Here is a 57,016-nt window from a genome sequence, read left to right as displayed (position 1 = left end):
GGCCGACCTCGGGGGTGGCGGCCGCCACCTCGGCCTCGCGCACCCGGCCCTCCGCCCCCTTGGGGAAGACGAACTCCAGCAGGTAACGCCGCACCAGGGCCCGATCCACGTAACCGGCCAGGGCCGCACACCATTGATCGACCTGCGCACGCTGCCAGGCATCCTCCGGCTGCAAGGCGGGCCCGTCGAAGGCCGCATCCAGGTAGCGGCAGATGGCCACACTCTCGTAGAGGCGCCGCTCCCCGTGCAGCAGCACCGGGATCTTGCCGAAGGGGTGGAGCGCCAGATGGGCCGGCGAGTGCAGGGCGACGGGCTCGCCGTCCACGACCATGCCCAGGGTATAGGCGATGCCTTTCTCCTCGCAGCAATACTGGACGCTACGCACGAAGGTGCTGAACTGGGGGCCCAGGATATGTACCGATGCGACCATGAGGATCTCCCGATGGTTAGAGGGTGTTCCGACACCCTAGCCCGCGGCACCATATGATCAAGAACATAAGGTGCGCTCGTGGCAGACTAGGGCCACCGCCCTGTTGCCGCCGCGAGGAGGCCGACGCCCATGCCCTGGCATCCCGACCACAAGGCCCAGAGCCGCGAACGCATCCTGGACACCGCGGCCCGCCTCTTCACCCGCCACGGCTTCGCCGGCGTGAGTATCGATACCCTGATGCAGGAGGCCGGCCTGACCCGGGGCGCCTTCTATGCCCACTTCGCCTCCAAGAGCGAACTCTATGCCGAGGCCATCGTCACGGCGGCTCGGCAAGGCGTCGAGCGCCTGGGGCAAGGGACGACTCCCGAGGCCCGCGAGCGCTACCTGAGCCGTGAACACCTGGAGAGCGAGGCCGGTCTCTGCCCGCTGGCCAGCCTGGTCAGCGACGTGGCCCAGCAGGACCCGCGGGTGCGGGAGAGCTATACGCGGCTCTTCCGAGGCTTTATCGAGCGTGCCGCTGGCGGGGAAGACGCTCGTCAGCGGGCCCTGCAGCGGGCGGTGATGATGATCGGCGGACTCGCCATCGCCCGCACCCTCAGCGACGAGGCTCTCGCCGAGGAACTGCTCCAGGCCTGTCGACGGGGAGTCGAGGCGGACGCCGACCGCTGAGTCAGAAATCGTCCAGGGAGGGCCAGTCCTCTCCTTCGCGATACCCCGAACCGTCCCCCTTGAGCTCGTCGACGTCTTGCGTGGTCTCGCGGCGCGCCGCCCGTACCCGGCGCTTGTCATGGTACATCTCGCTGTCGACCCGCTGGATCAGGGTGTCCATGTCCACCCGGGCATCGTTCCAGGGCTCGTAGGTGAGCCGGCCGACGCTGGCGGTGATGGGTCGCTCGGGGTCGGCGGTCAGCCGCTGCCCATCCAGCGCCTGCCGGAGCGCCTCGGCCCGCTGCCGACACGCGGCGCGACCGCTACCCGGCAGCACCACCAGGAATTCGTCGCCGCCCATGCGGCAGGCCAGCTCCCCCTTGCCGACGATGCCCCGCAAGGCCGCGGCCACGGCACAGATCAGCTCGTCGCCGGCGGCGTGCCCCAGGGTGTCGTTGATCGGCTTGAGATGATCAACATCGATCAGCAGCAGCGACAGCGACCAGCGCATCTCCTGCTGGCAGTTGGCCAGGGAGCCCTTGAGGAAGGCCATGCCCCGGCGCCGATTGGGCAGCCCGGTCATGGTGTCGAAGTTGGCCAGTTGCATCAGTTCCTGATGCTGCTGGGCCAGGCGATCATAGGCGACACCGAGTTCCGCGTTGCGCTTGGCCAACTCCATGCGCAGGGTCGCGGCGCGAGTGAAGTTGAAGTAGCGCACCTGGGAGAGCAGTGGCGAGATCAGGGCGCCGATCAACAGGAAGACGCCACCGTACTGCCCCAGGGTAAAGAAGCTGAAGGGGCTCCACAGCAGGAAGCAGAACAGGTAGGCGACGATCACGAAAGCGTCGAGCAACAGCATCTTGCGCCAGTGCCAGACGGTGGCCACCGGCACCAGCACGAAGAGCGCCAGGGCGGTACTGATGTTCCAGAAGAAGAAGATATCGGTATCGTCGATCAGGGCGGCGCCCCAGGCCATGAAGAGCCCCGCGCCCAGGCCACTGATCAGCAACGCCAGCTCGCTGCGCTCCGGGTGGCCGTGCTGCCAGAACAGGCAGGCGACGATCAGGCCGATGCTGCCCAGGCGGCCGGCCCACAGTTGCGGCCAGTGAGACGGGAGCAACCAGTAGTCGAAGGGCAAGTAGCAGAGCAGACCGATCACCGCGCAGAGCAGGAAGGCGGCATTGACACGCGCCTGCTGGCGGCGCTCCTCCTGCGCCGCATCGAGATTCAGGTCTGCCAGCATCATGGCTGCCTCCAGCGAGCATCCTGCTCACCTGTGAAACGTTAGCGGCGAGCCAGGGGAGGTCCCGCCGCCAGCACCTGCCGTACCTCAGTAACGATAGGCGTCCGGTTTGTAGGGCCCAGCCACCGGTACCCCGAGATAATCTCCCTGAGCCTCGGTGAGCCGTGTCACCACGCCGCCGAAGCCCTCCACCATATAGCGCGCCACCTCCTCATCCAGCGCCTTGGGCAGCACCGAGACGCCCAGCGCCGCCGCCTGATCCGCGGCCGGCAATTCGGCGAAGCGCCCCGCGTAGAGGTGGATCTGGGCCAGCACCTGGTTGGCGAAGGAGCCGTCCATGATCCGCGACGGATGGCCGGTGGCATTCCCCAGGTTCACCAGGCGTCCCTCGGCCAGCAGGATCAGGTAATCGTCGCTGTCCGGGGCGAAGTCGCCCGGGTCGCTATCCCGATAGACCTTGTGGACCTGGGGCTTGACCTCCTCCCAATGCCACTGGCGACGCATGTAGGCGGTGTCGATCTCGCTGTCGAAGTGGCCGATATTGCACACCACGGCGCCCTTCTTCAGCGAGCGCAGCATGGGCGCATCGCAGGCGTCGATATTGCCGGTGGCGGTGACCACCAGGTCGATCTTCGCCAGCAGCCCCCGATCGATGCTGTCCATGCCGCGATTGATGCCGTCGAGATAGGGGGAAACCACCTCGAAGCCATCCATGCAGGCCTGCATGGCACAGATGGGATCCACCTCGCTGACCTTGACGATCATCCCCTCTTGGCGCAGCGAAGCCGCCGAGCCCTTGCCCACGTCGCCATAGCCCACCACCAGCGCCTGCTTGCCGGCCAGCAGGTGGTCGGTGGCGCGCTTGATGGCATCACTCAGGGAGTGGCGGCAGCCGTACTTGTTGTCGTTCTTCGACTTGGTGACGGCATCGTTGACGTTGATGGCCGGCACCCTGAGGCTGCCGTCGCGGAGCATCTCCTGGAGGCGATGCACGCCGGTGGTGGTCTCCTCGGAGATGCCGTGGATGGCCTCCAGCCGCTCAGGAAACCGCTCATGGAGCAGCTGGGTCAGGTCGCCGCCGTCGTCCAGCACCAGGTTGGGGGTCCAGCCATCGGGGCCGCCGACGGTCTGCTCGATGCACCACCAGAACTCCTCCTCGGTCTCGCCCTTCCAGGCGAAGACCGGGATGCCGGCCGCGGCGATGGCGGCGGCGGCATGATCCTGGGTGGAGAAGATATTGCAGGAGGACCAACGCACGCTGGCGCCCAGGGCCACCAGGGTCTCGATCAGCACCGCGGTCTGGATGGTCATATGGATGCAGCCGGCGATACGTGCGCCGGCGAGGGGCTGCTGGTGCTGATACTTGCGACGAATCGCCATCAGCGCCGGCATCTCGGTCTCGGCGATGCGAATCTCGCGGCGGCCCCAGTCGGCCAGGGAGAGATCGGCGACCTTGAAATCACCAAGGTCGGCGGGGGACACGGCGGCTTGGGTCATGCGGGCACCTCGGTTGCGGCGATGGGTTATAAACGCATTGACTCCCACTATAGGCAGTACGTTCTGCCGCCACCACGCGGATGCCTAAACGCCTTCGGCACCATAAACACTGGATACCGCCATGCGGACGCCTAAACGCCCGCGCCCGGCACGAGGCCGGGCGCGGGGAGTAACGCTGGGACGGGGAGGCGCTTAGAGGCCGGCGGCGTCGCGCAGCACCTGCGCCTTGTCGGTCTTCTCCCAGGGGAAGGCGATAAAGGTCTCGGTCTGGGATTCGCCGCCGTTATCGGTCCAGGTATAGGAGGTCTCGAAGGGCTCGCGGCCGAAGTGGCCATAGGCCGCGGTGAGGCGATACATCGGATGCTCCAGGTCGAGCATGCGGGTGATGGCATAGGGGCGCAGGTCGAAGTGCTCGCGCACCAGTTCGATGATGCGTGCGTCATCGACCTTGCCGGTACCGAAGGTGTTGACCGAGACCGAGGTCGGCTCGGCCACGCCGATGGCGTAGGAGACCTGGATCTCGCACTTGTCGGCGAGCCCCGCGGCGACGATGTTCTTGGCCACATAGCGACCGGAATAGGCGGCGCTGCGGTCCACCTTGGAGGGGTCCTTGCCGGAGAAGGCGCCGCCACCGTGGCGCGCCATGCCACCATAGGTATCGACGATGATCTTGCGCCCGGTCAGACCGCAGTCACCCACCGGGCCGCCGATCACGAACTTGCCGGTCGGGTTGATATGGTAGCGGGTGGTCTCGGTGAGCCACTCGGCGGGGATCACCTGCTCGATGATCTCGCGCTTGACCATCTTGCGCAGCTCTTGCTGATCGATGCTGGGGTCGTGCTGGGTGGAGAGCACCACCGCCTCCACGGCGCAGGGCTTGCCGTCGGCATCGTAGCGGAAGGTGACCTGACTCTTGGCGTCCGGGCGCAGCCAGGGCAGCAGGCCGTGCTTGCGCAGCTCCGCCTGACGCTCCACCAGGCGATGGGCGTAGTGGATCGGCGCCGGCATATAGGAGTCGGTCTCGTTGGTGGCATAACCGAACATCAGCCCCTGGTCGCCGGCGCCCTGATCCTCCGGCTTGCTGCGATCGACGCCCTGGGCGATATCCACGCTCTGCTTGCCGATCAGGTTGAGCACGCCGCAGGTCTCGCCGTCGAAACCCACGTCGGAGGAGGTGTAGCCGATATCGGTGATCACCTCCCGGACCAGCGCCTCCAGGTCGACCCAGGCGCTGGTGCTGATTTCGCCGGCGACGATCGCCACCCCGGTCTTGACCAGGGTCTCGCAGGCCACCCGGGCGTTCTTGTCCCGGGCGATAATGGCGTCCAGCACCGCATCGGAGATCTGGTCGGCGATCTTGTCCGGATGCCCCTCGGACACGGACTCGGAGGTAAACAGGGAGTATTCGCTCATGGCGGTCCTCGACCCTCTGGAAATGGGATGGCGGCATCTGGGCTCGAAGCCAGGGTAAAGCCGATACGACGCGAATGAGGAGACACCTTCGCCCTTGCGCCGCGGCCGGAGGCGAATTCTACACCCTCACCGCCGGGGTTCCTACCGAAGCCCGCCGATCCGGTGCCGCTCTCACAGGCCCAGCGCCTGGATGCGCGGTCGCGCATCGGGTCCGGCCTCCACGGCGAGGCGCACGTCGAACAGGGGCTCGAGCCGCTCGGGGGTCAGGCACGCCTCCACCGTCCCCGAGGCCAGGCAACGCCCCTCCTTCAGCAACCAGCAGCGATCGGCGAAGCGGGCCGCCAGGTTGAGATCATGGAGCGCCAGCAGCACGGTGCGCCCCGCATCGGCTTCACCACGCAGCCATTCCAACACCCTCAACTGCTGGTGCAGGTCCAGGGCGCTGGTGGGCTCGTCCAGCATCAGCACTCGGGGGCGACGTACCAGGGCCTGGGCGATGGCGACCCGTTGATATTGTCCCCCGGAGAGGCTGGCGAGGCGCCGCTCCGCCAGGGCCTCGAGCCCCATGGCACTCAGCGTCGCCGCGACCCGCGCCAGGTCCTCGCCACGCACGCGCCCGGGATACAGGGTCTTCAGCGACAGCAGCACCGCCTCGTGAACGCTCAGCGCCGCCTGGCTGCCACCCAGTTGCGGCAAGTAGTAGCAGGTCGCGCGGCGCTGGGCCGGGGGCAGGGTCATCAGGTCACGCCCGTCCAGGCTCGCCGATACCCTGGCCGGCTCGATGCCTGCCAGCGCCCTGAGCAGGGTCGACTTGCCGGCCCCATTGGGGCCCAGCAGGACGGTAATGGCTCCGGCGGGAGCCACCAGCGGGCCGTCGATGGCCAGCCGCCCCTCCAGGCTTACGCGCCGTACCAGCAAATCCTCGGATGATATCAAGATGACCTCCGGCGACGCAGAATCAGCAGGAAGAAGGCGGGCAGCCCGGCCAGGGCGGTAATGATACCGATGGGTAGCACCAGCCCCGGCACCACCAACTTGCTGGCCAGGTCGGCAATGCACATCAGGCTAGCGCCGCACAGCGCCGAGAGCGGCAGGAAGTGGCGCTGCTGTTCGCCCACCAGCAGGCGTGCCATATGCGGCGCCACCAGGCCGACGAAGCCGATGGTGCCCACCGCCGCGACCACCACCGCCGTCAGCAGCGCCATGGCCGCCAGCACGCCTAACCGCAGACGATCCACCCGTACGCCCATGGCCTGGGCCGAGACGCGCCCCAGACGCAAGGCACTCAGTTGCCAGCCCAGGCATCGACATAACAGCAGGCAGGCCACCAGTACCCCGGCGATCAAGCCGAGCTTGAGGCCGGACGGCCGCGCCAGGCTACCCAGCGACCAGAACACCAGCTGTTGCAAGGCATCCGGCGAGGCCAGGTACTGCAGTAGCCCCAGCAGGGCATTGAAGGTGAACATGGTGGCGATCCCCAGCAGTACCAGGGTATCCAGTCCGACGCCCCTCAGCCGGCCGAGCAGATGGATCGCCCCCGCCGCCAGCAGGCTGAAGACGAAGGCATTGCCCGCCGCCGCCAGGTGCCCCGCCAGGGGCAATAGGCTGATGCCGGCCACCACCGCCAGGGCGGCACCGAAGCTGGCCGCCGAGGCCAGCCCCAGGGTAAAGGGATCGGCCAGGGGATTATCGAGTACGGTCTGCATCTGGGCGCCGGCCACCGCCAGCCCGGCGCCGGCCAGTAATGCCAGCAGCGCCGTCGGCAGGCGGATCTGCCATAGGGTGATGCGCACCAGCGGGCTGGCCTGCTGCGGCTGCCACAGGGCCCGCAAGACCTCCCCCGGGGGGTGATTGCCCGGCCCCAGCAGCAGGTCGGCGAGGAAAGACACGAGCAACAGGCCCAAGCCGGCCAGCAACCAGGCACGATGCCGGGCCTCCCGGCGATGAAACCCGGTATTCAGGGCCACTTGCCCCGCGTCACCGCTGGCTTCCAGGTTCATGGCGCCTCCTCTCTCAGCGAGGCCCAGAAGGCCCCTTCCGCCGACCACGGCAGGAAATCATCATGCAAGCGGCGCCACAGGGCCTCCGGATCCAGGTCGACCATGGCCTCAGGGTGCAACCACTTGGCCAGGCGCTGTACGGCCACGAACTGGAAGGGAGTGTTGTAGAACTGATGCCAGAGTGCATGCACGCGCCCGGCACGCACCGCGGCCAGTTCGGGCCAGCCCTCACGCGACTCGATCAGCCGCGTCATCGCGGCCCGGGCCTCGGCGGCACGGGTATCGTAGCCCATCGGCACGGCCGTCTCGCGCAGTCCCTGCCAGGCACCGCCGGTCATGACGATGACCTCGGGATCCTCGGCCAGGATCCACTCGGGGTGCAATCGCCCGAACACGCCCGGCAGGCGCTCCGCGGCGATATTGTCACCGCCGGCCAGGCGCACCACCCGCCCCAGGTTGTCGTCTCCTACGCTGCGACAGCAGTCCGGATGCAGCCCCGCCGCGGTCTCGATCAGTACTCGGGGGCGCCGCTCGGGGAGCCGGGCCGCCACCGCGGCGAGGCTCTGCCGGCGCAGCGTCAGCAGGGCCTCGGCCCGAGCCTCGGCGGCGAACAAGCGCCCCAGCAGGCGCACGCTGGGTGCCAGATGGCGATCCGGCTCGGTCAGGAAGTCGACGAATACCACCGGAATCCCCGCCGCCTCCAGCACCGCCAGGGCCGGGCCATCCGCGAGTGTCGGCCAGGCGGCCAGGTCGAAGACGATGGCGTCGGGCTCCAGGGCCAGGGCGCGCTCGAGGCTGAATTCGCCGTTGGCCGCCTTGCCGAAGGTCGCTAGTCGCTCGGCGCGGGGGAAACGTTCCCGAAGGCGCGCCCAGACATCACCATCGAAGCGCCTGAGCTCGTCCCGCCAGCCCACCAGGGGCGCGAAGGGATCCTCCGGGCGTAGCACCGCCAGGGTGTATAGCAGGCGCCCCTCCCCCAGGATCACCCGCTCGGCGCCATGGGGAATGGTGACCTCGCGACCGGCCAGGTCGGTTACCGTGACCGCCTCGGCGGCGAAGGCGCCCGGGGCCCAGGCCAGTAGCAAGGCGCCGAGCAGCCGCCGGGCCAGGCGCATCAGCGGCCTGAGTCGTGCAGAAAGATGCAATGACATCATGTGTTCCCTATCGCGGGCCGGCCTGCCCGGAGCCTCCCAGGCAGGCCGGCCGGGCTCAGAAGGTCATGTCTAGCCCCAGGCTATAGGCACGCCCGGGCAGCGGCACCCGGCCAACCGGGCTGACATCCACCCCCCGGAAGAAGGCATCGGCATCGGTCAGGTTATGGGCCCCCAGGGTCAGGCTGGCATCGACCGCCACCGGGAGCCGATAGGCGAGGCTCGCATCCAGCTGCCAGTAATCGGGCTGCTCACCGGCGCTGCCGTCAGGCGTCTCCGCCTCGGTGTTGGCGGCATCGGAGAAGCTCTCGGCCACATAGCGACCGTTCAGGCCCAGGGTCCAGTCGCCCTGCTCCCAGCCCGCATAAAGGTTGAGCAGATGCCGCGGCGCATTGGGCACCTCATTGCCGGCATGCTCACCGTCACGCTGCTCGGTATCGAGCCAGGTCCAGGTGCCCTCCAGGCTCAGGGGAGCATCGCTCGGCGCCCAGGCCAGGCGGGTCTCCAGGCCCTGGTAGCGGGTGCGGCCGAGATTCTTGAGGCTATTATCCGGCTGCTTGACGATCTGGTCCTCGTTATCGATGACGAAAGCGGTGGCCTCGGCCTGCCAGGCCCCGGCGGTGTAGCGTCCCCCCAGCTCGTAGTTCCAGGCGGTCTCGTTGGCCACATCGCCCGGGTTGGTGACCTGGGCCAGCTGCACCGGGGTCAGAGAGCGCTGTCCGGTGGCGAAGAGATACCAAGCCTCGCTGGCCTCGAAGCCGACGGTCAGGCCCGGCAACCAGGCCTCGGCGACATTCTCGTCCTGGCCGTCACCCAGGGCATCGGCGAAGTCCATCTCGGCCCGCTCGTAACGCAGCCCCGGCGTCAGGGTCCAGCCGCTGTCGCCGAGCCGCCAGGTATCGCTGATATAAGCGGCCACGGCCCGGGTCTCGAAGTCCCAGCGACGCACCTCGTTGGTGGTGCCACTGGCCAACTCTTGCCGGTCGACGTCGAAATCGACGCTCTCCTCCAGGTAGCGAGCCCCCAGCATCAGGGTATGATCGCCGTGGCGCAGGGCCAGGCGCGGCTCACTGGCCCAGACCCGGAAGGGGCGCGGCGAGTTGGCGACATGGGTGGTGGGCGCCGCCGGATCGGCCCAGTGAAAGCCGGTGCCCAGGCTCTGGCCGAACCAAAAGGTGCGATCACTGCGATGGCCGAAGTGGCGCCAGCTGAAATCCACGTCCTCGTTGGGTTGCCAACGCCAGGTCAGGTGCCCTCGCCAGGTATCGGCCTCGAAGCGATCATGAGGGCGCTGGGAATCGCTACGGTCGTCTTGGTATGCCTCGGGGGAGAGGGCGCCCGGCAGTTCGGCATCCACCCGGTAATACTGCAGCTGGCCGCTCAGGGTATGGGCCTCGCCGAGCGCCAGCTCGCCGTCGAGGATGAAGTTGTCGACTTCGGTATCGCTGTGCTCCCGGCTCCCCTCGCCGCGGACCAGATTCGCCTGGAACTGCAACCCCAGCCGCTCATTGACCTGGCCACCGACCCGCAGATAGTTGTCACTCAGCACATGGCCGGTGGCCTCGTCCACGGTCAGCCGCTCGCGCAGTTGAGTCTCGGGCTCGTAGGGGATCCCCCGGGTCACGAAGTTCAGTACGCCGCCGACATTGTTGGGGCCATAGTGAACCGCGGCCCCGCCGCGCACTACGTCCACTCGCTCCAGGGTAGGCAGGGTCACCGGAAACAACGAGACGCCGATGTTACTGTAGGGCCCCAGGGCCACGGGGATACCATCGACCAGGATCTGGACTCGCTCGCTGCGCCGCGGCGACAGGCCACGCACCCCGATATTGGGCAGGATGCCGGTGCCGGTCTCGTCCTGGACATGCACCCCCGGCACCCGCGCCAGGGCATCCTCGAGATGGCGTACCTCGCCGGCCTCGAGGGTCGATTCATCGAGGCCGAGCCGCCCCCCCGGCGTGGTGCGGGGATCCGCCCGGGTCGCCCCCAGCCAGTCGCTGGAGACCACCAGGGTATCGAGGGTGAGCTCCCCCTCGGCCCAGGCGGCGGGAGAGAGGAACGAGGCGGCCAGGATGGCCAGTGACAGCGGCGCAAGGCGGTGGCGCGAATGCATAGCGGATCCCGTTGCTAATGATTATCAAAGACGAGGCGAGATCATATATAATTGGCGCCAATCTGCAAGGGAAATTGCCGGAGGAGTTCATGACAGAGCCGACCCATAGCAACGAACTGGCCTGGCTGCAGGAGCAGCTACGCCTGGGCATGAGCGGCGGGCGCTTTCCCGCGGGCAGCTGGCTGCGCCAGGATGCCCTGGCGGAGCAATACGGGGTGAGTCGCTTCGTGGTGCGCGGCGCCCTGGAGCGACTGGCGGAACTGGAGAGCATCGAGCACGTGCCGAACCGCGGCTATCGCGTGCGCCACTGGAGCCTGGAGGAACGCCACGAGCTCACCGAGGCGCGCTTGGTGATCGAGCAGGCCATGGTGCCGTTGATGATGGCACGCAAGACACCGGCGGGGATGGCCGAGGCCCGCCGGGCACTCCACGACTTCGAGCGCGCCGCGGAAAGCCTCGACGGCGAGGCCCTGGCAATGACCAACCATGCCTTCCATCGCGCCCTGGCCGATCTGACGGAAAACGCGGCTCTGGCCCGCCAGGTCAACTGGCTGCGTGAGCAGGGCCTGCGCGGCGCCGGCCCGGGCTGGCCCAAGGCCGGCGGAGTAGCACGCAGCCTGGCGGAGCACCGCGAGATGCTGGCGGCCCTGGAAAGGAACGACCCCATCGCCCTGCAAGGCGCCATCCAACGCCACCTGACCGCCTGGCAGGAGCGCCAAGCGACGACGGCCGCCGGCACCAGGCCCAGCGAAGGGGGCGCCTGCCACCGGAAAAATGGCGCCAATCCTGTGTCACCACGCACGCCCCCGGAGATGATTTGAAGGCCGCGCCCCATTCGGCGACAATAAGCGACCAAAATCGACCGCGCCGCCGCATTTCGCGGCGCATCCCAGCCAGGATCCACGTCCGGCCACGCCCCAGGCCCGACCGTGTCACCGCATACTATCTGCCCTAGGCGAGGAGCTGCCCCCATGCCGTCCCGTTTCGAACTGGCCAACGCCATTCGCGCCCTGTCCATGGATGCCGTCCAGAAGGCCAAGTCCGGCCACCCCGGCGCCCCCATGGGCATGGCCGATATTGCCGAGGTGCTGTGGAACGATCACCTCAAGCATAATCCGGCCAACCCCCACTGGGCCGACCGCGACCGCTTCGTGCTCTCCAACGGCCACGGCTCCATGCTGCTCTATTCCCTGCTCCACCTGACCGGCTACGACCTGGACCTGGAGCAGCTGCAACACTTCCGCCAGCTCCACTCCAAGACCGCCGGCCACCCGGAGCTCGGCTACGCCCCCGGCGTCGAGACCACCACCGGCCCCCTGGGCCAGGGCCTGGCCAATGCGGTGGGCATGGCGCTGGCCGAGAAGACTCTGGCCGCCCAGTTCAACCGCCCCGGCCACACCATCGTCGACCACACCACCTGGTGCTTCCTCGGCGACGGCTGCCTGATGGAGGGCATCTCCCACGAGGTCGCCTCCCTGGCCGGCACCCAGCAGCTCGGCAAGCTGGTCGCCTTCTATGACGACAACGGCATCTCCATCGACGGCGAGGTGGAAGGCTGGTTCACCGACGACACCGCCAAGCGCTTCGAGGCCTATGGCTGGCACGTGGTGCCCAATGTCGACGGTCACAAGCCCGAAGAGATCCAGGCCGCCATCGAGCTGGCCAAGACTCACGACGACAAGCCGAGCCTGATCATCTGCAAGACCATCATCGGCTTCGGTGCCCCCAACAAGCAGGGCAAGGAAGAGTGTCACGGCGCACCCCTGGGCGACGAGGAAGTGGCCGCCGCCCGCGAGCAGCTGGGCTGGCCCCACGCCCCCTTCCATGTCCCCGAGGAGATCTATCAGGGCTGGGATGCCCGCCAGCGCGGCGAGCAGCTGGAGAGCGACTGGGAGGCGCGCTTCGCCCGTTACGCCGAGGCCTTCCCCGCCGAGGCCGCCGAGTTCCGGCGCCGCCTCAAGGGCGAACTGCCCAAGGCGCTGACCAGCGAGAAGCTGATCGAGGACGCCCAGGCCAAGGGCGAGACCGTCGCCAGCCGCAAGGCCTCCTTCCAGTGCCTCAACGAGCTCGGCCCGCAGCTGCCCGAGCTGCTCGGCGGCAGCGCCGACCTGGCGCCCTCCAACCTGACCTTCTGGAAGGGCGCCCAAGCGATCTCCCCGGAGGCCCCCGGCGGCAACTACCTGCACTACGGGGTGCGCGAGTTCGGCATGGGCGCCATCATGAACGGTATCGCCCTGCATGGCGGCTTCGTGCCCTATGGCGCCACCTTCCTGATCTTCATGGAGTACATGCGCAACGCCGTGCGCATGGCGGCGCTGATGGGCCAGCAGGCGGTCTACGTCTTCACCCACGACTCCATCGGCCTGGGCGAGGATGGGCCCACCCACCAGCCCATCGAGCAGCTGACCAGCCTGCGCTCCACCCCCAACCTGGCCACCTGGCGCCCCTGTGATGCCGTGGAGACCGCCGCCGCCTGGGATGCCGCGGTCAAGCGTCACGCCGGCCCCACGGCGCTGGTGCTATCGCGCCAGAACCTGCCCCACCAGGAACGCGACAAGCACCAGCTGGCCAATATCCAGCGCGGCGGCTATGTGCTGCGCGACTGCGACGGCACCCCCGAGCTGATCCTGATCGCCACCGGCTCCGAAGTGGGCCTGGCTATGGACGCCGCGGCCCAACTGAGCGAGCAGGGCAAGGCGGTGCGGGTGGTCTCCATGCCCTCCACCGACGCCTTCGACGCCCAGGACGCCGCCTACCGCGAGTCGGTGCTGCCCAAGGCGGTCACCGCGCGTCTGGCCATCGAGGCCGGCCACCGCGACTTCTGGTTCAAGTACGTGGGCCTGGACGGCGATATCGTCGGCATGAGCGGCTTCGGCGAGTCCGCCCCGGCGGGCGACCTCTTCAAGCACTTCGGCTTCACCGTCGACAACGTCGTCGAGCGCGCCCAGGCGCTGCTGGGCTAAGCGACGCGGCCCCGCCCGAGGCGAGGCCGATCAACAAGCAACGGGCACCACTCCTTCGAGTGGCGCCCGTTGTCGTTACGGCCATGCCCCACCGGCGGCCTGCATCGGCGGCGCTTTTGCGCTAGAATCGCCCACTCTCAACGAGTCACGGGAACGAGTGCCGACGCCATGGCCTATCGCATCGCCATCAACGGATATGGCCGTATCGGCCAGTGCGTGCTGCGCGCCCTGGTGGAGCGCGCCCAGGAGCTGGGCGGTACCCCGCTGGAGGTGGTGGCCATCAACGAGCTCTCGGACCTCGAGACCATCGCCTACCTGACCCGCTACGACACCACCCACGGGCGCTTCCCCGCCACCGTGGAGGCCGAGGGCGGTCGGCTGCTGATCGACGATCACCCCATCCATATCCTCTCCGAGGCCGATCCGGACCGCCTGCCCTGGGCCGAGCTCGATATCGACCTGGTGCTGGAGTGCTCCGGCAGCTTCAAGGATCGTGCCACCGCCGAGCGCCACCTGGCCGCCGGCGCCAAGCGCCTGCTCTTCTCCCAGCCCGCCGAGAGCGACGTGGACGCCACCATCGTCTGCGGCATCAACGACCGGAGCCTGGCGGCGAGCCAGCGCATCGTCTCCGCCGCCTCCTGCACCACCAACTGCCTGGTGCCGGTGCTCACCGTGCTCGACGAGGCCCTGGGCGTGGCCCACGGCGTCACCACCACCATCCACTCGGCGATGAACGACCAGCCGGTGATCGACGCCTACCACCAGACCGATCTGCGTCTGACCCGCTCGGCCATGCAGTCCATCGTGCCGGTGGATACCGGCCTGGCGCGCGGCCTCAACCGCCTGATGCCGCACCTGACCGATCGCTTCGAGTGCCTGCACGTGCGGGTGCCGACGATCAATGTCTCGGCCATGGACCTGGCCATCTGCGTCGAGCGCGATACCAGCGCCGCCGAGGTCAATGCCCTGCTGCGCGAGGCCAGCCAAGGCCGCCTGGCGGGACTGCTCGGCTATACCGAGGAGCCCACCGCCTCCATCGACTTCAACCACGATCCGCGCTCGGGTATCGTGGACGCCACCCAGACCCGGGTGGCCGGCGGCCGCCTGGTGAAGATGCTGTGCTGGTTCGATAACGAATGGGGCTTCGCCAATCGCATGCTCGACGTGACCCAGCGCCTCGCCGCCCTGGATTGACCCACCCCTGGCTTGCCTAACCGAGGAACACGTGCCGATGAACGTACGCAAGATGACCGACCTGGAGCTCGCCGGAAAGCGAGTGCTGATCCGCGAAGACTTGAACGTGCCCATCAAGAATGGCCGTGTGACCAGCGATGCGCGACTGCGCGCCGCCCTGCCCACCATCGAGGCGGCCCGGGATGCCGGCGCCAGGGTGATGCTGATGAGCCACCTGGGCCGCCCCACCGAGGGCGAGCCCGCCGAGGAGTTCTCCCTGGCGCCGGTGGCCGAGCGCCTCGGCGAGCTGCTGGGTCGCCGGGTCACCCTGATCAAGGACTACCTGGACGTGGCCCTGGATCTGGCCAATGGCGAGGTGGTGCTGCTGGAGAACGTGCGCTTCAATGCCGGCGAGAAGGGCGATGACGAGGCGCTGGCCAAGCAGTATGCGGCCCTCTGCGACCTCTTCGTGATGGACGCCTTCGGCACCGCCCACCGCGCCCAGGCCTCTACCCACGGCGTGGCGCGCTTCGCCCCCGAGGCCTGCGCCGGACCGCTACTGGCCCAGGAACTGAGCGCCCTGGAGCAGGCCCTGGCCACCCCCAAGCGGCCCATGACCGCCATCGTCGGCGGCTCCAAGGTCTCCACCAAGCTCGACGTGCTGACCGCCCTCGCCGAGAAGTGCGACCAGCTGATCGTCGGCGGCGGCATCGCCAACACCTTTATCGCCGCGGCGGGCCATAACGTCGGCAAGTCGCTGCATGAGGCCGACCTGATCGAGCAGGCCAAGGCGCTGATGGCCCAGGTCGAGATCCCGCTGCCCAGCGATGTGGTGGTGGCCACCGAGTTCTCCGAGAGCGCCACCGCCGTGGTCAAGCCGGTCGACCAGGTCAATGATGACGAGATGATCCTGGATATCGGCCCCGAGACCGCCGCCCGCCTAGGCGCGCTGCTCGAGGACGCCGGCACCATCCTGTGGAATGGCCCGGTGGGCGTCTTCGAGATCGACCAGTTCGGCAAGGGCACCGAGGTGATCTCGAAGGCCATCGCCGCGAGCGGCGCCTTCTCCATCGCCGGCGGCGGCGATACCCTGGCGGCCATCGACAAGTACGGCATCGCCGAGAAGGTCTCCTATATCTCCACCGGCGGCGGCGCCTTCCTCGAGTACGTGGAAGGCAAGACCCTGCCGGCCGTCGCGGCCCTGGAAGCCGCGGCCCAGTAACCCATCGAATCCCGGGCGGCCCGGCGCCGCCCACCCAAACACAGGTGAGATCATGGCACTGATCAGCATGCGCCAGATGCTGGACCACGCCGCCGAGCGCGGCTATGGCATCCCGGCCTTCAACGTCAACAACCTCGAGCAGATGCGCGCCATCATGGAAGCCGCCGACGCCACCGACTCCCCGGTGATCGTCCAGGCTTCCGCCGGCGCCCGCAAGTACGCCGGGGCCCCCTTCCTGCGCCACCTGATCCTGGCCGCCGTGGAAGAGTTCCCGCATATCCCGGTGGTGATGCACCAGGACCACGGCACCAGCCCCGCGGTCTGCCAGCGCTCCATCCAGCTCGGCTTCTCCTCGGTGATGATGGACGGCTCGCTGGGCGAGGACGGCAAGACCCCCATGGACTACGACTACAACGTCGACGTCACCCGGCGCACCGTGGCGATGGCGCATGCCTGCGGCGTCTCCGTGGAAGGCGAGCTGGGCTGCCTGGGTAGCCTGGAGACCGGCATGGCCGGCGAGGAAGACGGCATCGGCGCCGAGGGCAAGCTGGACATGGATCAGCTGCTCACCGACCCGGAAGAGGCCGCCGCCTTCGTCAAGGCCACCCAGGTGGACGCCCTGGCCATCGCCATCGGCACCAGCCACGGCGCCTACAAATTCACCAAGCCGCCCACCGGCGATACCCTCTCCATCCAGCGCATCAAGGAGATCCACGCCCGCATCCCCGACACCCACCTGGTGATGCACGGCTCCTCCTCGGTGCCCCAGGAGTGGCTCGAGGTGATCAACGAGTATGGCGGCGCCATCCCCGAGACCTACGGCGTGCCGGTCGAGGAGATCGTCGAGGGCATCAAGTACGGCGTGCGCAAGGTCAATATCGACACCGACCTGCGCCTGGCCTCTACCGGTGCCGTGCGTCGCTTCCTGGCCCAGAACCCGGCCGAGTTCGACCCGCGCAAGTTCCTCAAGGAGACCGTCTCCGCCATGCGCGATGTCTGCATCGCCCGCTACGAAGCCTTCGGCACCGCCGGCAACGCCAGCCGCATCAAGCCGATCAGCCTGGAAGCCATGGTCGGCCGCTACGACAGCGGCGAGCTGGATCCCAAGATCAACTAAGGGATTCCACGATGAGGGCGGCCCACGGGCCGCCCTTTTCTATGCCTGCCGGGCGATTCGGGCAGGAAAAATGACAAGGTTTATGAACAGCGTTCACAAAATTCCGAAAATGGGCTTCAATAGTGGGTAGGTCGGCCGATATCTGAAACAATGGCGACGCAAGCGCGAGAGGTTGAGGCGATGACGACTCCCCACTGTCTGTTGTTCGATTGCGATGGAACCCTAGTCGATAGTGAGCCCCTGTTGGCGGACGAGATGGCCACCAGCCTGACCGCCGTGGGGCTGCCCTTCGTCGCCGAGGACTATATGGGGGAGTTTCGCGGCGCCCGCTTCATGAATATCGTCGGCGAACTGCAGCGCCGCCACGGCGAGGTCGACCCGGAACGCCTCAAGGCCAGCGAGGCGCGCATGCGCAGTCGCCTGGCGGAGCGCCTGGTCAGCGAACTGACCCTGCTGCCCGGGGTGCGCGAGGCCCTCGATAGCCTGGCCCGGATCCCCCACGCCGTGGTCTCCAACGGTCCCGAGACCAAGATTCGCGCCAGCCTCGAGGCCACCGGCCTCAGCGACTACTTCGGTGACCACCTGTTCAGCGGCTACTCGGCCCAGTGCTGGAAGCCCGATCCCTGCCTCTACCTGCATGCCGCCACCATCATGGGCTACGAGGCCCGCCACTGCGTGGCCATCGACGACGCCATCGTCGGCGTCAAGGCGGCCCTCGCCGCCGGCATGACGGTGATCCACCTCAACCGCTTCCCCGACGTGGAGACCACCCCGGCGGGAGCCATCGCCATCAGCAATATGCATCAGCTACCCACGGTGATCGAGCACCTCAGCCGGCGCCCCACCGCCGCGGCCCATTAGGCCACTACGCGAGCAGGACCGACTTATCCACAGCGCCAGACTCGCCGAGCCGCTGTGGATAAACGGGTCGCTATCGAGGCCGCCGGCGGCTGGTTTATCATGGGGCCACACTCCCTACGCCGAGGACTGCCTCCCATGGCCTCACTGCAGGATCAACTCCGCGGCCTGGTCTACTCCACCGAACACGGCCAGACCTGTCCCGACTGTCGCCAGCCACTGGACGGCTGTCAGTGCGCCGATCAGGCCGAGCAGGCGCGCCTGGCCGCGCTCGACGGCGTCGTGCGCATCCGGCGCGAGACCAGCGGTCGCAAGGGCAAGGGGGTGACCACCCTCAGCGGCGTGCCGCTGCCCGCCGCCGAGCTCAAGACCCTGGCCAAGCAGCTCAAGCAGCGCTGCGGTACCGGCGGCGCGGTCAAGGAGGGGGTGATCGAGATCCAGGGCGACCATCGCGCCACCCTCAAGGCGGAACTGGAAAACCGCGGCTATACCGTCAAGCTGGCCGGCGGCTAAGGAGCGCTTATGACTCTTCGACGCAAGGCGGGCCTCGCCGCACTGCTGCTGGGGACGGCCCTGCTGGCCGGCTGCGCCGGCACGCCCGAGTTTCGCACCCTGGAGGCGCGGGTGGTCAGCCAGACGCCCCTGACGCTGGGCCCCGAGGCGGAACTCCGCGTCAGCCTGGAGCGCGAGGACGGCGGGGTGATCGCCGAGACCCGCCAGCGGCGCCTGGGTGGCGCCCCCATCCCGGTACGCTTGAGCTACGACGCTCGCTCCCTGGCCCAGGGCGACGCGGCCCTGCACGCGGAGATCCGCGAGGCGGGACGACTACGCTATCGCCAGACGGAACCCCGGCCCTTCGCCCCAGGCATGGGCGAGCCGGTGACCCTGACGCTGGAAAGCCTCGACTAGCCGCGTGCCGTCAGGCAGTGTCGGCCCATCCCCCGCGGCACGGCCACACCCGAGCCCGTCGACTAGAAACGGCTGGCCAAGGCGGCCAGGCTCTCGCCGATGGGTAGCGACGCCTTGAGGGCATAGAGGTCATCGGCCCGGGTACGCCCCCGGTTGAGGCAGGCCACCGGCTTGCCGGCGCGGGCCGCCTGGCGCACCAGGCGAAAGCCGGAATAGACCATCAGCGACGAGCCCACCACCAGCAGGGCCTCGGCCGCCTCGATGGCCGCCAGGGCCGAGGCCAGCCGCGCGCCGGGCACGCTGTCGCCGAAGAAGACCACGTCCGGCTTGAGGATGCCCTCGCCGCAGCGCCCGCAGGCGGGCACCCGGAAATCGCCGAAGTCCGCCTCCAGGTCGGCGTCACCGTCCGGGCTGATGGCCGCGCCGAGCTCGCGCCAGCGTGGATTCAGCGCCTCCAGCTCGGCGTGCAGGTCATGGCGCATGCGCCGGCCGTCGCAGCGCATGCAGCGCACCAGCTCGGCCCGTCCATGCAGATCGATGACCCGCCGCGAGCCGGCTTGTTGATGCAGGCCATCCACGTTCTGGGTGATGATGCCGCTCAGGCGCCCCCGCGCCTCCAATGCGGCCAGGGCCCGATGGGCGGGGCCGGGGCGCGCCTCGCTGAGGGCCCGGAAGCCGACCAGGGCACGGGCCCAGTAGCGCTGGCGGGCGGCATGGCTGGCCATGAAGCGGCGATGGTCCATGGGCGGGGGACGCTTCCACTCGCCACGGCTATCGCGGTAATCGGGAATGCCGCTCTCGGTACTGACGCCGGCGCCGCTCACCACCAGCAGGCGGGGGTATCGCTCGATAAAGGCGGCCAGGGCCTCCAGGGAGGCCTGGGGAGACTCGCATTGCTGCATGACTAACGACCAAGGATGCGTGGCTCCCGGCCGATGGGGCCACTAGAATGAACGCCTATTGATATATCACGGGCAAGGACTCGTTGCGATGGCCTGGCTGGAATACCTGCTTCCCCTGATCTTCCTCTTCCCCCTGGCGGCCACCGCGGTGATCGTGGTGGCCCTGAAGAGCCTGCACGACGCCCGGGTCCACTCTCCCTTCGATGCGCACCCCCTGCGGGAGCCGGGCCAGGCCCTGCGCGACCGCCTGGATCGTGCCTTCGCCAGCCTCTTCCTGGATGCCGCCCTGGGGCCCATCGTGGTGCTGGCGCCGCTGGTCTATGGCATGGGCCGGATGCTCTTCGCCAGCGAGCAGAACTGGCTCGAATGGACCCTCTATGGCGCCCTCTGCACCCTGCTGGCCCTGGGCTTCTGCCTGCTGCTGATCCGCGACTACCAGCGCATTCGCCGCCTCAAGCTGGGGCTGGCCTGTGAACTGGCGGTGGGTCAGGAGCTGGAGCGACTGATCCGGCCGGAGGCCCACCCCTACCATGTCTTCCATGACGTGCCCGCCGACACCTACACCATCGATCATGTGGCGGTGACCCCCCATGGCGTCTTCGTGATCGAGACCCGGGCCCGCACCCGCCCCTTCGATGCCCGCGGGCGGGAGCAGACCCAGGTGGCGGTGGAGCGCGAGCGGCTGCGCTTCCCCGGCTGGAGCGAACGCCGGCCGCTGCGCAAGACCCGCCAGGCGACGCGCTGGCTGCGCCACTGGCTGGCCCGGGAGTGCGGCGAGGAGATCCCGGTGCAGGGCATCCTGGCCCTGCCTGGCTGGGACGTCGACACCAGCGAGGCCGCCGCCGACCTGCTGGTGGTCGGCGGCGAGTCCCTGGCGGCACTGATCGATGCCACGCCCCTGGCGCCGCTCGAGGGCGCGGCCCATGACAAGGCCATCCAGGCCCTGGCCAGGCGCGCCGCCCTGCTCGATCTCAAGCACCTGCAACAGCCGTCCGTCTAAGTCCGGGCCGCATCACTCGAAGGTGGCGATACTCACCCGGCCGGCGCAGCGCCCCCGCGCCTGGCGCACCAGGCTTTCCGCCGCGGGGAAATCGCCCAGGCGTTCGCTATCGATGGCGATACGCACCTCGCTCAGGGTGCGATTGCCGCGCCCCCGACACTCCAGCCGCAGGGCCCGGCCACTGCCCTCGCCGAAGGCCGCCTCGAAGGCGCGAATCAGGTCGTTGCGACCCACCTCGCCGCCCTGGTTGAGCACCACGAAGTCGGCGAAGGCACTGGCATTGACCGCCGCCTGCAGGCGCAGGGCGGCGGCGAAATAGGCCTCCTGGGGCAACGCCAGGCAGGCGGCATGCTTGGCGTACTGGTAACGCTCCAGGCAGCTATGGCGGCCCGGCATGGCCTCCGTCAGGGCCGCGTCCAGGGTCTCGGAGAGGGCCAGGGGCGGATGAGCGCGACAGAAGCCGCCGTCGGGACGCGGTCGCTCCAGGAAACAGCCCTGCCGCCACCAGCGGCGCCGATCGACACCCTCCTCAGCGAGTCGCGCCGGCAGCGAGGGCCAGAGGCCATGCAGCACGAAGCCCTGGTCCGTGCCTTCCCGCAGACCAGGCTCGCGACACTCCCGGGGCGGCCGGCGATGGCTGTCGCAGAAGCCGGGGTGCCAGGTCAGCGCCAGGGTGAAGTGCTCGACGCCCTCCGCCTCTAAGGCCCGGGCCGGGGCGCTGCCCAGCCACAGGGCCACGAAGGTACAGAAGAGAATTGCGCCCGGCCCCGACTGGCCTAATAATCCGTGCTTTCGACGACGACTCGACGACACGCCCGCCTCCATGAAACTGATCACCTTCGATGTCTTCCGCACCCTGGGCATCCCCGGGGTGCGCTATATCAAGCCCGAGCGCATGCTCGACCACCTCGACGAGATCCGCGCCGCCGACTGGCTGCTGTTTCCCGAGTACTGGCAGCTCAATACCCTGGTGCATGGCCTCAAGGCGCGCATCTTCCCCAGCCTGGCCAGCTACCACCTGGGTCACGACAAGGTGGAGCAGACCCGCGCCTTCCAGGCGCTGTTCCCCGAACATGTGCCCCCCACCGAGATCCTCGGCGCCTCCCGGGCCGCCATCGACAAGGTGGAGAGCCGCTTCGGCTATCCCTTTATCGCCAAGCGTATCAAGAGCAGCATGGGCGAGGGGGTCAGGCTGGTCGACTCTCGCCCGGCCCTGGAGGCCCATCTGGCCGAGGAGCCGGTGCTCTATGCCCAGGAGCGCCTGCCCATCGACCGCGACCTGCGCATCGTGCTGGTGGGCGGCGAACTGCTGGCCGCCTACTGGCGAGTTACCCCCCTGGGCGGCTACCGCTCCAACGTCAGCCAAGGCGGCGCCATCGACCGGGAGGCGATTCCCGAGGCGGCCATCGCCCTGGCCCGGCGCCTCGCCGAGGCCTTTCATATCAACCATGCCGGCTTCGATATCGCCATGGTCGACGGCCATCCCTATGTCTTCGAGTTCAACCGCCTGTTCGGCAACCAGGGCATCAATGACAGCAGCAAGCGCATCGGCGCCGCCATCCTGCGCCAGCTCGGCGACGGCGACGACCTAGGCCCGGACGACGACGAGCCGCCCTTCGCCCTGACCGGCTGATCACCGATTATTCGCACCTTGGCGTGAATCCCATGGTGGGAGCGCGGATTCCGCGCGATATCGCCCGAAGGGCGATCTTGAGTGCCACTCAGGACGCCTGACGGCGCCAATCGTTCAGCGAAGCTGAACTCCCACAACCCAGTGACAAGTTCGGGGCAACCTGGCCCCCACACAGCGGGACGGACACTATCGCCAGCGTCAGTCGCCCTTAAGCCGGCCGCCCATCTCCTGGGCCAGATCGACGGCATAGTGATCGGTCATACCGCCGATAAAGTCGAGCATGCGCCGGTAGCTGTCGTAGAGGGGCCAGGAGGGCAGCGGGGTATTCTCGCCGATCAGCGCCAGCACCCGCTGATGCTTGAAGCTGGAACGCCCCTGGTGGTGCAGCTCGTGGGCAGCGCCGATAAAGGCCTCCAGCAGGATGCCCAGGGTGGTATAGGCGCCGATCTCCAGCTTGGCCTTGCGCTCGTTCTGGAAGATGCGCTCCCGGGCCAGGGTCTTGGCGGCCTTGACCCCCCAGTCCAGGTCAGGGTGGCAGAGTTCCAGCAGGTCATCCTTGAGGGCGCCGTTGAGCAGCTCCTGCTCATGGGCCACGAAGACCGCCCCCACCTCGCTCACCGCCCGCTCCATGGCGGCGCCGCGCAGGGCGGCGATACGGCGGCGCTGGGAGACCCCCTGCTCGGCCATGCGGGCGTACTCCGGCGGCGCCTCCCCGGCGATCTGGATCAGCACCTCGGCCACCTCGTCGTAGCGCAGGATGCCCATCTCCAGGCCATCCTCCAGGTCGAGCAGGGCGTAGCAGATGTCATCGGCGGCCTCGACCAGGTAGGCCAGGGGATGGCGGCACCAGGCCCAGTCGCCCCGAGGGCGCAGCCCCAGGCGCTCGGCCACCTCGGCCAGCAGCGCTCGCTCCGACTGGTAACAGCCGAACTTGCCGGCGCTGCCGCCGTGCTCCACCGTCCAGGGGTACTTGAGCAGGGTGCCCAGGGTGGCGGTACTCAGGCGCATGCCGCCGCGGAACTGGTTATATTCGATCTGGGTGACGATGCGAAAGCCCTGGGCATTGCCCTCGTAGGTCAGCAGGTCGGCCCGCTGGGTGTCGCTGAGACCCTCCAGCAAGCCGCTGCCGTCGGACTCGGCGCGCTTGAACCAGTCGCGGATGGCGTATTCGCCGGCATGGCCGAAGGGCGGGTTGCCGATATCGTGGCCCAGGCAGGCGGCCTGGACGATGACTCCCAGGTCCGCCGAGGTGATCCGGGCCGGCAGCCGCTCGCGCAGCCCCTCGCCGACGATCATGCCCAGGGAGCGGCCCACGCAGCCCACCTCCAGGGAGTGGGTCAAGCGGGTATGGATATGGTCGTTCTCGGTGAGCGGGTGCACCTGGGTCTTGCGTCCCAGGCGGCGGAAGGAGCCGGAGAAGACGATCCGGTCATGATCCTTGTGGAAGGGGGTGCGGCCCGGCTCGGCGCTACCGCGCCCTCCCCGGGTATCATGCAGCCGGCCGGGGTCGAGCAGCCGCTCCCAGTGCATCTGCGTCATGGCGCCTCCTGGTGGGAAGCCTCCATTGTGCACCCGGGCCGGCCCGGCGGGAAGCCGGGTCTGGCCCGGGGATAAGGGGGCAAACGATGTCGCCGGGACGCCGTCGCTCAATCGTCCGCCAGCGCCGGCAGCAACGTCTTGAGCTTGCGGGTCAGGGTATTGCGACCCCAGCCCAGCAGCTCGGCGGCCTCGCCCTTGCGCCCCCCGGTATGCCTGAGGGCGGTCTCGATCAGAATTTTTTCGAAATCCGGCACCGCTTCCTCCAGCAGATGGGTATGCCCCGCGGCCAGGGCCCGGTCCGCCCAGTCGCGGAAGGCGGCTCGCCAATCCCCCGGGCTGACCTCGCCGGCCTCGCGCTGACGCAGCTCCGGGGGCAGGTCGTCCACCAGCACCTCGCGTCCCGAGGCCATCACCGTCAGCCAACGACAGGTATTCTCCAGCTGGCGCACGTTGCCCGGCCAGGACAGGCGCGTCAGGTGCTGCTCGGCCTCCCGGGTCAGCACCTTGATCTCGGTGTCCAGCTCCTTAGCCGCCTCGGCCAGGAAGTGCCGCGCCAGGCGCGGGATATCCTCGCGGCGCTCGGCGAGCCGCGGCAGATGCACCCGGATCACATTGAGGCGGTGGAAGAGGTCCTCCCGGAAGCGCCCGTCCTCCACCAGCCGTTCCAGGTGCTGGTGGGTGGCGGCGATGATCCGCACGTCCACCTTCACCGGGGTATGGCCGCCGACCCGATAGAACTCGCCATCGGCCAGTACCCGCAGCAGCCGGGTCTGGGTATCCGGCGGCATATCGCCGATCTCATCGAGGAAGAGGGTGCCACCGTCGGCCTGCTCGAAGCGCCCGCGGCGCTGGGCGGTGGCCCCGGTGAAGGCGCCCTTCTCGTGGCCGAACAGCTCCGACTCCATCAGGTCCTTGGGAATCGCCGCCATGTTCAGGGCGATAAAGGGGTGGCTGGCCCGGGGGCTGTGCTGGTGCAGGGCCTGGGCCACCCGCTCCTTGCCGGTCCCCGACTCGCCGTTGATCAGCACGGTGATATGCGACTGGGAGAGCCGGCCGATGGCCCGGAACACTTCCTGCATGGCCGGCGCCTCGCCGATGATCTCGGCGGTGAGTCCCTCCGGCACCGCCGCCGGGGACTGGCGCTCCCGGGCATGGGCCACGGCGCGGCGCACCAGGGCCAGGGCCTCGTCCACGTCGAAGGGCTTGGGCAGGTACTCGAAGGCACCGCCCTGATAGGAGGCCACGGCACTGTCCAGGTCCGAATGGGCGGTCATCACGATCACCGGCAGGTCCGGATGACTCTCGCGCACCCGGGCCATCAGGTCCAGACCATCCAGCCCCGGCATGCGAATATCGGTGAGCAGCACCTCCGGCGGGTTCGCCAGGACCCGCTCCAGGGCTCGGTCGGCCCGTTCGAAGCACTCCACCTGGAGATCGGGCTGCGCCAGGGCACGCTCCAGCACCCAGCGAATGGCGCGGTCGTCGTCGACGATCACGATGCGAGCGGCGTCGGTCATCAGTCTCTCCTGGATTGGGTAAAGGGGAACATCAGCTGGCCTCCAGCGGGATCAGCAGACGGAACTCGGTATGGCCCGGGGTCGAGTCGCACTCGATCAACCCCTGGTGCTGGTGGAGGATCGACTGGGCGATGGAGAGCCCCAGGCCGCTGCCACTGGCCCGCCCCGAGACCATCGGATAGAAGAGGGTCTCCTGCAGCGCCTCGGGAATCCCCGGGCCGTTATCGATCACCGCCACCTCGCAGACCAGGCGGTGGCGTTCGGCGCCCAGGGTGAACTGGCGCCGGGCCCGGGTGCGCAACACCAAGCGCGGCGCGGGGGTGGCATGCTCCTCCAGGGCCTGGACGGCGTTGCGGGCCACATTGAGCACCGCCTGGATCAGCTGCGCCTCCTCCCCGGAGAGCTCCGGCAGGCTGGGGTCATAGTCGCGCGCCACCTCGATGCCCGGGTGTTCGGCCAGCACCAGGCTGCGCACCCGCTCGAGTACCTGGTGAATGTTCAGCGGCGCCGGCTCGCGCAGCTGGTTGGGCCCCAGCATGCGATCCACCAGGTCGCGCAGGCGATCCACCTCCTCGACGATGATATGGGTGAACTCGGCGAGCTGAGGATCGGGCAGGTCCCGCTCCAGCAGCTGGGCGGCGCCGCGAATGCCCCCCAGGGGATTCTTGACCTCGTGAGCCAGGCCCCGGGAGAGCACCTTGATCGCCTCCTGCCGGGCGATCAGCGCCTCCTCCCGGGAGATGCGCAACAGGCGGTCCCGTGGCTCGATCTCCAGCAGCAGCTCGTCTTCGGCAAGCGGCGTGACGGTGAAATCCACCGTCACCGGCTCCTGCCCCGGCAATGGCAGGCTCGCCTCGCGCTGGGTATAGGGATGAAACTCGCGGCGCGCCTTGGTCAGCACCTCGGCCACCGACTCCAGGCTCTCCAGCCGCGTGCCACGCACCCGTCCCAGGCTGACCGCCAACAACGACTCGGCGGCGGGGTTCATCCAGCGAAGGCGCAGCGCACCATCGAGGAGCAGCACCGCCGTGGACAGGTGTTCGAGTAAGCGTTGATACATGGGACATCCCGATGGCAACGGAGTAAGGGCCGATCGTTCCGGCGTCTCCCCTTGCACTTGCAAGAAGCGCGCCAGCACGCGGCGGCGGAAAACTCGGGGGCTACCGGCAAGGGTCACGCCCGCTTACGCACCATTTTAGTGCATTAGCGGAGGGGGACGCGCGGAAGACGCACGATAAGTCGGCGAGGAAGGCGCGATGATGGCTCAGCGAGGAAGGCGTGATAATGGCGCAGCGAGGAAGGCGCGATGATGATTCAGCGGTGATCGCGATGGTGCCAGCGACGCCGCGGCTCATGGGCGGGAGCGTTACGCCGCAGGCCGGGCCAGGGCTCGCCGGGGCGATACTCCAGGGCGCTGCGCTGACGCAGCTGGCGAGCATGATCGAAGGCATCGAAGCCGCGCTCCGGCGTGCGCGGCGGCTCGATACGACGGTGGCGCGAGTGGTCTCGGCAGGGCGGCGACTCGGCGTCGAAGCAGGGAAAACGGAAGCCGCGCCGGCCGATGAGCTAATCGCCCCGCGCCTGCACGCTCACGGTGATCGGCGGGCTACGGTGGCGCACCTGACCGGCGCCGTCCAGCAGCTCCGCCTGCAGGGTGCGCTGCCCCGGCGCGAGGCGCGGCACGATAAAGGCGCGGGTATGCATCGCCGACTGGCTCAGCTGCCCATCCACCAGCAGCCGCACCCGATGGTCCTCGCGCAGCCCCGGCTCGATGGCCAGCTCCACGGTGAGGTTCTGGGAGCGCGCCTGGCTCAGCGTCATGGCGTCACGAGGGTTCATGATGCGGAAGGTGGAGTAGGGCATAAAGGGCGAGGCCAGGGAGCCCGTCGCCGGCCGCCGCGGCGCCGGGGCCGGCGAGGCGGCGGGCGCCGGGGCCAGGGTCCGCGAGGGCACCACGGTCAGCGGCGCCACCTCTACGGGCTCCCCCCGCTCGGGGTTATCGGTAAAGATCACGTTGCCCTGGGCATCGACACTGCGATAGACGGTGTCGGCCCCGGCCAGGGGGATCAGGCAACAGCTCACCAGCAAGCAGAGTAGGCGGAGTTTCACGAGCGACCCCCTAATGCGGAGCGACGGACGGAGAGACGGGATGCCTCGTTAGATAGTGTAAGACAAAAAGGGGTTCCGCCGACGGCGGAACCCCTTGCACAGCCAACGCTAAGGGCGTGGCGCTTAGCAGCTGTAGTACATGTCGAACTCGATCGGGTGCGTGGTCATGCGGATGCGCTCCACGTCTTCCATCTTCAGTTCGATATAGGCATCGATCATGTCGTCGGTGAAGACGCCACCCTCGGTGAGGAAGGCACGATCGGCGTCCAGGGCGTCCAGGGCCTGATCCAGGCTGTTGGCCACGGTGGGGATGGACTTGCCCTCTTCCGGCGGCAGGTCATAGAGGTTCTTGTCCATGGCATCGCCGGGGTGGATCTTGTTCTTGATGCCGTCGATCCCCGCCATCAGCATCGCCGCGAAGCACAGGTAGGGGTTGGCGGTCGGGTCGGGGAAGCGAGCCTCGACGCGCTTGCCCTTGGGGCTGGCGGTGTAGGGGATACGAATGGAAGCGGAGCGGTTGCGGGCGCTGTAGGCCAGCATTACCGGCGCCTCGAAGCCCGGCACCAGACGCTTGTAGGAGTTGGTGGAGGCGTTGGTGAAGGCGTTCAGGGCCCGGGCGTGCTTGATGATGCCGCCGATGTAGTAGAGGGCCATCTCGGAGAGGCCCGCGTACTGGTCGCCGGCGAACTGGTTCTGGCCATCCTTCCAGAAGGACTGGTGGACGTGCATGCCGGAACCGTTGTCACCCACCAGCGGCTTGGGCATGAAGGTGGCGGTCTTGCCATAGGCGTGAGCCACGTTGTGGATCACGTACTTCATTTCCTGAACTTCGTCGGCCTTCTTCACCAGGGTGTTGAACTTGACGCCGATCTCGTTCTGGCCGGCGTTGGCCACCTCGTGGTGGTGCACCTCGACGCTCTGGCCGATGGCCTCCAGGGTGTTGCACATGGCACCACGGATATCGTGGAAGCTGTCCACCGGGGGCACCGGGAAGTAGCCGCCCTTGACCCGCGGACGGTGCGCCAGGTTGCCGCCTTCGACCTGACGGTCGGTGGCCCAGGCCCCCTCCTCGGAGGTGATCTTGTACATGGCGCCTTCGATATCGGCCTTCCAGTGCACCTCGTCGAAGATGAAGAACTCGGGCTCCGGGCCGAAGAAGGCGGTGTCGCCCAGGCCGGTGGACTGCAGGTAGGCCTCGGCGCGCTTGGCGATGGAGCGCGGATCCCGCTCGTAGCCCTGCATGGTGGCCGGCTCGATGATATCGCAGCGCAGCACCAGGGTGGCGTCTTCGGTGAAGGGGTCGAGGAAGGCGGTGCCATCTTCCGGGCGCAGGATCATGTCGGACTCGTTGATGCCCTTCCAGCCGGAGATGGAGGAACCATCGAACATCTGGCCGTTTTCGAAGAACTCCTCATCCACGTCGCGGGCGGGGATGGTGACATGCTGCTCCTTGCCGCGGGTGTCGGTGAAACGCAGGTCCACCCACTTGACGTCATGCTCTTCGATCAGGGCGAGGGTCTTCTCGGCCATGGTGTCCTCCAGTCGTGAACGTATGGCTAGTGTTATCTGGCTAGCGTATCCAGCGTCGTTTGTAGCATGTCATGGGCACCCTGCCCACGACCGCCGCCACCAGAAACGCGCTCCGTGGCTTTGTTCTTGATAATGCAGGCGGCGTGCCAAAATGCAGCAAGGCGCCCGCCACCGAAGATAATTGACTGAATTAACGAGAAATAATCCTTGCGCCATGGTGGCGCATGAGTCGTATCCCTCACCCTGGATGGCCGCTGCCGCCCCGAAAAGCGCCATCAAGGTGCAAGAAAATCGCCACATGCACCATCGCAGTGCACTTGCCGTCCGAGGCCTTCCCGCATCCGAAGCATCGTTGCCATTGATACCCGGCGCTACCTAACACTACAATTTGTTACTAACCTTGAGGCCGGCGCTCCTGGGTCACTGGACTTTCCAGTGTCGTGTCCCACGCCGAGACCGACCCCGCGGCGGAGGGCTGCCCGTGGTGCATCGCACCTGCATCATTATCGACGCCTGCCTGATGGCCACCTGGCTGCCCCGTCAGCTGCCGGGCCTGCGCCATTTGCACCGCCATCATGCCGGCCAGCTCGATATCCATGTGGTCAGCGAATCGCATCAACCCCGCCTGCAGGCCCTGAGCCGCCGCTTCGGCCTGACCCTGGAGGTAGTGCCCGAGCCCACCGCCGGGGCCCGGAGCAACCGCCTGGTGCAGGGCACCCAGGGCGAGCTGCTGATCTTCCCCTCGCCACAATATGGCCTGCCGCCCCAGTGGTTCTCGCGCCTGGCCTCCAGTGCCGATGACTGGGATGCGCTGCTCTTCACGCCGCCCCCTCGCGCCTGGCGACCCTGGCAGCGCCTCTGGCAGACACCGGCCACCGGGACCCTCTGCGTGCGCCGCGACTGGTTCGAGCGCCTGGGCGGCTTCGACCCCGCCCTGGATCGCCAGGCCCCCCAGGACCTCCTGGCACGACTGCGTGCCTGTCACGCCCGCATCCGCACCCTTTCCGGCTGATTCCCGCGCCGCCAAGCCCTTGATCTACCGCTTCCACGCAGATTTCTCGGTGTCAGTGCTGGTAGCCGCCGCGGCCCGGAGACTATAATGCGGCCCAATTTTCGCAGCAGGATCCCGTCGTGATCGAGAATCTTCGCAACATCGCCATCATCGCTCACGTCGACCATGGCAAGACCACCCTGGTCGACAAACTCCTCCAGCAGTCCGGCACCCTGGACCGCAAGGCCGAGGGGCAGGAGCGCATCATGGACTCCAACGACCAGGAAAAGGAACGCGGCATCACCATCCTGGCCAAGAACACGGCGATCCGCTGGCAGGACGGCAATGGCCGTGACTACCACATCAACATCGTCGACACCCCGGGACACGCCGACTTCGGCGGCGAGGTGGAGCGGGTGATGTCCATGGTCGACTCGGTGCTGCTGCTGGTGGACGCCGTCGACGGCCCCATGCCGCAGACCCGCTTCGTGACCCAGAAGGCCTTCGATCAGGGCCTCAAGCCGATCGTGGTGGTCAACAAGATCGACCGTCCCGGCGCGCGTCCCGACTGGGTCATCGACCAGATCTTCGATCTCTTCGATAACCTGGGCGCCTCCGATGAGCAGCTCGACTTCCCGATCATCTACTGCTCCGCCCTCAACGGCATCGCCGGCATGGAGCCGGAGGCGCTGGCCGAGGACATGAGCCCCATGTTCCAGGCCATCGTCGATATCGTCGAACCGCCCAAGGTAGAGATCGACGGCCCCTTCCAGATGCAGATCTCGGCGCTGGACTACAACAGCTACGTGGGCGTCATCGGCCTGGGCCGCATCAAGCGCGGCGCCATCTCCCCCAACCAGCAGATCACCGTGATCGGCACCGACGGCAAGACCCGCAAGGGCAAGATCGGTCAGGTGATGACCCACCTGGGGCTGGAGCGGGTGCAGACCGAGCAGGCCACCGCCGGCGACATCATCTGCATCACCGGCATCGATGACCTGGCCATCTCCGACACCCTCTGCGACCCGATCGCCGTCGAGGCGCTGCCGCCGCTGTCGGTGGACGAGCCCACCGTCTCCATGACCTTCCAGGTCAACGACTCGCCGATGGCCGGCCGTGACGGCAAGTACGTCACCAGCCGCAACATCAAGGATCGCCTCGACCAGGAGCTGATCCACAACGTGGCGCTGCGCGTCGAGCAGGGCGAGAGCCCGGAGAAGTTCATCGTCTCCGGCCGCGGCGAGCTGCACCTCTCGGTGCTGATCGAGACCATGCGCCGCGAAGGCTTCGAGCTGGCCGTGGGCCGCCCCGAGGTGATCATCAAGGAGATCGATGGGGTCAAGCAGGAGCCCTACGAAGAGGTGATCATCGACTGCGAGGAGCAGCACCAGGGCGCCATCATGGAGGAGCTCGGCTACCGCAAGGGCGAGCTGACCAACATGAACCCGGATGGCAAGGGTCGGGTGCGCCTCGACTTCCTGATCCCGGCGCGTGGCCTGATCGGCTTCCGCGGCCAGTTCATGACCCTCACCTCCGGCACCGGCATCCTCACCAGCCGTTTCGACCACTATGGCGCGCTCAAGCCGGATGCCGCCATCGAGCGCCGCAACGGCGTGCTGGTCTCCATGGTCGACGGCAAGGCCCTGGCCTACGCCCTCTACGCCCTGCAGGATCGCGGCAAGCTGATCATCGATCACGGCACCGAGGTCTACGAGGGCATGCTGATCGGCATCCACAGCCGCGCCAACGACCTGGTGGTCAACCCCACCAAGGGCAAGAAGCTCGACAACATGCGTGCCTCCGGCAACGACGAGAACATCGTCCTGACCCCGCCGGTGCGCTTCACCCTCGAGCAGGCCATCGAGTTCCTCGACGACGACGAGCTGGTGGAGGTGACCCCCAACCATATCCGCCTGCGCAAGAAGTTCCTCAAGGAAAACGAGCGCAAGCGCGCCAGCAAGAAGTAAGCCGCTCCGCCCGGCCCACGCAGCCCGCCCCTCGGCGGGCTGCGTCGTTTCTGGCCCTGGCCGACGCAGCGGCTACGCTTGAAACACACCACGCAGGAGAAGCTCCCATGCACAAGCACGTCGACTGGGACGAACCGGGCGCCGACAGCGTCCTCGCCCACTATGCCAAGGACCCCAATCACCGGGCCGAGCCGGCAAGCGGCGATATCCTCTCGGCACGTCTCGATGGCCTGGTGGTCCGGGTCCGCGTCGAGGCCCACGTGGAGGCCACCAGCATCGGCGAGGTGGTGGCGCTGATCGATCCCGCCAGCGGCGAGCGCAAGAAGAGCCACGGCAAGCTGGCCCTGGGCGATACCGTGCGCCTGCCCGATGACAAGCGCGCCTTCGAACCTCGCGACGAGATGCCGGACTGAGGAGCGGCGCACACCGCGACCTTGGTCGGAGGCGCCCCGGCCGAGGCGCGTGTCCCAACGCCCGTTTAACGCTCCCCCTCTGGTCAAGCGCTGCCCCCTGCCGCAAAGTAAGACCACGCAGCGTTACTCTGCCATAACACCAACAACCACGAGACAGGGCATGAGCGCGATTATCGACGTCCGCCACGTCAACAAGGCGTTCGGCGGCCTCAGGGTCATCAATGACTGCTCCATCCGCGTGGAGCAGGGCTCGATTACCGGCCTGATCGGTCCCAATGGGGCCGGCAAGTCGACCCTCTTCAATATCATCGCCGGGGCCCTGCCCCTGGACTCCGGCCAGGTCTTCCTCGACGGCGAGGAGATCACCAACCGCCCCGCCAACGAGCTCTTCCACAAGGGCCTGCTGCGCACCTTCCAGATCGCCCACGAGTTCTCCCAACTGACCGCCCTGGAGAACCTGATGATGGTGCCGCCCAACCAGGCCGGCGAGAGCCTGTTCGGCGCCTGGTTCCGACCCGCCCGAGTGCGCCAGGAGGAGGCCCAGGTGCGCCAGAAGGCCCTGGAGGTGATCGACTTCGTGGGCCTCGGCCATGTGCGCAACGAGCTGGCCGGCAACCTCTCCGGCGGCCAGAAGAAGCTGCTGGAGCTGGGCCGCACCATGATGGTGGATGCCCGGGTGGTGCTCCTCGACGAGATCGCCGCCGGGGTCAATCGCACCCTGCTGGGCGACCTGGTGACCAATATCGAGCGCCTCAACCGGGAGCTGGGCTACACCTTCCTGGTCATCGAGCACGACATGGACATGATCGCCCGCCTCTGCGACCCGGTGATCGTGCTGGCCGAGGGCAGCGTGATGGTCCAGGGCAGCATCGAGGAGATCCAGAACGATCCCGCCGTCATCGACGCCTATTTCGGCGCCCAGCCCTAGTCGGAGACCACCCATGGCACTACTGGAAGCACGCAACGTACACGGTGGCTACGGCGGCATGAATATCCTCAATGGCGTCAGCATGGCCATCGAGGCGGACGAGGTCGGCGTCATCGTCGGTCCCAACGGCGCCGGCAAGTCGACCATGCTCAAGGCGATCTTCGGCCTGCTGGCGGTCAACCAGGGCGAGATCCTGTTGCGCGGCGAGCCCATCACCAACCTCTCCCCGGACCGCCTGGTCCACCGCGGCATGGGCTTCGTGCCCCAGGAGAAGAACATCTTCCCCAGCCTGACGGTGGAGGAGAACCTGGAGATGGGCGCCTACATCCATCCCCAGCGCTTTCGCCCCATGCTCGAGCGGGTCTACGACTTCTTCCCACCGCTCAAGGACAAGCGCCGCCAGCCCGCCGGCGAGCTCTCCGGCGGCCAGCGCCAGATGGTGGCCATGGGCCGGGCGCTGATGGTCGAGCCCAGCCTGCTGCTGCTCGACGAGCCCACCGCCGGCCTCTCGCCCCTCTACATGAACGAGATCTTCGCCCGGGTGCAGGAGATCAACGCCGCCGGGGTCGGCATCCTGATGGTCGAGCAACACGCCAAGCAGGCCCTGGCCATCGCCGACAAGGGCTTCGTGCTGGCCGCCGGCCAGAACCGCTTCACCGATACCGGCGACAACCTGCTCAACGACCCCGAGGTCGCGAAGAGCTTCCTGGGCGGCTGAGAGGAGACAACGCCTTGAACGAACTGGTCTTCTTTATCAATAACGTGGTGGTGGCCGGCAGCGTCACCGGCTCCATCTATGCCATCGGCGCGGTGGGGGTGACGCTGATCTTCAGCATCATGCGCTTCGCCCACTTCGCCCATGCCGACATGATGACCTTCGGCGCCCTGATGGTGCTGGTGCTGACCACCGCCTTCCCCGAGGTCGGTGGCGCCGTGGGACTGCCCACCGCCGTGGTCATGCTGCCCCTGGCCATGGCACTCACCGCGCTGCTGGCGGTGGGCATCGACAAGGGCTTCTACAAGCCGCTGCGGGCCCACGGGGTCAAACCCATCGTCATGGTGATCGGCTCCCTGGGGGTCGCGCTGATCCTGCAGGGGCTGATCCGCCTGTTCGCCGGCACCCGGGCCCAGAGCCTGTATATCGCCGAGCGCAAGGAGATCTTCCGCCTGGAGCTGCCCTTCGAGTCGGTCACCCGGCCGATCATCGTCACCGAGCCCCAGGTGATTCTCTTTATCCTCACCCTGGCGGCGGTGATCGGGCTGCACCTCTTCCTCAATCGCACCCGCACCGGCAAGGCGATGCGCGCCATGTCCGACAACCCCGACCTGGCGCGGGCCTCGGGGATCAACACCAGTCGCATCGTCACCATCACCTGGATCATCGCCGGCGGCCTGGCGGCGGTGGCCGGCACCCTGCTGTCGCTGGACGTGGCCTTCAAGCCGGACCTCAGCTTCTTCCTGCTGCTGCCGATCTTCGCCGCGGCCATCGTCGGCGGCGTGGGCCACCCCTACGGGGCCATCGCCGGCGGCTTCGTGGTGGGCTTCGCCGAGACCCTGGCGGTGTTCAACTGGGCGGTGCTGCTGCGGCCCCTCCAGCAGCACTTCCCCGACTGGCTGGAGCTGCCCCGTAACCTCGCCTTCGTCGGCACCGAGTACAAGATCGTGGTGCCCTTCTTCATCCTGGTGGCCATCCTGGTATGGCGCCCCACCGGCATCTTCAAGGGGAAGGTGATCTGATGAACAAGCCTGCAACTGCCGAGCAGCCGAGCCGCTTCCCGCTCCGCGAGCTATCGTTGTGTCTCGCCCTGGCGGCGGCCATCCTGGCGGTCTACGCCATCATGGGCGGGGCCTACAGCACCCGCATGCTGGTGGAGGCGGCCTGCTACGCCATCCTGGCCCTGGGCCTGACCATCCAGTGGGGCTATGCCGGCCAGTTCAACGCCGGGGTGATGGGCTTCGTCGCCCTGGGCGGGGTCTGCGCCATGACCTTCAGCGTGCCGGTCAACGAGGCCTTCTGGGCCAGCGAGCTGCCCTTCGAGCTGGGGCGGGTACTGCTCTATGCCCTGGCCGCCATCGTCCTGGTGTGGGGCGCCACCCGCCTCGATCGCCTGGGGGTGCCGAAGACGCTGCGCACCCTGATCGCCGTGGTCCTGGCACTGTTGCTCTACCTGGTGGTGATCAGCCTGCTACGCGGGGTCACCGACGAGATCGAGTCCCGGGTCGGCTTTATCGGCGGCCTGGGGCTGCCCACCGGGGTCGGCTGGGTCGTCGGCGGCGCCCTGGCCGGCGGCGTGGGCTACTTTATCGGCCATATCTGCCTGGGGCTGCGCAGCGACTACCTGGCCATCGCCACCCTGGGCATCGCCGAGATCATCAAGGCCTTCCTCAAGAACTCCGACTGGCTGACCCGCGGCACCGCCACCGTCTCGCCGCTGCCCTGGCCCACCCCCGGGCCCGGCGAGCTGGGCTTCGTGATGGCGCGCTCGATCTACCTGGTGGTCACCGCGCTGATCATCGCCGTGATCTTCTTCCTGCTGCACCGCGCCTACAACGCCGCCTGGGGGCGCACCATCCGCGCCATCCGCGACAACGAGATCTCCTCGGCGGCCATGGGCAAGGACGTCAACCGCCGCCGCCTGCAGATCTTCGTGCTGGGCTGCATCCTGATGGGCATCGGCGGCGCCGCCCTGACCAGCTTCAACAGCATCTTCGACCCCCAGGGCTACCTGCCCCTCAACCACACCTTCCTGGTGCTGGTGATGGTGATCCTCGGCGGCCCCGGCAACAACCTGGGCACCATTATCGGCGCCGTGCTGGTCTACCTGATCTGGATCATGTCGGAGCCCCTGGCCCTCTACCTGATGCAGCTGGCCTCCAGCCTCGGCGAGGGCCTGGGCTGGGTCGACCCCGCCGACATGCAGAGTCGCGCCCTGCAGGCCCGGGTGCTGGTGATCGGCCTGCTGATCACCCTGGTGCTGCGCTTCGCCCCCAAGGGGCTGCTGCCGGAGAAGGTCAAGCACCACGGCTAACGGTGGCAATGGGTTAATCAGGCAGCGCTTTCAAGCCAGGCCGATAACACGAAGTCGTCAACGGCGCGCCGAGCGCCAACGAAAAGGCCCCGCTTATGCGGGGCCTTGGCTTCGCTGCGGCACTAACTCGTCGATCGAGACAGGCCGTCCTTCTAGGGATCAAAGACGTCTAGAGGTCGAGGAAGTCCTTGGTCACGAAGCGGCCGTCTTCCACGGTCATCTCGACCACCACCCCGGGCACGTCGCCATTGTCGTCGAACTCGTGGCTGCCGGAGGCGCCCTCGTAGTTGATCTCCTCGCCGGCGGCGATCAGTTCCACCGCCTTCTCCCACTCGCCGGGCAGGATCACCTCGCCGGGGGCGCTGGACACGCTGCGCAACGCCGCGGAGAGCCCCTCGCGCTCGGCGCTGCCGTTCTGCTCGATGGCCAGGGCCAGCAGGAAGGCGGCATCGTAGGCCTGGGCGGCGAACACCGCACTGGGGTCGATGCCCGCCTCGGTGGCCATCTCCGCGAATAGCTCGGCACCGGGAATATCCGGGCTGCCCGGGCGGGTGGCGATCATCCCCTCGAGGACATCGGCACCGATCGCCTCCACCAGGCTGTCGCCCACCATGCCGTCGGCGCCGATGTACTGGGTGAACATGCCGCTCTCGTAGGCCTGACGCATGATGGTCTGGCCGGAGGTATCGGCATAGGCCAGCACCACCAGGGCCTGGGTGCCGGAGGCCGACAGCGAGCCCAGCTCGGAGCGGTAGTCGGCGCGGTTGTCCTCGTGGGCCAGGTTGGCCGCCACCATGCCGCCCTCGGCCTCGAAGGTGGTGGTGAAGGCATCGGCCAGGCCGCGACCGTAGTCGTTGTTCACATAGGTGACCGCCACCTCGTCGATGCCCTTCTGCAACACCAGCTTGGCGAGCATCTCGCCCTGGAAGGCGTCGGAGGGCACGGTGCGGAACACCAGGTCGTTGTCGTCCAGGTCGGAGACCGCCGGAGCGGTGGAGGCCGGCGAGACCATCACCACGCCACCGGGTATGCCGGCGTTGTTGGCCGCCGCCACGGTGGCCCCGGTGCACAGGGCGCCGACGATGGCGGTGACCTGCTCGGAATTGACCATGCGATCCGCCGCGTTGGAGGCCGCCGAGGCATCGCTACAGGTGGTGTCGCCGGTGGGCATCACCAGGGTCTCGCCGCCGAGGATGCCGCCCTGGGCATTGACCTGCTCCACCGCCAGGCGGGCGCCGTCATGAATCGGCGGCGTCAGACTCTCGATCCCCCCGGTGAAGCCTCCCAGGAAGCCCACCTTGACCTCGGCCTGGGCCGCGCCGGCCAGCGCCGTGGCGGATGCCGCCACGGCCATCGCTAACAGAGCCTTCTTCATGATTGTTCTCGCTGTTGCTGATTGAGGAGTGACGACTTAACTCTGGAAGCCCCCCGAGGAAAAGACAAGTGCCCGTCACCAACGCTGGCGGCGGCCATCGGTCTCCCCCTGGCGGCTTCTATACTGAAGCCGGCCCCCGACAAGGAGATCGCCCATGGCTTCCCGAGCCCCCCTCGCCGCCCTCGCCCTGAGCCTGCTCGCGCCCCTGGCGCTGGCCGGCGAGGTGCTATAGATGCTCGCCGTCACCCGACTGAGCGGCGACCGCCGGGCGCTGGGGCACGGCCATGGCGAGGCCCACGGCGCGACCATCCAGGCCGGGCTCGAGGCCTATGCACGGCTCTTCCACGACTTCGCCGGCCTGGACTGGGGCCAGGCCCGCCGCGACGCCCTGGCGCTGCTGCCGGCCATCGAGGCGCACTTCCCGGCGATCCTCGACGAGGTGGACGGCATCGCCCGGGGCGCCGGCGTCGAGATGGAGGATATCCTGGTGCTCAACTGCCGCAGCGAGATCGCCCTGACCCACGCCGGCGACGGCTGCTCGGCCTTCTCGCTGTGGCAAGGCGGCCAGCAGTGGCTGGCCCAGAACTGGGACTGGCGCGGCGACCTGGGCGCCGCCGTGGTCGCCCTGGAGATCCGCGGCGAGGAGGCCCCGGCGCTGCTCAGCCTCGGCGAGGCGGGCATGGTGGCCAAGATCGGCCTCAACGCGCATGGCCTCGGCGTCTGCCTCAATGCCATCCGCTCGCGGACCTGCGGCGAGGGCCTGCCGATCCACTTCGCCCTGCGCCGATGGCTGGAGGAGCGCGACTTCGCTACCGCCCTGGCTCACCTGGAGGAGGCCGGGGTCGCCTCGCCGGCGCACTTCCTGGTGGCCGACGCCCGGGGCCATGCCCTGGGCCTGGAGGTCAACCCCGGCCCGGCGGGGCGCCTGATGCCCAGGGACGGCGTGGTGACCCACACCAACCACCTCTGCGATCCCGCCTTGCGCCAGCGCCTGCGGGACTACCCGCGCCCCGACTCCGGCCCCCGCCTGGCGCGCCTGGACGAGCGACTCTCGCCGCCCCCGGAGGCGGCGGATGGCGAGGCGCTGTTCGAGATCCTCGGCGACCACCAGGGCTTTCCCTATGGTCTGTGCCGCCACCCCGACCCCCAGCAGCCGGCGGCGGAACGCATGGAGACCCTGTTCGGCGTGGTCATGAACCTGGGGCGCGGCGAGCTCTGGGTACGCCTCGGCAAGCCCTGCCAGACGGCCAGCCAGCGCTTGGCCCTCGCCCCGGCAGGCTAGGCGAGGCCCAGCGACGGCCATCAATGGCCCTCGGAGAGCTCGCCCTTCAGGTACTGCTCGGTGGTCAACAGGAACAGGCGCCGGAACAGCTCGTGAATCGCCTCCTCCCGACGCATCGCCAATAGCTCGCGGTCCTCCGTGGAGAGGCCCGCGTCCTCCCGCGGGTACTCCCAGGCCAGGCGCACCGAGCCGGAGCTGGCATCGCAGATCTGCAGGGTGGGGTTGGCCCCCCGGAGTCCGGTATTGATGCGATACGTCATGGCGACCTCCTTGATCACATTCAAATGATAACAATTATCATTTGAATGTGAGAATAGGCGCCGCCTGGTATCTCGTCAAGAACCGCACAGCAGGCCACTGGCCTCGATCGCCGCCAGGCGCCCGCCGGCGATACCGGAGATCCTCGTCAGCTCGGCGCTGCCACCCCAGGGACGACCATCGACGATGGCCGCGGCCCGGGCCGCCCCCACATGGGGCAGCCTCGCCAGCTGCTCGGTATCGCTGGCATTGAGGTCGATGCACCCCGGTGCGCCCCGCGTCGCCAGGTGCACGCCGCCCTCCCGAGGCCGCGCGACCAGCTCGCCGCCGTTCCAGGTCATATAGACCGGCAGGTGATCGGAGACCCGCGCCCGGGCCGCCGCATGGCTCAGCGGTAGCAGCTCGGTAAAGCGCAGGATGCCCGCCGTCTCGGGACTCGGATGCGCGGCGTCATACCAGAGGTTGTCGTAGAGGTTGGCGTACTCCCCCGGCGCGGTCCCCAGGGTGGTGCGTCCCGTGGTGATGGCCGGCAGCACCCCCGCCTCGCGCAGCGGCGCCCAGGCCGGATGCGTGGGGGCCAGATTGAAGTCGCCCATCAGCAGCCGCGGCGTGCCCGGGTTCACCTCGTCCAGCCAGCGCCAGTAGTCGGCCAGGGCCTCGATCTCCGGGAGGCGGTCGGCCACGCCATCGCCGTAGACCACATGCACGGTGGCCGCGGTAAAGACCTCCCGGGTGTCCCGGTCGCGGAAGCGCGCCGAGTAGGGCTCTCGGCTGAAGCGGTCGCCATGGTCGGTGAAGACCACGGCGCTATCGGCATAGGCCACCTCGCTGTCGCGCCACAAGAAGCCATAGTGCTCGCGATAGCTACTGTGCCCCAGGGCGTGGCTGGCCATCGATGACCAGGCCTCGCCGGAGAGCGCCTCGAGGCGAGCCTCCAGGCGCTCCAGGGCGGCGGGATCCATCAACTCCTGCACCGCCAGCAGGTCGAAATGGCTGGCCACATGGGCCACCTCCGCCATCGCCTTGTCGTTGTTCCAACCCAGGTGACGAATATTCCAGCTACCGATAATGACATCGGCCCAGGCCCCCGCCGGCAGGCAAAAAGCCAGCCAAAAACCAAGACACCGCCGCATGGCTCCTCCGCGCAAAAAGCGCCTATGCTCGCGGCGGCGACAAGGAAAGGCAACTCGAATATTAAGTACCGGATAGCGGCAGCGGCAGGAAAAAGGCCGACGATTCACGCCGGCCGGGGACCCTTCAAGTCACGGCCAGCCACAGGGCGACCAGGGCCATGGCCGCCAGGAAGAGACACAGCCCCAAGCGGCGATAGGGAATGACCGCCTCGCCGACCTGGGTGCAGTGGGGGTCGTCGGGGCGATAGCGGACCCATAGCCGGCGCCCCTCGGCATACTCGGCCAGGGCGGCCTCGGCTTGCCGGCGACTGGCGAAATCGGGCGCCCCGTCGAAGCGCCCCAGCGACGCCTCATAGGAGCGCTCCCCGACCCGGAAGCGGTAGCGGACCCGCAGCCGATAGCGTGGCTCGGGACCCTGGCGATCGCGCCGGGTGGCGTGCGCCTCGAGCTCCTCCACCGCGGCACTGACCACCACCGCCTCGACCCGGGGCCAGCGCCGCACATCGCGCCGACGCCAGACCGCGCGGCCACTGAACAGGGCGCCGAGGGCGGCGGCCAGGGCCACCAGCCAGGGCAACAGGGCACTCATCCCGCCAGGGCCTCCTCGACCAAGGAGCGTGCCTCCGCCGCCATGGGCAGGCCCAGGGCCAGCTCATGGGCCCGCGGCGACATCTTCTTCCAGGTCTTCTGCACGATGCGGATCAAGTGATCGTGCTCCACCTGGCGGGAGAAGTCGGCGAAGTAGTTTTCCAGGAACACCAGGCAGGCGCAGTCTTCCACTGCCTGGGTGCCGGGGTCGCGGCCCAGGCCCTGCTTGCGGACCATCGCCGCCACTCGCTCGGCGTCCTCCGCCGCATAGCCCGCCTCGCGCATCAGCCGCGCCGTGGTCTCTCCCGCCCGCCGGCCCTGGTCGCGCCGCCAGCTCAGGTAACCTACTCGCCCCTCGGGATAGTCGCCACGCGGCACCTGCCAGCGCTGCAGATGCTGGGCCCGCACCGCCAGTTGCACCAACTCGTCGGGGGCCTCCACCAGGCGCGTCAGCCAGGCGCTCATGCGCCGACCATGCCATAGCTCCAGGGGCAACGACTCGCCCTCCACCTCGATACGCCGCGGATCCTCGGCATGCAGGGCATCGATGGCGGCCAGGCTCTTGTCGAAAGGGGACTCGGTGGACATAGGCGGGCTCCTCGGTAGGGATTTGCCTAAAGCCTAACAGGCTGGGAGACCATGGGGGCCATCACCGCCCCCATTGATGCCAATTTCCCAATCCCCCATAAGTCAGCACAAGCTGCTCGCGGCAACTGCTCCAAGGTGGCAATATCACGCCGCTTACTCGACGGTGACGACGGCGCTGACCAAGATCCGTCCAGAGAGGAAGTTTTTAGGCTGCCTGGGCGGCAGCTAACCTGATGGTCCTCCATCCACCCACGCCCTGGACTTTCTGAGCTGCCTGGGCGGCAGCTAACCTATAGGACCAGTCCCAGGAACTGCCCCAGTCTTTCTGAGCTGCCTGGGCGGCAGCTAACTCGACCTGCTCGCGGTATTCCTCCTGCGCTTTTTTCTGAGCTGCCTGGGCGGCAGCTAACGGCGGGCGAGGGACCGCAGATTGCGTGAGGCATTTCTGAGCTGCCTGGGCGGCAGCTAACCAATAGGCGTTGGTCGCCGTCTGGGTCACGCTTTTCTGAGCTGCCTGGGCGGCAGCTAACGCCGCCATGTCGTCCAAGAGCGTGGTCATCCATTTCTGAGCTGCCTGGGCGGCAGCTAACCCGCCACCGGGGCCGCTCAGGGCGGCCTCTATTTTCTGAGCTGCCTGGGCGGCAGCTAACACCTCGCGCAGCGCGGCGTAGACATCGCTGTATTTCTGAGCTGCCTGGGCGGCAGCTAACAGGCTGAGTAGCTGGGGATGGTCGCGTTCCCATTTCTGAGCTGCCTGGGCGGCAGCTAACAGGCGCGTCACTATTGCGCGATGGTGGCTGAGTTTCTGAGCTGCCTGGGCGGCAGCTAACCTTGGCGGCGTGGCGCTTCTCGCTCTCGATCTTTTCTGAGCTGCCTGGGCGGCAGCTAACGGGCCGGCGGGCCATCACGTCGATGGGCTGGGTTTCTGAGCTGCCTGGGCGGCAGCTAACCGCAACGTCATGGAAAATAGCTCCTACGCCATTTTCTGAGCTGCCTGGGCGGCAGCTAACGCCGCCCTTGAGCAGGAATGCCCGGCCCTGCATTTCTGAGCTGCCTGGGCGGCAGCTAACGACCGTTGGCCATGATCGAACGGGTTTCCCCGTTTCTGAGCTGCCTGGGCGGCAGCTAACGATGGCGTGCAGGTCGAGTCCCTCAAGTGGGATTTCTGAGCTGCCTGGGCGGCAGCTAACGCCGACGCCCGGCCGGGGGATATCCTGCTGGTTTTCTGAGCTGCCTGGGCGGCAGCTAACCACTGCGCAACAGCGCGGAATATGCAGGCTGATTTCTGAGCTGCCTGGGCGGCAGCTAACCGCACCGGTGCCCGCATCCCGGCTGGAGCCGATTTCTGAGCTGCCTGGGCGGCAGCTAACTCAATAGCAGCATGGCCGCCGGTGCTGCCCAGTTTCTGAGCTGCCTGGGCGGCAGCTAACCGGATGCGCTGGTAGCTGGTGGCCAGCTCCTCTTTCTGAGCTGCCTGGGCGGCAGCTAACTGGCCGAGCTACAGGCGGCCACCGAGTCGGCCTTTCTGAGCTGCCTGGGCGGCAGCTAACCGGGCGATCAGCGCCGAGCGGCGGGTGGCGATTTTCTGAGCTGCCTGGGCGGCAGCTAACATCGCGTGGGGGTGACTCGCTGACCCTGTTGTTTTCTGAGCTGCCTGGGCGGCAGCTAACTTTACGCGGCCATCCGCGCCGGGCTGGTTCCTTTTTCTGAGCTGCCTGGGCGGCAGCTAACCACCTCCGAGAGGATCTCGCCGACGCCCTGGCGTTTCTGAGCTGCCTGGGCGGCAGCTAACGCCCACGTCCTGGTCTGTTGGTGAGCGAGCAATTTCTGAGCTGCCTGGGCGGCAGCTAACGCACCGCGAGGGAGGGCCAGCCCTGGCGTCACTTTCTGAGCTGCCTGGGCGGCAGCTAACAGGGGGGCGGTCAGATGCTCAGGGATCTCCGGTTTCTGAGCTGCCTGGGCGGCAGCTAACCCGCCGCCGCCGGCATGCTCGCCGCCAATGTCTTTCTGAGCTGCCTGGGCGGCAGCTAACTTCTTCACGGCGGCCAACACCACCCAGGAGATTTTCTGAGCTGCCTGGGCGGCAGCTAACTAGAGCCCCAGCGCCTGGCGCCCGGTCCGCGTTTTCTGAGCTGCCTGGGCGGCAGCTAACGTGATCGCCTCCGGCATGGCCCAGATGGGCCATTTCTGAGCTGCCTGGGCGGCAGCTAACATGGCATCCGCCCTGCCCTCCGCGATCAGTCCTTTCTGAGCTGCCTGGGCGGCAGCTAACTCGCGGGCGTTCTCGTCGCGTAGGCGTTGGACTTTCTGAGCTGCCTGGGCGGCAGCTAACGTGACCGTGTGGCGCGAGTGCCGCCGGCTCAATTTCTGAGCTGCCTGGGCGGCAGCTAACAAGGGGGCCACCATCAACATGACCGAGGACGGTTTCTGAGCTGCCTGGGCGGCAGCTAACCCCGCCCTTTCGGAACTTGTAGCCCTTCTTCATTTCTGAGCTGCCTGGGCGGCAGCTAACGAGATCGACCTGGCCGACCCCCGCACCCGCGATTTCTGAGCTGCCTGGGCGGCAGCTAACAGTGACAACCTCACCGGGGTAAGCCTCGGCAATTTCTGAGCTGCCTGGGCGGCAGCTAACGCCGTTTGCACCCACGTCAACGTCAGCGTCGATTTCTGAGCTGCCTGGGCGGCAGCTAACGACGTTGCGCGTGGCCTGATTGGCCATCTCTTTTTCTGAGCTGCCTGGGCGGCAGCTAACCCACCGCCGGGTGCCGGCTTGGTGCCCTTGTTGTTTCTGAGCTGCCTGGGCGGCAGCTAACGACGGGGCGTTTGACCTCGCCGGCAATCTGGTTTTCTGAGCTGCCTGGGCGGCAGCTAACATCGACACCAGCGGTTTCTCTTTCGGCGACCTTTTCTGAGCTGCCTGGGCGGCAGCTAACTACTTCGTGGTGCACGAGTCGCGCCTCCTTCCTTTCTGAGCTGCCTGGGCGGCAGCTAACATGAAGAAAGTCCGTCTCGATAACGGCATCGATTTCTGAGCTGCCTGGGCGGCAGCTAACCGGGTGCCAGCGCCATTAACCACGGCGCCATTTTTCTGAGCTGCCTGGGCGGCAGCTAACACCGTTGGCCATGATCGAGCGGGTTTCTCCGGTTTCTGAGCTGCCTGGGCGGCAGCTAACTAGAACGATTTAAAGGTAAGCTACTGATTGTTAAAGAGCAATGGCTTGATAGGACAACGCCTCCCTTTTCAGAGAGGCGCCACTAACCTCTTGATTTTTCGAGCCGCTCAGGGGCGCCCGTAAAAAGGGTCAGAACCAGGGCACCGTCGCCTTACCACTCAATCCGTAATAGTTGAAGCGACCCGCAATAGGCTGCGACTGTGGTTGGCCATGCTCGATAAATAGCGCAAACCGCTGCCCACTGGAGCGGCTGCTGACCTGCACGAAAGGCAGGGCGATCTGCCGCGCGGCAGGTGCCTCCATCAAGCGCTGCGCCTGTTCGACCTCAATGCCGTGTCGTTGTGCATACCGCTTCGCTCGGCTGAGGCCCCCGGTGTTGAACTGTCGGCGCCGAACAATCCGGTACTGCGCTTCAGCGGGGACTGCTTGTACAGGATCCAATGTGACGTGGTCGCGCATACCAGTGAGCCACGGGATCGCCATCAGTTCCTCCAATCGCGACTGATCAGCATGCAATCGCAGCCGATCGCCCGGCGTGCGAGCACGCACGCCGGTCTTGTGATCGGGGAAGCTGACGCCGATATCATCGGCCTCCAGATCGAAAAGAGCACGATGCAACTTGCTGTATAGCGCCCCCATCAGCATCGCAGGCTGGAAATCCGGATCGGGCCGTAGGCGAATATCGAGATAGTGATCCATGGTTTACCCCGCTTCGCCGAATACGCCGCCACGAATAAGGGTCGCCATCACGAAGTGCTGCTGTTCTGTAGGAGGGACCTTATCCTTTAACAGCCAGTTATCGAGCAGGTTGTAGAAGTCAACTTTCTGCTTCGGCTGACGGTAAGCACTTCCCTGAGTGGTCACAGAGCCATAGGGCTCTACTGCGATAGGGCCAAGGTCGCTGCCGTCTTCCGGCGTCGGATACCAGGTATCGATGGTGCGCAGGGCATTGCCCAGTTTCTGGGAGTGGATGGCGGCATTTTTATCGTCACCAATGCTATAGAGTGTCTTGCTCTTGTCTCCCCGGCTACGATCCAGAATCAGTTCCTGTGAAGGGAAGACTTCCTGCCCGGCACCAACACGGGCAAAGGCCACCACATCCAATAGCAGATAGTGCTTTCGGGACAGCGCCTCGTTGATGAGCTCGCCTAGCTCACGAGTCTCTTTGCTGCCTTCGAAGTTTCGCAGGGAGTGATCGAGCGCATTGAAGGTCCACTGCTTCTCAGCTTTTCCATCCTTCATCCGGCTGACGATGACTTCGACCTCTTCGGCACCGACACGATTGCGCCACAGGAAACGGCCATTGGCGAGATTGCAGGCATAGCGGTGAGCGAGCTCGCCAAAGCCGTGCTCGTTTACGTAGCCCGTTACCGTCTGCGCCAATTTCTTCTGGTATTCGGCATTGTTGCAGGCGGAAGGCGTACCCGCTCCGGCCAGTACACGCAGTGTGAAGTGCACGGACAAGGTATCGGAATCATGCGGCAGCGCTGCGACATCGACTGTCTGCAGGTTGGGGTTCTCAATGGCGGCATCTAGCTTAGCCGGATCTTGATCCTTGGCCTTCAGCCGGTTGGAAATGGTGCCACGAACTGATTTTTCTCGGACTGGGATGCCACTCCACTTCGCATATTGATTGCGGTCATCCCAGTTGCCAGCACTGAACAGTGCGTCGGACGGATCGAGCTTGCGCTCGAAGGCGAGGACGGAAGCGGTTTTGAGTGCGTCGTTCTTGGCCATGAGAGGTATCCTGCGTCAGTCGTTGGTCAAAGTGTCGATATAGTCGTTGCTCAAGCGATAGAGACCACGTTCGAGGTCATTCTCTACGAACCACATCAGAGCTTCGGGATGTTTGATTCGGTGAGGGCTTACCCATTCACCGATCGAGTAGAGGCTTTCGACGAACTGGAACGGCACCTCTGGGTCTCGGGCATTCGCCACCGTACCTGGATCGAACAGGTCGGAAATGGCACCGTAGCCCACCGGGATCGGCACTAGCCAACCAGGATATGGGCGGCGAGCCTCCCAGCTGACTTGCTCCTTGCCGTTATCGTCTTCGCCCTTGGTGATCCGGCACTCGTGATTGAGCCGCGACAGGTCGAGCCAGGCGTCCAGGGGTGTAGCACTTTCATCGTTCGCTTTTAGCGTGGCGGTATGCTCCGTGAGCCGATCATCTCGAAGTACCAGCGCAAATCCTGGCAGCAGCTTGCGCTTGAGCCTGCGCCACTGCTGCGTACCTTTTTCCTCATCGGCATCGAAACTGATCAGTTCCGGCCGGTGGCGTCGTTCGCCAGGGCGGGGGGGCATCACACTACCGCCCGCAATACGCATACTCTGCACTTGCTGATAAAGCTGTTGAGCAATGGCCTGGCGGCGCTCTGCGCTTGTCAAGTCGTCGCTACCGTCTGCCTCGAGGCCGATCAGTAGCGAGACTTCCAGATGTGTTCGGCCCTCCTCGACGATGGCCGCCGTGCTGCCCGTCTTGTCTACAGGATTACGGGTAAGGTGGAAGGCACGAGTGAAGCCACCCGATGTGACTTGAGGGTCGAGGCGATGACAGACCACCCCGATCTCGTTGAAGACCAGCTTGATATCATCCGGCAGGTTGCGCTCCAGCGCCTGCATCAGTCCCATGAAGGCACTCATGGCAGGAAAGCCCCAGGTCATTGGACTGGAGATGGTATTGGCGCTCTGGATACGCAGCCGGGGAAGCAGAAGAAGATGCTGGATCATGCCGCGCCTCCTCGATCATCGTCTTCATCACGTAGAGCTTCTTGCAGATCGTCGAGCTGTTGGCGGAACTCTTTCACGATGCCCTCAAACTGACGTTTCCAGTGATGGTGCTCCGCATCGCCGAGGCTGAGAGGGCTTTTGTCGCTCAGCTCACGGTTAAGCCAACTGGCCGCACGTGAGCTGATGGTTTCATGCCAGCACGACTGCCGGCGCGCCTCGGCAAACTCGCTATCCGCATCGGCTCGCCCTGGATCCAGCCAATACCGCTCTTCTGGGGCCAACTGACACTTCTCATCCGCCGTCCAGCCAGGCGCCAAGGAGTGGATATCGAATGTGAACAGCATCAGCTCGTCGACCAGCATAGAGGTGAGGTCGTCGCGCAGGTCACGAGTGTGCATGTTCTTGGCAGGATCCGTTTCCAGAAAGCGCTTGAGCTCATCCACGATGCGCCAAACGTTCGGGCGCCTTTTGAAGGCTCGGAAGGGGTCTCGCATCGGTGCGTACACCTCGCGCGACTCCCAGTTTGGCGGTAACGATGCCAGCAGATAATTCTGGCCGCCTCGTTCACTATTGAGCTGCGAGATGTTCTGCGGCTTGGTGCCGCCGAGTTTCTGGACGGCCAGATTGGGGTAGCTAGTATAGCCACTTTCAAATGGCGCCTTTTCTTTCAACGCCTTACGTGCCGCCTTGTTGTGATCGCCAAAGAACCAGGTGTTGGGACTGACCTGCGCATAGAAACGGTGGGTAAGCGCAGTGGCATAGAGCGGCGCCAGCAGGTGGTAGCTTTTATCATCGGTAGGGTCATCGCCGACCAGCCAATAGAGCTGTTTACCCATCACATGGGAGCTAGGCATCCCCTTGGGCTCGGTGATGCTAGCGAAGGCGCGTACCCAGCTTTCGGCTTCCTCGCGATCCTGGCTCAAGGCATCGATCAAAGCTTCGTCGAATTCGAGCGCCCGCTCCAGCAGCGTACGCCCTTGCCACTCCAGTTTCAGGAACTTGTAGACATCCAGTGCTGCCGCGTTGCCGACGACGTCGCCCTGAAAATCGGCAGGCAGGCAGTAACTACCTACCAGGCCACTTTGGTTCAGCTGGCCGGGCTCGACGTAGAGGTTCGTGCCCTTGGCATCCGGGTGAATCGCCTTCAGGGAGTGCGTGACCACCTGAAGCTGGCCGACGCGACGGGCCGCATCGGCCAGCCAGGCTTGTGGCTCGAACTGCTGCTGGAGACCAAGATACTTGGGATCGTCCGCTGGGAGTTTTTCCGTCTTGGTCGCGAAACGGTCATGAATGAACCATTCGACCAAGTCGCGCATAGACGCATGGGGTTGAGGCTCTGACATAGGTTCCCCGCCTTAGCTTGGGTGGTAATCCCAAGGCATGTCATAATGAACCCCGAAGCGTCGCTGCTGCTTCGGGGCGTGGGTTTAGACAGGCAAGCCTGTCATACGGTTATTATCTTGCGGTAGTAGCCGGCCACGCTGCGTATCCTCCTGCCCACACTGATCCAGTGAGCTTGGGGCTAAGTGCTCAACTCAGCTTTGCTTCTCCGTTTGCGTGGGCATTGCCCTGCCCACGCAAACAACCTTACATAGCCACGCGCACTCAAGTCAACCATTACAGTCTATCAATCAGAACCAAACCTAGCAGGGCTTAATGTTTGCTATCAGGATCGAGTAGACTCCCATGGCTGCTGAAATAGCAGCTCAGAAAATTACTGCCTAGCAATCGAGCTAAGCCTCTCCTGCCGCACAGGCAGCCTCAGCCGGCCCGATCCAGGCCGGCTGCTTACTTTCTCCTCACGAATCCCAACGCTGGATGAAAATGCCACCCCTGCGGGGCGTAGTTCGTTTTCAAGCGGATGCGACCGAAGCGCCGGGCGCAGCGCTCTAACTCCATGTCCATGGCCTCGGCTTGGTCCGCCAGTGCGGCCATGTAGTCGGGCTCGTTCCAGGGCGCGATGCTTGGTTGGCGGAAAACCTCCTCCGGTATCCGGTCCAGCTCGGTCTCCACGCGCTTCAGCTTTTCCTCCTTGCCATCCTGCTCCACCCGCCAGAAGCCGTAGTCTTCCTCTGTCTCATCCGGGAGCAGCACGAATTCGCACTCCGGTTCGTTGTCCTCCCGAAAGGGGTGGTGCTGTATCGGTAGCGCCCCGAGGGTCATCGATGCGTGGCGATAGAAGAGATAGGCCCCAAGATGAATCTGCGCCGGCTCACCGCGACGCCTGCGCCGTTGGCGACTAGGAGCAGCGCCGGCTCCCTCGATCATGAGCGCGGCAAGTCGCGCATGCTCGAGATCGACCAGCTTGTGCGTCGGCTCTGGCACCTCCACCGGCAACAGACGTGGACGCGAGTCGATATGCTCGATCTCAGACTCTCTCAGAAGCTCCGCCAGTTGGTGCGACTTCAGCGGCCAGTCCCGCTCGGTCTCGAAACCTGGACGGCTAAAGGCCGGCGTGACCCGTTTCAGGTGCCGAACGTTGGTCCCAAGCAGTGCAATGTTGGGAGCATGAACGGGTGTAGGACGGTGGCGCCGCACGCGACCGGCAAGCTGAATGATCGAACGCATCGATGAGGGCTCGACCACGGCCCAGTCATAATCGTGGTCCCTACCAACCTCAGTGACCGGCGACCCAAGCACGATAAAGAGGTGATCCTGAGCGGAGCCGCCGTCGAGCCGCACGCGAATGTCAGCGAGGTCGAAGACGGCATTCTCCTCACGTCGGTCGAGCGTTCGGTCCAGGCGCGCTTCCAGACGTGAGCGCAGGAGCAACGGAAACTGGGAGTGGTAGACGCAAAGGTGAATTTGCCACCCTTCCGAAATTTCCGACCGGTAGAGCGCCTGGGCAATGGCAGCGAGCGGCTCGATATTGGCCATGCGAACCAGGCCGAAGCTGACTCGCTTGTCACTACGGGGATCGACGGAGTGGTGCTCCTCGTGCAGGGAGCAGGCTTGGGTGAGTATCGTCTGCGCGACCGCCTGATATACGGCGTCCGGATGAGCGCTAGGCGCAGACAACGGCACGAGATAGCCACGACGGGCCGGCGTCTGCTCCCCTAGCCGAACGGCGCGCTGCTGAGCAAACTGCCTGTGCGCGGCATCGAACTGCTCGCCCTCGGCGCACTGCTGCTGAGCGCAGCCATATTCGTCGAACCATGCACAACAGGGGTTCAGCGGAGTCCCGGGAACCCCGCGGTGCCGCTGGTACTCTGCCCGGCCGGCGCAATAGGCCTCGAACAGCCCACGCACCAGGGCAGGCGGCAGCGTGGCCGAGGAGAGCAGTACCCGCGAGCCCAGCAGCCCTGCCCAGTACACCAAGCGCGTCAGGCCGGGTAGATCACTGATATCGAAGTCATCCGGCTCATCAAGCACGAGATCACTGCTCATTAGCCGCAGCATGGGGGCGATCTGGTGACCGCCGCGAAGACTTTCCGTGGCCGGTATCAGGTGATCGATGGTACACACCAGCACCGGTGCGCCGATCAGCGCTCGGGCATGGGGGTCTTTCGCGGCTCGCGATAGCAGAGGGTGTTCATCGATTTGCCCTTCGAAATGGACATGGCTCTGCTCATCCAGCAGTGCGGCGCGGGACTCTGAGCCCCCATTCTCGTGCTGCTGGTACTCGAAGAGTGCGCGGCTGGCACTGCCACCCACCCGGATGGCCAAATCGTCGCTACCCAGCCCAAGCCTCTCACGGTACACCTGCCCGGTTTGCAGCGTGAGCGTTCTCAGGCCGAGGGCTATCGAGAAGCGAGCACCTTCTTCGGGATCACTCAAGGCGTACATGATGCGGCCATTGGCGATGGTCTTGCCGCAGCCAGTCGACGCCATGTTGATGCCAAAGAAGCCCTGTTCACGGGCCTTGTCGCGCAGACCTGCCGCCAGATCGAATGCCTTGTCCTGCCAGCGAAAGCGAGGGTCGCGGCTACGCTGGCGAAAGCCCTTGTGCCGTGCAATACGCGGCAGGGCGCTAGCCATGTCCGGCAAACGATGGACGATTTCACCCGCCGCCCGGGTTACGCCCAGCAGGTGCTCATCCAGAGGCTGGCATAGCTGACGCTTGCCATTCAGCACGGTGGTATTGGCATATAGTGCGGTCGACCAGGCACCGGGGAGCCGCCCTGTGCCGGTCAGGCTCGAATAGTGGTGATCCGCCAGCATCAATGCCAAACGCGCCAGATGCATGACGTAGGGAGACTCCAGCGGCGGCGTCGATACCCTAATTTCTTTTAGTTGCCGCGCCAGCCGACGGCTGCGCTGCCGCCATGTGTCCGTCGTGACAGGCAGGCCATGGGGAAACTCCCAGTACGGTCCGACGTCTTGTGTCTCGGCCAATTCGACGCATTCGTTCCAGGCCGCCGTGATGGACTCGGGAAGCGCTGGCAGGTTAGCGGCGTTCATGCTGGCGCGAGCCCCGACCCATTTTTGTCGGCCGTTATCGTCATAGGCCGGCAATGCCGGCAGACGATGATGACTCAGGACCAGCCAGCCAATCGCAGCGGCAAGCGGCGGCAGTTGGATAAAAGGTGTTTTCTCCCCGTCGGCGACGTCAGCCACTCCATCGCTCTTGAGGTAGCCCAACCAACGTGCATCGTCGTCGGATGAGGGCTTTTCGAGCCGAGCAAGCCAGGTATCATCATCGTCATCGCCTACGAAGGCTTCCAGCAAACGCAGCGACACCCATTCATGCCGATAGCGGTTGCGCCCCTCCAGACGCCCATGGAGCCGATCCTGGAATGCGCGACTAGCCTTGCCGAGGTCATGGAACAGGGCGGCCATCGACGCCAGCAGATGAATCAGACGCCCGCTGTGCCAGTCATTCTCATCCTCGGCACGCAGGATATTGCGGCGTGTGGTATTGGTCGGAGACGCTCCCTTCGTATTGAACTGGGCGGCATTACCAACGATCCACATAAGCTCGCTATGGTCCCGCCCGCGAATCCAGTGACAGGCCACGGCAGTGTTCTTGCGCGCCGTCTTGCGCAGCAGCTTCCTGAGCGTAGCGAGCCCTTCCATGGTGATCGGCGTCTGCCAGGTGCGATCACCACGCCGCTCGGCGAACTGATCCAGGATGCGTCGCGTCTCCTTCAGCGCGTTCTTGCTGCATTGGGAGACCAGCAGCACATTCATGCCTGAACCTCCCCCAGATCCTCGGCGACCGCCTTCAAGGTATCGATCATAAAATCGAGCGATTCGGTTCGGGTCAGCCGTTCGATACAGGACTGGCGAAACTCCTGCTCCTCGTCGCCGCGCATGGCGGAGATAAAGGCCTGTGGCAGGATCACGGCATCCTTGACCAGGTCGGCCACATCGAAGACCAGGCCACCACGGCGCGTCTTGCCGTGGAGCACCGCCAGGCCATGAGGGATACCTAATACCCAGGTGGCCGTGGCGGCCAGCCCATAGGCGAGATAGTTGCCATGATCGAGGAAGCGGTTGGCAGGGTCGGTACCGCTGCCACGCTTAGCGCGGGTAAAGTCGCCATAGCTCACCGCCTGGGCGGCTAACTTGAACAGCAGCTTGGTCAGGCGCGCTTCGAGAGTAAGGAGATCGGTGGTATTGGGCGACTCTTCGATAGCCTCGCGATGCTGGCCAAGCGCTTTCCGCAGCGCTTCGGCAGTCACGACAAAGCCGGCTTCCTTGATCGGCCGCCCCGTCCAGAGCGCCTCGATCCTGGTTAATCGCGCCAGTTGGAACGCCCGGGCGGCTTCCAGGCGCCGCTCCTCATCGAACCAGAAGCGAACCCAATATTGCAGGTATTCGGTGGGCCGGTACTCGCTCTGGGGCGTCAGCCAGGCGACATCCACATCGACCTCGTTGGCGGCAAATAGCGGCGTACCGCCGCCGCCGCAAAAACCGACTAACACGCCGGCCCTGGCCAGCTCGCGCATCGCCGCCTGGGTAATGGAAGTACCAGTACCCAGGAGTAACGAGGTGGTATTGGCGATAGGGATATTCCAGTAGAGCGACTGGCGCCCCTCGTCGGTGACATACTCGACGCGACCGCCATTGACCAGTACCCGGCAGTGCTGCAGGTAGTAGAGATTGGCCCGCTTGGAGTGCAGGATCGTTTTTAGATCGGAGGGGGTGAAGTCATCCATGACGAGTCCTTACGCTGATGGCCCCCTCTATCCAAGCACTCCTAATCCAACTTCACCACCCTTGCCCCCTAACGCACTGCCTCCACCTTGACCTCCATCATCTTGGCCAGCTCCAGGCGCCTGTCAGGACAGCGACACCAGCCGCTCGCCATGGGGCAGGGTTAAGCTTGAACGACTCGCCTCGAGGCATGGCCATGGGCATTAAAAATATGTTATATCATAACAAAAAATGGAGTCTGCCATGCTCGACCTCTTGCACGGGTGGCTGATCGCCCCCTTCGATTACGCCTTTATGCGCCGGGCCCTGGCGGCCTGCGTGGTACTGGCCCTGACCACGCCGGTGGTGGGAGTGCTGCTGACGCTGCGCGGCATGAGCCTGATGGGCGAGGCACTCTCCCACGCCATTCTGCCGGGGGTGGCCCTGGCCTTCGTGCTGGCGGGCTTCTCCCTGCCCTTGATGATGCTGGGCGGCGTGGCGGCCGGGTTGGTCACGGTCTTGCTGGCGGGGGGCGTCTCCCTGGTGGCCGGCCTCCGGGAGGACGCCGCCATGGCCAGCCTCTTCCTGACGGCCATGGCCGCGGGGGTGATGGGCATCTCGCTGTCCGGCAATGCCCTGGACCTGGGGCATGTGCTGTTCGGCTCGATTCTCGGCGTGGATCGCCAGACGCTGTTGCTAGTGGCCGCGGCCGGCAGCCTGGTGCTGGCGGTGCTGGCCCTGACCTTCCGCATGCTGGTGGTGGAGTGCCTGGATCCCGGCTTCCTGACCCTGCAGGGGCGTCATGCCGGCTGGACCCAGGCGCTCTTCATGGGCCTGGTGGTGATCAGCCTGGTGATCGGCTTCCAGGCCCTGGGCACCCTGATGGCGACGGGCCTGATGTTGCTGCCGGCGGCCATGGCGCGCTTCTGGAGCCAGCGCCTGGAGGGCATGATCGTCATTGCCACGGCCTGGGCCCTGGTCTCGGGCCTGGTGGGGCTGCTGGCCTCCTATCACCTGGCCCTGCCGGCGGGCCCCAGCATCGTGCTGCTGGCCGGCGCCGGCTATGTCGTATCGGTCCTGGTGGGGCCCAAGGGTGGCTGGCTCGCGCACCAACGGCAGTCGCGGCTACGCCGGGCGGTGACGCCATGAGGCCTTCGGGGGCTGCCATTCCGTGCAAAATCCTCGATACTGCCCGCTTTCGGGGCCAAGACCCGGTGCAAGTCGCAGGAAGTCGTGTCATCATTTCCGGCTTTCTTGTTATGTTATATCTACGCTTTTCGGTTGAGAGGGCCGCAGCATGGCACACCGCTCACACCGGCACCGCCAGGAAGGGCCGTGCCATTTCTCATTGATGTCGCTCTCCGCCGGGCGCCGCCTGCTGCTGGCGGCCGCGCCGCTGGCGGCGCTGTGGTTGACGGTCGCCTGGGCCGCGGGATGGTGGGGCTGATGGTTGGCGACGCTTCCAGCCGGCTACGGCTACACGACCTGAGCCTGGCCCAGGCCAAGCGCACCGTGCTCGAGGGGGTCACGGGAAGCTTCCGGGATGGCGCCATCACCGCCCTGATCGGTGCCAACGGCGCCGGCAAGAGCACCCTGATCCAGGGCATCATGGGCCTGCTGGCGCCCATCGCCGGGGGCGTGGAGTGCACGGTGCCCAAGGAGCATCGCGCCTGGCTGCCCCAGCAGCTGGCCCTGGACCTGACCTTCCCGATGAGCGTCGAGGAGCTGGTGATGACCGGCAGTTGGCCCAGCCATGGGGCGCTCAAGGGCTACTGCAAGAACCACTACCGCAAGGGGCGCGAGGTGATGAGCCGGCTGGGCATCTCGCACCTGGCTCACCGCCCGCTGGGCGAGCTCTCCGGCGGCCAGCGGCAGCGCGCCCTGATCGGTCGCACCCTGATGCAGGAGGCCGAGCTGCTGCTGCTCGACGAGCCCTTCGCCAACGTGGACGCCGAGACCGTCGGCGTGATCATGAAGGTGCTGCGCGAGATGGCCGATGCCGGCGCCACCATTATCGTGGTGCTCCACGACATGGAGCAGCTGTCGCGGCTGGCCGATGAGGTGGTGGTGCTGGGTGGCGGCCATGCCCGCTGGACCACGGTGGAGGAAGTCGCCGGCGGCCACGCCGATCGGGTCACGCCGCTCTCCCTGGGGATTCCGGGGGTGCAGGCATGCTAGAGCTCCTGCATGAGTGGTTGATCGCGCCCTTCGACTACGGCTTCATGAGGCGCGCCTTCGTGGCCGGCCTGGCGCTCTCCCTGGCCGCCCCGCCCCTGGGCGTCTTCCTGATGATGCGCGGCATGAGCCTGATCGGCGATGCCATGGCCCACGCCATCCTGCCGGGGGTCGCCCTGGGCTTCCTGCTGGCGGGCTTCTCGCTGCCGGCGATGAGCCTGGGCGGTATCCTCTCGGGGCTGCTGGTGGCGACCCTGGCGGGCAGCGTCTCGCAGATGACCGGCCACCGGGAGGACTCGGCCATGGCCAGCTTCTTCCTGATCTCACTGGCCGCCGGGGTAATGCTGGTCTCCCTGGGCGGCAGCAGCGTCGACCTCACCCATGTGCTGTTCGGCTCCATCCTGGCCGTCAATACCCAGGCCCTGGTGCTGATCACCGCCATCAGCAGCGTCATCGTGCTGACCCTGGCCTGGCTGTTCCGCGCCCTGGTGGTGGAGTGCCTGGACCCGCTGTTCCTGCGCGGCCAGGGCATGCGCAGCGGCCTGGTGCATGGCGTCTTCCTGGGCCTACTGGTGCTCAACCTGACCGCCGGCTTCCAGACCCTGGGCACCCTGATGGCGGTGGGCCTGATGATGCTGCCGGCCACCACGGCACGCTTCTGGAGCAAGCGCCTGGAGGGGCTGATCGGCGTCGCCGTGGTCTGGGCCATGCTGGCCAGCAGCGGCGGCCTGCTGCTGTCGTACCACCTGAGCATCCCCTCGGGCCCGGCGATCATCCTGCTAGCCGGCAGCGGCTACGTGCTCTCCGCCCTGCTGGGTCGCCACCATAGCCTGCTGGCCAAGTACCGCCGGCGGGCCGCCCCCCTGGAAACCGGTGAGGCCGCCTAGGCCTCGCCCCCTAACGTGAAGATAAGGAAGCGAGATATGCGCAAGCCCCTTGCCCTCGGAATGCTGCTGGGTGCCGCCGGGACCCTCGTCACCGCCCCCCTCTACGCCGAGGATCGCCTCTCGGTGGTGGCCAGTTTCAGCATCCTGGCCGATATGGTGGAAAACGTCGGCGGCGAGCACGTCGAGGTGCACGCCCTGGTGGGCCCGGACAGCGACGCCCATGTCTACTCGCCGAGTCCCCAGGATGCCCGCGCCATCGCCGAGGCCGACCTGGTGGTCTTCAACGGCCTGCGCTTCGAGGGCTGGATGGAGCGGCTGATCGACTCCAGCGACTATGCCGGCGCCCTGGTCACCACCACCGAGGGCATCGAGCGACTCGGCTATCAGGGCCACGATCATGGGCATGCGCATGGCCATGATGATCACGACGACCATAACGACCACGGTCACGATG

General features: G+C 66.5%; 50 protein-coding genes and 1 CRISPR repeat array (1 of these 51 cut by a window edge). Of the genes, 24 read left to right on the top strand and 26 right to left on the bottom strand.

Annotation, left to right across the window (positions count from 1 at the left end; translation table 11 throughout):
- A protein-coding gene (locus HPA02_RS10465) for a glutathione S-transferase family protein (protein ID WP_146803137.1) crosses the window boundary here: on the bottom strand, nt 1-430 show its 5' portion. The gene continues 224 nt to the left of window position 1, outside the view; the window shows 430 of its 654 coding nt (coding positions 1-430); it begins with the start codon at nt 428-430; the stop codon falls past the left edge of the window.
- A gap of 129 nt (nt 431-559) precedes the next feature.
- Here HPA02_RS10465 and HPA02_RS10460 point away from each other — a divergent pair, with 129 nt between their 5' ends.
- Complete coding sequence (locus HPA02_RS10460; RefSeq protein ID WP_146803136.1) at nt 560-1,099, top strand: TetR/AcrR family transcriptional regulator; 540 nt, start codon at nt 560-562, stop codon at nt 1,097-1,099.
- Between the two features lies 1 nt (nt 1,100).
- On the opposite strand, the gene HPA02_RS10455 is transcribed toward HPA02_RS10460, so the two are convergent.
- From HPA02_RS10455 to HPA02_RS10425, 7 genes are all read right to left on the bottom strand, one after another.
- Entirely contained in the window at nt 1,101-2,324 is a 1,224-nt protein-coding gene (locus HPA02_RS10455) for a GGDEF domain-containing protein (protein ID WP_146803135.1), read from the bottom strand.
- A gap of 84 nt (nt 2,325-2,408) precedes the next feature.
- Nucleotides 2,409-3,818 carry an adenosylhomocysteinase gene (gene ahcY / locus HPA02_RS10450; RefSeq protein WP_146803134.1) on the bottom strand — a complete coding sequence of 470 codons (1,410 nt, stop codon included), beginning with the start codon at nt 3,816-3,818 and terminating at the stop codon, nt 2,409-2,411.
- Between the two features lie 192 nt (nt 3,819-4,010).
- Nucleotides 4,011-5,231, bottom strand: a complete 1,221-nt coding sequence (gene metK, locus HPA02_RS10445) for a methionine adenosyltransferase (RefSeq protein ID WP_146803133.1) — start codon at nt 5,229-5,231, stop codon at nt 4,011-4,013.
- 171 nt (nt 5,232-5,402) lie between these two features.
- The gene (locus HPA02_RS10440; RefSeq protein ID WP_186809970.1) at nt 5,403-6,167 is read right to left on the bottom strand and encodes an ABC transporter ATP-binding protein; all 765 of its coding nucleotides are present in this window, start codon (nt 6,165-6,167) and stop codon (nt 5,403-5,405) included.
- On the bottom strand, nt 6,164-7,231 hold the full coding sequence (locus HPA02_RS10435) for a FecCD family ABC transporter permease (protein WP_146803131.1): 1,068 nt from the start codon (nt 7,229-7,231) through the stop codon (nt 6,164-6,166). The genes HPA02_RS10440 and HPA02_RS10435 overlap by 4 nt, the downstream gene beginning before the upstream one ends.
- Nucleotides 7,228-8,385 (bottom strand): ABC transporter substrate-binding protein, encoded by a 1,158-nt coding sequence (locus HPA02_RS10430; protein WP_244945905.1) that lies wholly within the window; start codon nt 8,383-8,385, stop codon nt 7,228-7,230. The genes HPA02_RS10435 and HPA02_RS10430 overlap by 4 nt, the downstream gene beginning before the upstream one ends.
- 55 nt (nt 8,386-8,440) lie before the next feature.
- A complete protein-coding gene (locus HPA02_RS10425; protein WP_146803130.1) occupies nt 8,441-10,495 on the bottom strand; it encodes a TonB-dependent receptor family protein in 2,055 nt (684 codons plus the stop codon).
- Between the two features lie 89 nt (nt 10,496-10,584).
- On the opposite strand from HPA02_RS10425, the gene HPA02_RS10420 reads away from it, so the two are divergent.
- The 8 genes from HPA02_RS10420 to HPA02_RS10385 all read left to right on the top strand — a co-directional run bounded on the left by HPA02_RS10420 (nt 10,585) and on the right by HPA02_RS10385 (nt 18,737).
- Complete coding sequence (locus HPA02_RS10420) at nt 10,585-11,316, top strand: GntR family transcriptional regulator (protein WP_186809969.1); 732 nt, start codon at nt 10,585-10,587, stop codon at nt 11,314-11,316.
- 150 nt (nt 11,317-11,466) lie between these two features.
- Nucleotides 11,467-13,458, top strand: coding sequence for a transketolase (gene tkt, locus HPA02_RS10415; protein WP_146803128.1), 1,992 nt, complete (start codon nt 11,467-11,469; stop codon nt 13,456-13,458).
- 168 nt (nt 13,459-13,626) lie between these two features.
- Entirely contained in the window at nt 13,627-14,652 is a 1,026-nt protein-coding gene (locus tag HPA02_RS10410; RefSeq protein ID WP_146803127.1) for a type I glyceraldehyde-3-phosphate dehydrogenase, read from the top strand.
- A 37-nt stretch (nt 14,653-14,689) separates the two neighbouring features.
- On the top strand, nt 14,690-15,853 hold the full coding sequence (locus HPA02_RS10405) for a phosphoglycerate kinase (RefSeq protein WP_146803126.1): 1,164 nt from the start codon (nt 14,690-14,692) through the stop codon (nt 15,851-15,853).
- Nucleotides 15,854-15,905: 52 nt separating this feature from the next.
- Nucleotides 15,906-16,970, top strand: coding sequence for a class II fructose-bisphosphate aldolase (fba, locus tag HPA02_RS10400; RefSeq protein WP_146803125.1), 1,065 nt, complete (start codon nt 15,906-15,908; stop codon nt 16,968-16,970).
- Nucleotides 16,971-17,150: 180 nt separating this feature from the next.
- Nucleotides 17,151-17,831 carry an HAD family hydrolase gene (locus HPA02_RS10395; protein ID WP_146803124.1) on the top strand — a complete coding sequence of 227 codons (681 nt, stop codon included), beginning with the start codon at nt 17,151-17,153 and terminating at the stop codon, nt 17,829-17,831.
- Between the two features lie 135 nt (nt 17,832-17,966).
- On the top strand, nt 17,967-18,341 hold the full coding sequence (locus HPA02_RS10390; RefSeq protein WP_146803123.1) for a translation initiation factor Sui1: 375 nt from the start codon (nt 17,967-17,969) through the stop codon (nt 18,339-18,341).
- 9 nt (nt 18,342-18,350) lie between these two features.
- A complete protein-coding gene (locus HPA02_RS10385; protein WP_146803122.1) occupies nt 18,351-18,737 on the top strand; it encodes a YbaY family lipoprotein in 387 nt (128 codons plus the stop codon).
- 62 nt (nt 18,738-18,799) lie between these two features.
- On the opposite strand, the gene HPA02_RS10380 is transcribed toward HPA02_RS10385, so the two are convergent.
- Complete coding sequence (locus tag HPA02_RS10380) at nt 18,800-19,639, bottom strand: NAD-dependent protein deacetylase (RefSeq protein ID WP_146803121.1); 840 nt, start codon at nt 19,637-19,639, stop codon at nt 18,800-18,802.
- An 88-nt stretch (nt 19,640-19,727) separates the two neighbouring features.
- Here HPA02_RS10380 and HPA02_RS10375 point away from each other — a divergent pair, with 88 nt between their 5' ends.
- Nucleotides 19,728-20,639 (top strand): nuclease-related domain-containing protein, encoded by a 912-nt coding sequence (locus HPA02_RS10375; RefSeq protein ID WP_146803120.1) that lies wholly within the window; start codon nt 19,728-19,730, stop codon nt 20,637-20,639.
- Nucleotides 20,640-20,651: 12 nt separating this feature from the next.
- Here HPA02_RS10375 and HPA02_RS10370 read toward each other — a convergent pair whose 3' ends face one another.
- A complete protein-coding gene (locus HPA02_RS10370) occupies nt 20,652-21,452 on the bottom strand; it encodes a ribonuclease T2 family protein (RefSeq protein WP_244945904.1) in 801 nt (266 codons plus the stop codon).
- 10 nt (nt 21,453-21,462) lie between these two features.
- Here HPA02_RS10370 and HPA02_RS10365 point away from each other — a divergent pair, with 10 nt between their 5' ends.
- Complete coding sequence (locus HPA02_RS10365) at nt 21,463-22,272, top strand: ATP-grasp domain-containing protein (RefSeq protein ID WP_146803119.1); 810 nt, start codon at nt 21,463-21,465, stop codon at nt 22,270-22,272.
- A 198-nt stretch (nt 22,273-22,470) separates the two neighbouring features.
- On the opposite strand, the gene HPA02_RS10360 is transcribed toward HPA02_RS10365, so the two are convergent.
- The 5 genes from HPA02_RS10360 to glnA all read right to left on the bottom strand — a co-directional run bounded on the left by HPA02_RS10360 (nt 22,471) and on the right by glnA (nt 28,967).
- Complete coding sequence (locus HPA02_RS10360; protein WP_146803118.1) at nt 22,471-23,811, bottom strand: deoxyguanosinetriphosphate triphosphohydrolase; 1,341 nt, start codon at nt 23,809-23,811, stop codon at nt 22,471-22,473.
- A 107-nt stretch (nt 23,812-23,918) separates the two neighbouring features.
- Nucleotides 23,919-25,328, bottom strand: coding sequence for a nitrogen regulation protein NR(I) (gene glnG / locus HPA02_RS10355; protein ID WP_146803117.1), 1,410 nt, complete (start codon nt 25,326-25,328; stop codon nt 23,919-23,921).
- Between the two features lie 31 nt (nt 25,329-25,359).
- Nucleotides 25,360-26,388: a nitrogen regulation protein NR(II) gene (gene glnL, locus HPA02_RS10350; RefSeq protein ID WP_146803116.1), complete on the bottom strand. Its 1,029-nt coding sequence runs from the start codon at nt 26,386-26,388 to the stop codon at nt 25,360-25,362.
- Nucleotides 26,389-26,894: 506 nt separating this feature from the next.
- On the bottom strand, nt 26,895-27,437 hold the full coding sequence (locus HPA02_RS10345; RefSeq protein WP_146803115.1) for a DUF4124 domain-containing protein: 543 nt from the start codon (nt 27,435-27,437) through the stop codon (nt 26,895-26,897).
- 123 nt (nt 27,438-27,560) lie between these two features.
- Nucleotides 27,561-28,967, bottom strand: a complete 1,407-nt coding sequence (gene glnA / locus HPA02_RS10340; protein WP_146803114.1) for a glutamate--ammonia ligase — start codon at nt 28,965-28,967, stop codon at nt 27,561-27,563.
- 481 nt (nt 28,968-29,448) lie between these two features.
- Between glnA and HPA02_RS10335 the strand changes: the two genes are divergently transcribed.
- The 7 genes from HPA02_RS10335 (at nt 29,449) to HPA02_RS10305 (ending at nt 36,295) form a co-directional block, all read left to right on the top strand.
- Nucleotides 29,449-29,979, top strand: coding sequence for a hypothetical protein (locus HPA02_RS10335; RefSeq protein ID WP_146803113.1), 531 nt, complete (start codon nt 29,449-29,451; stop codon nt 29,977-29,979).
- 119 nt (nt 29,980-30,098) lie between these two features.
- A complete protein-coding gene (gene typA / locus HPA02_RS10330; protein ID WP_146803112.1) occupies nt 30,099-31,925 on the top strand; it encodes a translational GTPase TypA in 1,827 nt (608 codons plus the stop codon).
- Nucleotides 31,926-32,032: 107 nt separating this feature from the next.
- The gene (locus HPA02_RS10325) at nt 32,033-32,338 is read left to right on the top strand and encodes a hypothetical protein (RefSeq protein ID WP_146803111.1); all 306 of its coding nucleotides are present in this window, start codon (nt 32,033-32,035) and stop codon (nt 32,336-32,338) included.
- Nucleotides 32,339-32,498: 160 nt separating this feature from the next.
- Complete coding sequence (locus tag HPA02_RS10320) at nt 32,499-33,266, top strand: ABC transporter ATP-binding protein (protein WP_146803110.1); 768 nt, start codon at nt 32,499-32,501, stop codon at nt 33,264-33,266.
- A gap of 13 nt (nt 33,267-33,279) precedes the next feature.
- Nucleotides 33,280-33,984 (top strand): ABC transporter ATP-binding protein, encoded by a 705-nt coding sequence (locus tag HPA02_RS10315; protein WP_146803109.1) that lies wholly within the window; start codon nt 33,280-33,282, stop codon nt 33,982-33,984.
- A gap of 14 nt (nt 33,985-33,998) precedes the next feature.
- The gene (locus HPA02_RS10310) at nt 33,999-35,003 is read left to right on the top strand and encodes a branched-chain amino acid ABC transporter permease (RefSeq protein ID WP_146803108.1); all 1,005 of its coding nucleotides are present in this window, start codon (nt 33,999-34,001) and stop codon (nt 35,001-35,003) included.
- Nucleotides 35,003-36,295 (top strand): branched-chain amino acid ABC transporter permease, encoded by a 1,293-nt coding sequence (locus HPA02_RS10305; RefSeq protein WP_146803107.1) that lies wholly within the window; start codon nt 35,003-35,005, stop codon nt 36,293-36,295. Before HPA02_RS10310 ends, HPA02_RS10305 begins: the two co-directional genes overlap by 1 nt.
- 169 nt (nt 36,296-36,464) lie before the next feature.
- Here HPA02_RS10305 and HPA02_RS10300 read toward each other — a convergent pair whose 3' ends face one another.
- Nucleotides 36,465-37,670 carry an ABC transporter substrate-binding protein gene (locus HPA02_RS10300; RefSeq protein ID WP_232341177.1) on the bottom strand — a complete coding sequence of 402 codons (1,206 nt, stop codon included), beginning with the start codon at nt 37,668-37,670 and terminating at the stop codon, nt 36,465-36,467.
- A gap of 232 nt (nt 37,671-37,902) precedes the next feature.
- Here HPA02_RS10300 and HPA02_RS10295 point away from each other — a divergent pair, with 232 nt between their 5' ends.
- Nucleotides 37,903-38,952, top strand: a complete 1,050-nt coding sequence (locus HPA02_RS10295) for a C45 family autoproteolytic acyltransferase/hydrolase (protein WP_146803105.1) — start codon at nt 37,903-37,905, stop codon at nt 38,950-38,952.
- 20 nt (nt 38,953-38,972) lie between these two features.
- Here the strand turns inward: HPA02_RS10295 and HPA02_RS10290 are convergent, their stop codons facing one another.
- From HPA02_RS10290 to cas1f, 10 genes are all read right to left on the bottom strand, one after another.
- A complete protein-coding gene (locus HPA02_RS10290) occupies nt 38,973-39,212 on the bottom strand; it encodes a hypothetical protein (protein ID WP_146803104.1) in 240 nt (79 codons plus the stop codon).
- 75 nt (nt 39,213-39,287) lie between these two features.
- Nucleotides 39,288-40,343 (bottom strand): endonuclease/exonuclease/phosphatase family protein, encoded by a 1,056-nt coding sequence (locus HPA02_RS10285; protein ID WP_146803103.1) that lies wholly within the window; start codon nt 40,341-40,343, stop codon nt 39,288-39,290.
- A gap of 124 nt (nt 40,344-40,467) precedes the next feature.
- A complete protein-coding gene (locus HPA02_RS10280) occupies nt 40,468-40,932 on the bottom strand; it encodes a DUF3592 domain-containing protein (protein WP_146803102.1) in 465 nt (154 codons plus the stop codon).
- Nucleotides 40,929-41,519, bottom strand: coding sequence for a DUF4202 domain-containing protein (locus HPA02_RS10275; protein ID WP_146803101.1), 591 nt, complete (start codon nt 41,517-41,519; stop codon nt 40,929-40,931). Before HPA02_RS10275 ends, HPA02_RS10280 begins: the two co-directional genes overlap by 4 nt.
- 202 nt (nt 41,520-41,721) lie before the next feature.
- Nucleotides 41,722-44,692: direct repeats of the CRISPR family, unit length 28 nt; unit sequence TTTCTGAGCTGCCTGGGCGGCAGCTAAC.
- A 129-nt stretch (nt 44,693-44,821) separates the two neighbouring features.
- Nucleotides 44,822-45,391, bottom strand: a complete 570-nt coding sequence (gene cas6f / locus HPA02_RS10270; protein ID WP_146803100.1) for a type I-F CRISPR-associated endoribonuclease Cas6/Csy4 — start codon at nt 45,389-45,391, stop codon at nt 44,822-44,824.
- 3 nt (nt 45,392-45,394) lie between these two features.
- Nucleotides 45,395-46,429: a type I-F CRISPR-associated protein Csy3 gene (gene csy3, locus HPA02_RS10265; protein WP_146803099.1), complete on the bottom strand. Its 1,035-nt coding sequence runs from the start codon at nt 46,427-46,429 to the stop codon at nt 45,395-45,397.
- Nucleotides 46,430-46,444: 15 nt separating this feature from the next.
- Complete coding sequence (gene csy2, locus HPA02_RS10260; RefSeq protein WP_146803098.1) at nt 46,445-47,422, bottom strand: type I-F CRISPR-associated protein Csy2; 978 nt, start codon at nt 47,420-47,422, stop codon at nt 46,445-46,447.
- Nucleotides 47,419-48,765 carry a type I-F CRISPR-associated protein Csy1 gene (csy1, locus tag HPA02_RS10255; protein ID WP_146803097.1) on the bottom strand — a complete coding sequence of 449 codons (1,347 nt, stop codon included), beginning with the start codon at nt 48,763-48,765 and terminating at the stop codon, nt 47,419-47,421. Before csy1 ends, csy2 begins: the two co-directional genes overlap by 4 nt.
- 445 nt (nt 48,766-49,210) lie before the next feature.
- Nucleotides 49,211-52,552, bottom strand: coding sequence for a type I-F CRISPR-associated helicase Cas3f (cas3f, locus tag HPA02_RS10250; protein ID WP_146803096.1), 3,342 nt, complete (start codon nt 52,550-52,552; stop codon nt 49,211-49,213).
- On the bottom strand, nt 52,549-53,523 hold the full coding sequence (gene cas1f, locus HPA02_RS10245; RefSeq protein WP_146803095.1) for a type I-F CRISPR-associated endonuclease Cas1f: 975 nt from the start codon (nt 53,521-53,523) through the stop codon (nt 52,549-52,551). Before cas1f ends, cas3f begins: the two co-directional genes overlap by 4 nt.
- A 241-nt stretch (nt 53,524-53,764) precedes the next feature.
- On the opposite strand from cas1f, the gene HPA02_RS10240 reads away from it, so the two are divergent.
- The 5 genes from HPA02_RS10240 to HPA02_RS10225 all read left to right on the top strand — a co-directional run.
- Nucleotides 53,765-54,649, top strand: a complete 885-nt coding sequence (locus HPA02_RS10240; RefSeq protein WP_146803094.1) for a metal ABC transporter permease — start codon at nt 53,765-53,767, stop codon at nt 54,647-54,649.
- Between the two features lie 148 nt (nt 54,650-54,797).
- Nucleotides 54,798-54,947, top strand: a complete 150-nt coding sequence (locus HPA02_RS18225; RefSeq protein ID WP_186809968.1) for a hypothetical protein — start codon at nt 54,798-54,800, stop codon at nt 54,945-54,947.
- A complete protein-coding gene (locus tag HPA02_RS10235; protein ID WP_146803093.1) occupies nt 54,947-55,678 on the top strand; it encodes a metal ABC transporter ATP-binding protein in 732 nt (243 codons plus the stop codon). The genes HPA02_RS18225 and HPA02_RS10235 overlap by 1 nt, the downstream gene beginning before the upstream one ends.
- Nucleotides 55,672-56,562, top strand: coding sequence for a metal ABC transporter permease (locus HPA02_RS10230; protein WP_146803092.1), 891 nt, complete (start codon nt 55,672-55,674; stop codon nt 56,560-56,562). The genes HPA02_RS10235 and HPA02_RS10230 overlap by 7 nt, the downstream gene beginning before the upstream one ends.
- Before the next feature lie 60 nt (nt 56,563-56,622).
- Nucleotides 56,623-57,016 (top strand): metal ABC transporter solute-binding protein, Zn/Mn family (locus tag HPA02_RS10225; RefSeq protein ID WP_244945906.1); only part of this gene is annotated, 394 nt, incomplete at its 3' end.

The organism is Bisbaumannia pacifica, assembly GCF_007989625.1.
Lineage (GTDB): Bacteria > Pseudomonadota > Gammaproteobacteria > Pseudomonadales > Halomonadaceae > Bisbaumannia > Bisbaumannia pacifica.
Note: the sequence above shows the minus strand (reverse complement) of the source record. Positions and strands in the feature narration are given on the sequence as shown.

Excerpts from the sequence above, each read along its gene's own strand:
- HPA02_RS10460 (WP_146803136.1), top strand. The coding sequence starts at position 560 with ATGCCCTGGCATCCCGACCACAAGGCCCAGAGCCGCGAACGCATCCTG.
- HPA02_RS10375 (WP_146803120.1), top strand. The coding sequence starts at position 19,728 with ATGGCCTGGCTGGAATACCTGCTTCCCCTGATCTTCCTCTTCCCCCTG.
- cas1f (WP_146803095.1), bottom strand. The coding sequence starts at position 53,523 with ATGGATGACTTCACCCCCTCCGATCTAAAAACGATCCTGCACTCCAAG.
- HPA02_RS10295 (WP_146803105.1), top strand. The coding sequence starts at position 37,903 with ATGCTCGCCGTCACCCGACTGAGCGGCGACCGCCGGGCGCTGGGGCAC.
- HPA02_RS10435 (WP_146803131.1), bottom strand. The coding sequence starts at position 7,231 with ATGAACCTGGAAGCCAGCGGTGACGCGGGGCAAGTGGCCCTGAATACC.
- HPA02_RS10240 (WP_146803094.1), top strand. The coding sequence starts at position 53,765 with ATGCTCGACCTCTTGCACGGGTGGCTGATCGCCCCCTTCGATTACGCC.
- fba (WP_146803125.1), top strand. The coding sequence starts at position 15,906 with ATGGCACTGATCAGCATGCGCCAGATGCTGGACCACGCCGCCGAGCGC.
- HPA02_RS10275 (WP_146803101.1), bottom strand. The coding sequence starts at position 41,519 with ATGTCCACCGAGTCCCCTTTCGACAAGAGCCTGGCCGCCATCGATGCC.
- HPA02_RS18225 (WP_186809968.1), top strand. The coding sequence starts at position 54,798 with ATGGCACACCGCTCACACCGGCACCGCCAGGAAGGGCCGTGCCATTTC.
- HPA02_RS10300 (WP_232341177.1), bottom strand. The coding sequence starts at position 37,670 with ATGAAGAAGGCTCTGTTAGCGATGGCCGTGGCGGCATCCGCCACGGCG.
- HPA02_RS10305 (WP_146803107.1), top strand. The coding sequence starts at position 35,003 with ATGAACAAGCCTGCAACTGCCGAGCAGCCGAGCCGCTTCCCGCTCCGC.
- HPA02_RS10405 (WP_146803126.1), top strand. The coding sequence starts at position 14,690 with ATGAACGTACGCAAGATGACCGACCTGGAGCTCGCCGGAAAGCGAGTG.
- glnA (WP_146803114.1), bottom strand. The coding sequence starts at position 28,967 with ATGGCCGAGAAGACCCTCGCCCTGATCGAAGAGCATGACGTCAAGTGG.
- csy3 (WP_146803099.1), bottom strand. The coding sequence starts at position 46,429 with ATGGCCAAGAACGACGCACTCAAAACCGCTTCCGTCCTCGCCTTCGAG.
- csy1 (WP_146803097.1), bottom strand. The coding sequence starts at position 48,765 with ATGTCAGAGCCTCAACCCCATGCGTCTATGCGCGACTTGGTCGAATGG.
- ahcY (WP_146803134.1), bottom strand. The coding sequence starts at position 3,818 with ATGACCCAAGCCGCCGTGTCCCCCGCCGACCTTGGTGATTTCAAGGTC.
- HPA02_RS10365 (WP_146803119.1), top strand. The coding sequence starts at position 21,463 with ATGAAACTGATCACCTTCGATGTCTTCCGCACCCTGGGCATCCCCGGG.
- HPA02_RS10385 (WP_146803122.1), top strand. The coding sequence starts at position 18,351 with ATGACTCTTCGACGCAAGGCGGGCCTCGCCGCACTGCTGCTGGGGACG.
- HPA02_RS10425 (WP_146803130.1), bottom strand. The coding sequence starts at position 10,495 with ATGCATTCGCGCCACCGCCTTGCGCCGCTGTCACTGGCCATCCTGGCC.
- HPA02_RS10235 (WP_146803093.1), top strand. The coding sequence starts at position 54,947 with ATGGTTGGCGACGCTTCCAGCCGGCTACGGCTACACGACCTGAGCCTG.
- HPA02_RS10380 (WP_146803121.1), bottom strand. The coding sequence starts at position 19,639 with ATGCAGCAATGCGAGTCTCCCCAGGCCTCCCTGGAGGCCCTGGCCGCC.
- tkt (WP_146803128.1), top strand. The coding sequence starts at position 11,467 with ATGCCGTCCCGTTTCGAACTGGCCAACGCCATTCGCGCCCTGTCCATG.
- HPA02_RS10360 (WP_146803118.1), bottom strand. The coding sequence starts at position 23,811 with ATGACGCAGATGCACTGGGAGCGGCTGCTCGACCCCGGCCGGCTGCAT.
- glnL (WP_146803116.1), bottom strand. The coding sequence starts at position 26,388 with ATGTATCAACGCTTACTCGAACACCTGTCCACGGCGGTGCTGCTCCTC.
- cas3f (WP_146803096.1), bottom strand. The coding sequence starts at position 52,552 with ATGAATGTGCTGCTGGTCTCCCAATGCAGCAAGAACGCGCTGAAGGAG.
- HPA02_RS10230 (WP_146803092.1), top strand. The coding sequence starts at position 55,672 with ATGCTAGAGCTCCTGCATGAGTGGTTGATCGCGCCCTTCGACTACGGC.
- HPA02_RS10410 (WP_146803127.1), top strand. The coding sequence starts at position 13,627 with ATGGCCTATCGCATCGCCATCAACGGATATGGCCGTATCGGCCAGTGC.
- metK (WP_146803133.1), bottom strand. The coding sequence starts at position 5,231 with ATGAGCGAATACTCCCTGTTTACCTCCGAGTCCGTGTCCGAGGGGCAT.
- HPA02_RS10315 (WP_146803109.1), top strand. The coding sequence starts at position 33,280 with ATGGCACTACTGGAAGCACGCAACGTACACGGTGGCTACGGCGGCATG.
- HPA02_RS10285 (WP_146803103.1), bottom strand. The coding sequence starts at position 40,343 with ATGCGGCGGTGTCTTGGTTTTTGGCTGGCTTTTTGCCTGCCGGCGGGG.
- HPA02_RS10390 (WP_146803123.1), top strand. The coding sequence starts at position 17,967 with ATGGCCTCACTGCAGGATCAACTCCGCGGCCTGGTCTACTCCACCGAA.
- HPA02_RS10320 (WP_146803110.1), top strand. The coding sequence starts at position 32,499 with ATGAGCGCGATTATCGACGTCCGCCACGTCAACAAGGCGTTCGGCGGC.
- HPA02_RS10430 (WP_244945905.1), bottom strand. The coding sequence starts at position 8,385 with ATGATGTCATTGCATCTTTCTGCACGACTCAGGCCGCTGATGCGCCTG.
- HPA02_RS10325 (WP_146803111.1), top strand. The coding sequence starts at position 32,033 with ATGCACAAGCACGTCGACTGGGACGAACCGGGCGCCGACAGCGTCCTC.
- HPA02_RS10455 (WP_146803135.1), bottom strand. The coding sequence starts at position 2,324 with ATGATGCTGGCAGACCTGAATCTCGATGCGGCGCAGGAGGAGCGCCGC.
- cas6f (WP_146803100.1), bottom strand. The coding sequence starts at position 45,391 with ATGGATCACTATCTCGATATTCGCCTACGGCCCGATCCGGATTTCCAG.
- csy2 (WP_146803098.1), bottom strand. The coding sequence starts at position 47,422 with ATGATCCAGCATCTTCTTCTGCTTCCCCGGCTGCGTATCCAGAGCGCC.
- HPA02_RS10395 (WP_146803124.1), top strand. The coding sequence starts at position 17,151 with ATGACGACTCCCCACTGTCTGTTGTTCGATTGCGATGGAACCCTAGTC.
- HPA02_RS10420 (WP_186809969.1), top strand. The coding sequence starts at position 10,585 with ATGACAGAGCCGACCCATAGCAACGAACTGGCCTGGCTGCAGGAGCAG.
- glnG (WP_146803117.1), bottom strand. The coding sequence starts at position 25,328 with ATGACCGACGCCGCTCGCATCGTGATCGTCGACGACGACCGCGCCATT.
- HPA02_RS10290 (WP_146803104.1), bottom strand. The coding sequence starts at position 39,212 with ATGACGTATCGCATCAATACCGGACTCCGGGGGGCCAACCCCACCCTG.
- HPA02_RS10280 (WP_146803102.1), bottom strand. The coding sequence starts at position 40,932 with ATGAGTGCCCTGTTGCCCTGGCTGGTGGCCCTGGCCGCCGCCCTCGGC.